Origin of the sequence: Aquimarina pacifica, assembly GCF_000520955.1 — a bacterium.
Classification (GTDB): domain Bacteria; phylum Bacteroidota; class Bacteroidia; order Flavobacteriales; family Flavobacteriaceae; genus Aquimarina; species Aquimarina pacifica.
Map to the genome: position 1 here is coordinate 173,015 of NZ_JACC01000007.1, position 48,898 is coordinate 221,912.

The 48,898-nt window shown below is 33.8% G+C and carries 43 protein-coding genes (1 of these 43 only partly in view); 33 read left to right on the forward strand and 10 right to left on the reverse strand.

Annotated features, from left to right (window positions below; genetic code table 11):
• From DZ60_RS0105240 to DZ60_RS0105265, 6 genes are all read left to right on the forward strand, one after another.
• Positions 1–77: the 3' portion of a hypothetical protein gene (locus DZ60_RS0105240; RefSeq protein ID WP_025741040.1), read on the forward strand. Its footprint begins 637 nt before the window's first position; 77 of the gene's 714 nt are visible here — the last part of the coding sequence; the start codon falls outside the window, past its left edge; the stop codon is at positions 75–77.
• Positions 78–128: 51 nt separating this feature from the next.
• On the forward strand, positions 129–833 hold the full coding sequence (locus DZ60_RS0105245) for a collagen-like protein (RefSeq protein ID WP_025741041.1): 705 nt from the start codon (positions 129–131) through the stop codon (positions 831–833).
• A 65-nt stretch (positions 834–898) separates the two neighbouring features.
• Positions 899–1,621 (forward strand): hypothetical protein, encoded by a 723-nt coding sequence (locus tag DZ60_RS25420; RefSeq protein ID WP_025741042.1) that lies wholly within the window; start codon positions 899–901, stop codon positions 1,619–1,621.
• A gap of 282 nt (positions 1,622–1,903) precedes the next feature.
• Positions 1,904–2,623 carry a hypothetical protein gene (locus tag DZ60_RS25425; RefSeq protein ID WP_025741043.1) on the forward strand — a complete coding sequence of 240 codons (720 nt, stop codon included), beginning with the start codon at positions 1,904–1,906 and terminating at the stop codon, positions 2,621–2,623.
• Positions 2,624–2,684: 61 nt separating this feature from the next.
• The gene (locus DZ60_RS0105260; RefSeq protein WP_025741044.1) at positions 2,685–3,383 is read left to right on the forward strand and encodes a hypothetical protein; all 699 of its coding nucleotides are present in this window, start codon (positions 2,685–2,687) and stop codon (positions 3,381–3,383) included.
• A 21-nt stretch (positions 3,384–3,404) separates the two neighbouring features.
• Positions 3,405–4,091: a hypothetical protein gene (locus DZ60_RS0105265; protein ID WP_025741045.1), complete on the forward strand. Its 687-nt coding sequence runs from the start codon at positions 3,405–3,407 to the stop codon at positions 4,089–4,091.
• 89 nt (positions 4,092–4,180) lie between these two features.
• Here DZ60_RS0105265 and DZ60_RS0105270 read toward each other — a convergent pair whose 3' ends face one another.
• The gene (locus DZ60_RS0105270; RefSeq protein WP_025741046.1) at positions 4,181–5,368 is read right to left on the reverse strand and encodes a serine hydrolase domain-containing protein; all 1,188 of its coding nucleotides are present in this window, start codon (positions 5,366–5,368) and stop codon (positions 4,181–4,183) included.
• Positions 5,369–5,650: 282 nt separating this feature from the next.
• On the opposite strand from DZ60_RS0105270, the gene DZ60_RS24040 reads away from it, so the two are divergent.
• Positions 5,651–6,550, forward strand: coding sequence for a DUF3667 domain-containing protein (locus tag DZ60_RS24040; RefSeq protein ID WP_161634367.1), 900 nt, complete (start codon positions 5,651–5,653; stop codon positions 6,548–6,550).
• 7 nt (positions 6,551–6,557) lie between these two features.
• On the opposite strand, the gene DZ60_RS0105280 is transcribed toward DZ60_RS24040, so the two are convergent.
• The gene (locus DZ60_RS0105280) at positions 6,558–9,275 is read right to left on the reverse strand and encodes a DUF5916 domain-containing protein (RefSeq protein ID WP_025741048.1); all 2,718 of its coding nucleotides are present in this window, start codon (positions 9,273–9,275) and stop codon (positions 6,558–6,560) included.
• Between the two features lie 280 nt (positions 9,276–9,555).
• Between DZ60_RS0105280 and rplM the strand changes: the two genes are divergently transcribed.
• The 9 genes from rplM (at position 9,556) to asnS (ending at position 21,705) form a co-directional block, all read left to right on the forward strand.
• Positions 9,556–10,011, forward strand: coding sequence for a 50S ribosomal protein L13 (gene rplM / locus DZ60_RS0105285; RefSeq protein ID WP_025741049.1), 456 nt, complete (start codon positions 9,556–9,558; stop codon positions 10,009–10,011).
• Positions 10,011–10,397, forward strand: a complete 387-nt coding sequence (gene rpsI / locus DZ60_RS0105290) for a 30S ribosomal protein S9 (protein ID WP_025741050.1) — start codon at positions 10,011–10,013, stop codon at positions 10,395–10,397. The genes rplM and rpsI overlap by 1 nt, the downstream gene beginning before the upstream one ends.
• Before the next feature lie 196 nt (positions 10,398–10,593).
• Positions 10,594–11,415 (forward strand): 30S ribosomal protein S2, encoded by an 822-nt coding sequence (rpsB, locus tag DZ60_RS0105295; RefSeq protein ID WP_025741051.1) that lies wholly within the window; start codon positions 10,594–10,596, stop codon positions 11,413–11,415.
• A 161-nt stretch (positions 11,416–11,576) separates the two neighbouring features.
• Positions 11,577–12,542: a translation elongation factor Ts gene (gene tsf / locus DZ60_RS0105300; protein ID WP_025741052.1), complete on the forward strand. Its 966-nt coding sequence runs from the start codon at positions 11,577–11,579 to the stop codon at positions 12,540–12,542.
• A gap of 590 nt (positions 12,543–13,132) precedes the next feature.
• Complete coding sequence (gene pyrH / locus DZ60_RS0105305) at positions 13,133–13,840, forward strand: UMP kinase (RefSeq protein WP_025741053.1); 708 nt, start codon at positions 13,133–13,135, stop codon at positions 13,838–13,840.
• 74 nt (positions 13,841–13,914) lie between these two features.
• Positions 13,915–14,478: a ribosome recycling factor gene (frr, locus tag DZ60_RS0105310; protein ID WP_025741054.1), complete on the forward strand. Its 564-nt coding sequence runs from the start codon at positions 13,915–13,917 to the stop codon at positions 14,476–14,478.
• A gap of 92 nt (positions 14,479–14,570) precedes the next feature.
• Positions 14,571–17,009, forward strand: coding sequence for a DUF5686 family protein (locus DZ60_RS0105315; RefSeq protein ID WP_025741055.1), 2,439 nt, complete (start codon positions 14,571–14,573; stop codon positions 17,007–17,009).
• An 84-nt stretch (positions 17,010–17,093) separates the two neighbouring features.
• Positions 17,094–19,505 (forward strand): efflux RND transporter permease subunit, encoded by a 2,412-nt coding sequence (locus DZ60_RS0105320; RefSeq protein WP_025741056.1) that lies wholly within the window; start codon positions 17,094–17,096, stop codon positions 19,503–19,505.
• 757 nt (positions 19,506–20,262) lie between these two features.
• Positions 20,263–21,705: an asparagine--tRNA ligase gene (asnS, locus tag DZ60_RS0105325; protein ID WP_025741057.1), complete on the forward strand. Its 1,443-nt coding sequence runs from the start codon at positions 20,263–20,265 to the stop codon at positions 21,703–21,705.
• 137 nt (positions 21,706–21,842) lie between these two features.
• Here the strand turns inward: asnS and DZ60_RS0105330 are convergent, their stop codons facing one another.
• The 4 genes from DZ60_RS0105330 to DZ60_RS0105345 form a co-directional block, all read right to left on the reverse strand.
• On the reverse strand, positions 21,843–22,427 hold the full coding sequence (locus DZ60_RS0105330) for a hypothetical protein (protein WP_025741058.1): 585 nt from the start codon (positions 22,425–22,427) through the stop codon (positions 21,843–21,845).
• Positions 22,424–22,891 (reverse strand): ankyrin repeat domain-containing protein, encoded by a 468-nt coding sequence (locus DZ60_RS0105335; RefSeq protein WP_025741059.1) that lies wholly within the window; start codon positions 22,889–22,891, stop codon positions 22,424–22,426. Before DZ60_RS0105335 ends, DZ60_RS0105330 begins: the two co-directional genes overlap by 4 nt.
• 231 nt (positions 22,892–23,122) lie before the next feature.
• The gene (gene katG / locus DZ60_RS0105340) at positions 23,123–25,372 is read right to left on the reverse strand and encodes a catalase/peroxidase HPI (protein ID WP_025741060.1); all 2,250 of its coding nucleotides are present in this window, start codon (positions 25,370–25,372) and stop codon (positions 23,123–23,125) included.
• Between the two features lie 428 nt (positions 25,373–25,800).
• Entirely contained in the window at positions 25,801–26,562 is a 762-nt protein-coding gene (locus DZ60_RS0105345) for a helix-turn-helix domain-containing protein (RefSeq protein ID WP_025741061.1), read from the reverse strand.
• 328 nt (positions 26,563–26,890) lie between these two features.
• Here DZ60_RS0105345 and DZ60_RS0105350 point away from each other — a divergent pair, with 328 nt between their 5' ends.
• The 8 genes from DZ60_RS0105350 (at position 26,891) to DZ60_RS0105385 (ending at position 37,107) form a co-directional block, all read left to right on the forward strand.
• On the forward strand, positions 26,891–27,286 hold the full coding sequence (locus DZ60_RS0105350; RefSeq protein ID WP_025741062.1) for a type III secretion system chaperone family protein: 396 nt from the start codon (positions 26,891–26,893) through the stop codon (positions 27,284–27,286).
• 5 nt (positions 27,287–27,291) lie between these two features.
• Positions 27,292–27,999 (forward strand): PspA/IM30 family protein, encoded by a 708-nt coding sequence (locus DZ60_RS0105355; RefSeq protein WP_025741063.1) that lies wholly within the window; start codon positions 27,292–27,294, stop codon positions 27,997–27,999.
• Between the two features lie 71 nt (positions 28,000–28,070).
• On the forward strand, positions 28,071–28,769 hold the full coding sequence (locus DZ60_RS0105360) for an OB-fold-containig protein (protein WP_152537371.1): 699 nt from the start codon (positions 28,071–28,073) through the stop codon (positions 28,767–28,769).
• 50 nt (positions 28,770–28,819) lie between these two features.
• On the forward strand, positions 28,820–30,883 hold the full coding sequence (locus DZ60_RS0105365) for a flotillin family protein (protein WP_394332007.1): 2,064 nt from the start codon (positions 28,820–28,822) through the stop codon (positions 30,881–30,883).
• A 212-nt stretch (positions 30,884–31,095) separates the two neighbouring features.
• Positions 31,096–31,368, forward strand: a complete 273-nt coding sequence (locus DZ60_RS0105370) for a hypothetical protein (RefSeq protein WP_025741066.1) — start codon at positions 31,096–31,098, stop codon at positions 31,366–31,368.
• Between the two features lie 53 nt (positions 31,369–31,421).
• Positions 31,422–31,778, forward strand: a complete 357-nt coding sequence (locus DZ60_RS0105375; RefSeq protein WP_025741067.1) for a hypothetical protein — start codon at positions 31,422–31,424, stop codon at positions 31,776–31,778.
• A 29-nt stretch (positions 31,779–31,807) separates the two neighbouring features.
• Positions 31,808–32,044: a GIY-YIG nuclease family protein gene (locus DZ60_RS22545; RefSeq protein WP_241448723.1), complete on the forward strand. Its 237-nt coding sequence runs from the start codon at positions 31,808–31,810 to the stop codon at positions 32,042–32,044.
• Between the two features lie 170 nt (positions 32,045–32,214).
• Positions 32,215–37,107 (forward strand): DNA repair ATPase, encoded by a 4,893-nt coding sequence (locus tag DZ60_RS0105385; protein WP_025741068.1) that lies wholly within the window; start codon positions 32,215–32,217, stop codon positions 37,105–37,107.
• A 285-nt stretch (positions 37,108–37,392) separates the two neighbouring features.
• Here the strand turns inward: DZ60_RS0105385 and DZ60_RS0105390 are convergent, their stop codons facing one another.
• On the reverse strand, positions 37,393–38,496 hold the full coding sequence (locus DZ60_RS0105390) for a hypothetical protein (RefSeq protein ID WP_025741069.1): 1,104 nt from the start codon (positions 38,494–38,496) through the stop codon (positions 37,393–37,395).
• 105 nt (positions 38,497–38,601) lie between these two features.
• Between DZ60_RS0105390 and DZ60_RS0105395 the strand changes: the two genes are divergently transcribed.
• The 9 genes from DZ60_RS0105395 to DZ60_RS0105435 all read left to right on the forward strand — a co-directional run bounded on the left by DZ60_RS0105395 (position 38,602) and on the right by DZ60_RS0105435 (position 46,216).
• On the forward strand, positions 38,602–39,543 hold the full coding sequence (locus DZ60_RS0105395; RefSeq protein ID WP_025741070.1) for a hypothetical protein: 942 nt from the start codon (positions 38,602–38,604) through the stop codon (positions 39,541–39,543).
• Positions 39,544–39,744: 201 nt separating this feature from the next.
• Positions 39,745–40,221: a MarR family winged helix-turn-helix transcriptional regulator gene (locus DZ60_RS0105400; protein ID WP_025741071.1), complete on the forward strand. Its 477-nt coding sequence runs from the start codon at positions 39,745–39,747 to the stop codon at positions 40,219–40,221.
• A gap of 7 nt (positions 40,222–40,228) precedes the next feature.
• Positions 40,229–40,711, forward strand: a complete 483-nt coding sequence (locus DZ60_RS0105405; protein ID WP_034228771.1) for a GNAT family N-acetyltransferase — start codon at positions 40,229–40,231, stop codon at positions 40,709–40,711.
• 339 nt (positions 40,712–41,050) lie between these two features.
• Positions 41,051–41,773 (forward strand): hypothetical protein, encoded by a 723-nt coding sequence (locus DZ60_RS0105410; RefSeq protein ID WP_025741073.1) that lies wholly within the window; start codon positions 41,051–41,053, stop codon positions 41,771–41,773.
• 6 nt (positions 41,774–41,779) lie between these two features.
• Positions 41,780–42,445, forward strand: coding sequence for a hypothetical protein (locus tag DZ60_RS24835; RefSeq protein ID WP_025741074.1), 666 nt, complete (start codon positions 41,780–41,782; stop codon positions 42,443–42,445).
• A complete protein-coding gene (locus tag DZ60_RS0105420; RefSeq protein ID WP_025741075.1) occupies positions 42,418–43,209 on the forward strand; it encodes a sensor histidine kinase in 792 nt (263 codons plus the stop codon). Before DZ60_RS24835 ends, DZ60_RS0105420 begins: the two co-directional genes overlap by 28 nt.
• Before the next feature lie 153 nt (positions 43,210–43,362).
• Positions 43,363–44,001, forward strand: coding sequence for a response regulator transcription factor (locus DZ60_RS0105425; protein WP_025741076.1), 639 nt, complete (start codon positions 43,363–43,365; stop codon positions 43,999–44,001).
• A gap of 149 nt (positions 44,002–44,150) precedes the next feature.
• Positions 44,151–45,611, forward strand: coding sequence for an RNA polymerase factor sigma-54 (rpoN, locus tag DZ60_RS0105430; RefSeq protein ID WP_025741077.1), 1,461 nt, complete (start codon positions 44,151–44,153; stop codon positions 45,609–45,611).
• Positions 45,611–46,216: a hypothetical protein gene (locus DZ60_RS0105435; RefSeq protein WP_025741078.1), complete on the forward strand. Its 606-nt coding sequence runs from the start codon at positions 45,611–45,613 to the stop codon at positions 46,214–46,216. Before rpoN ends, DZ60_RS0105435 begins: the two co-directional genes overlap by 1 nt.
• Here DZ60_RS0105435 and DZ60_RS0105440 read toward each other — a convergent pair.
• From DZ60_RS0105440 to DZ60_RS0105450, 3 genes are all read right to left on the reverse strand, one after another.
• Entirely contained in the window at positions 46,211–46,921 is a 711-nt protein-coding gene (locus tag DZ60_RS0105440; RefSeq protein WP_025741079.1) for a porin family protein, read from the reverse strand. The genes DZ60_RS0105435 and DZ60_RS0105440 overlap by 6 nt on opposite strands.
• Before the next feature lie 173 nt (positions 46,922–47,094).
• Positions 47,095–47,580, reverse strand: a complete 486-nt coding sequence (locus tag DZ60_RS0105445) for an ExbD/TolR family protein (protein ID WP_025741080.1) — start codon at positions 47,578–47,580, stop codon at positions 47,095–47,097.
• A 27-nt stretch (positions 47,581–47,607) separates the two neighbouring features.
• Positions 47,608–48,210, reverse strand: a complete 603-nt coding sequence (locus DZ60_RS0105450; RefSeq protein WP_025741081.1) for an ExbD/TolR family protein — start codon at positions 48,208–48,210, stop codon at positions 47,608–47,610.
• Between the last annotated feature and the right edge of the window lie 688 nt (positions 48,211–48,898).

The following is a 48,898-nucleotide window of genomic DNA, read 5'->3' on the forward strand; positions in this document are numbered from 1 at the left end:
ATCTAGCTGTATCTGTAGATATTAATGTGCAAGTCTTCGAAAGAATTGAAACACCCGAAACAGCAATTCCTCTCTAATTTTAAAAAATTATATTCTTTATATACTTATAACGTATAAAAAACTGAAACATGAAAAAAAAATACATACACCTAATTGTAATATTATGCTTAGGAATATTCCTTGCTAATTGCGAAGGAGAAGATGGTGAACCAGGAGACGCTGGAGAATTCGGACTTAACGGAGTTAATGGCACTGATGGTGAAAATGGTACTGATGGTACTAATGGACTTGGCTTTGATGAACTTACCCAAAACGGTAGTTTTATAATTACCTTTACAGGCACTCGTTCTGATAACCTTAGCTTTTCAAAAACTGAAGAATTCAAATATACTTCTAATACCCTAAATTTTAGTTCAAATAATGTAACTATTGACGAGTCTGATATAAGTTTTAATATGACTAGATACCTAGGTACGCCCAATGTTGAACCCGCTTACGGAACCTCTTTAAACATTAACTTAGACGTTGAAAATGTTGGAGAAGAAACAGAATCATTTTATATCAATTTTGGTCTCTATCAATACGACTTAGTTTTTGATGATTTAAAATTTATTAATTTCAATGATAGTTTCCAATCTGATGGTATTAATGTATCTAACTTCGAAATTTCTGACTATAGTTTTGATGAAGAAACAAACGCAGTAACCTTTACTTTTTCTACTGATATTGATGTGAGTGGAGATGATCGACTCACAAGTCTTTCTATGGCTGTAGTGGTTGATGCGGTAGCAGCAGAATCAATAGACGGGGGTGGAATCGGTGGCCCATTCTAAAAGAAATAGTAAAAATATTAGTATAGAATACATAATTATTGGATGTATTAAAAAAATGAAAAAAAATGAAAAAAATATATTTTAAAACAATTTTAGCATGTTGCTTGGTTATCTTTCTAGCCTGCGAGGGAGGAGAAGATGGGCCCAATGGCATTGATGGTGTTAATGGGATTGATGGTACGGATGGAGAAAATGGAGTCGATGGTATCGACGGAGAAACTGCAGAGATCTACGACCTATTCTCAAAATATGGTAGTATCTCCCTTACTATAGAAGGAACTAGGCCTGATGATGTCCCTTTTACTGACGAAGTAATGTTCAAATTTGCCCCTACGACATCAACATCGACAGGAGGCTGGGGACCAGAAGATGAAACTAATTTGGTCAATATAGAGGAAGATGAAATAAGCTTTAACATTGCCCGGTTTCTAAGTATCCCTGATGCAGAGGTATTTAATCAGGCATATGCCGCTCTTAATTTAATCGTAAGTGATCCGGGAGAAGAGACAGAAAGCCTATCCTTTGCTTTAAACTTAGATAACTATGAGATACTTACTGAAGACTCAAAGTATTTTGTTCTGGATGAATCTTTCGATAGTGACAGCAATATCATAAATTTAGAGATCACGAACTACAGTTTTGATCAAATAACAAACAACTTAGTACTTTCTTTTTCTTTTGATCTCCCTGCAGATGAAAGCAATATTGGTACAGACCTTTCTATCACAGGAGAAATCGATGTGGTTGTGCTAGAACAGTACGGAACATCACCTCTTCCTCTTGACTAAACATAGAGCACAGAAAACATTCTAAAAACCACCATTTGTGGTATAAATCTCCCCAAAAAGCTAAACACTATTTGGGGTTTTTATATACGTTTTAAAAAAACAACATAATGACAGTGCACAACTAGAGTGTTTACTTTTAAAAAAAATCCTTACACTCAGGTATATTACGTACAACCTATATTAAAAGAAATACTTTGAAATAATTAATAAATCTGATATAATTATTTTTTATCTTAAACAAATATATTTAATCAAAATTCGATATTCTAAACATTAAAAAAAATGAAAAAAACGTACACACGACTCATTTTACTGAGTTGCTTTGCTCTTTTTCTTAGCAATTGTGAAGGAGAAGATGGTACCGATGGCCTAACAATTAATGGCATTGACGGTATTGACGGAACTGATGGTATCAACGGAACCGATGGCGAAGACGCCTTTGGTTTTGATGAATTGACACAATACGGAAGTATTACCCTCACCCTAGAAGGAACCAGCCCCGATGACAGGCCTATTGACCTTACCGAAACCTTTGAATTCAACTCGGTAGAAGCAAGTGATATCTCGGGATACAATCAGGTAGACTATGGCACCAATACGCTTATATTTAACGTAAAGCGTTTTCTAAGCGCACCCGATGATACCTATCAAGATACCAACGTGTATTTTGACCTTATCGTTACGGATCCCGGAGAAGAAACCGAATCCTTAGATTTTGATTTTGGAATCGAGTACTATGCCGTTACGTTTGAGGATTTTGATTATTTCACTATCGATGAAGAGTACGAATCAGACGACACAGGTGTTTCTAATGTAGTAGTCACCAACTACAGCTTTGATGACGAAACCAACAATCTCACCTTTTCCTTTTCTTTGGATGTAGCCGCTGATAATAACGACACTGAAAACGACCTATCCATCTCTGGAGAGGTAAATGTAATTGTACTAGAGCAAATTGAGCAGGAAGATGATGGTCCTGGCCCTGGTCCTGGAGGTCCATGATATAAGTCATATCATGCATTCTAATTCACAGTATTCAGTAGTACTTAAAAACAAAACAAAAATGAAAAAAACATATATAAAAACAATATTAATCTGCTGCCTGGGACTTCTTCTTGCCAATTGCGAGGACGGTGCAGATGGTGCAGATGGCGGAACAGTAACAAACGGTATTGATGGAGTTGACGGTATTGATGGAGTTGACGGGGTTGATGGGGAAAACGGTGCCGGTTTTGATGAATTATTACAGTATGGTAGCATTACCACTACCCTAGAAGGAACAAGACCTGATGGAGTCCCTTTTACTGACAATCAAGTATTTAGATTTGGATATACCAATATGGAGGAAGATGATTATGAAGGTATAGAAACCGATGATGAGTCTATCTTTTTTAATGCCTGGCGGTTTCAGGGAGCCCCAGATGATTATTATTCATCAGCATCTACCTATTTTGAACTGATTGTATATAATCCTGGAGAAAATAATCAGTACTTCGAGTTAGACTTTGAATTCTATTACTACTTTGTTTTAGGAGATGACCTAAAATATTTTGACATGGATGATTACTTCAACTTCTCAGAGATGGCAAATGTCAATATTTCAAATTATAATTTTGATGACACAACTAATCATCTGACATTCTCCTTTTCTTTTAATGTAGCACCTGATGATAATGTAACAGATCACGACCTTGCAGTTTCTGGAGAGGTTGATGTATTTATCAGAGATGAAATCGAAGTAGAAGAAGAACCTGTCTTATAATATACCAAAACTCAAAAAAAAATGAAAACTATATATATAAAAACAATACTAATCCTTTTTATAGGAATTTTCCTATCAAATTGCACCCCAGAAGATGGGGAGGATGGCACTAGCTCTTTTGGTGTAAACGGTACCAATGGAGTAAACGGTGCTGATGGAGTAAATGGTGTCGATGGAGTAAACGGGGCTGGATACGATGAACTGATTCCCTATGGCAGTATAACCATCGCTCTAGAAGGTACGCGCCCTGATGATGTTGCATTTACTGATGAGCAAGAATTTAAGTACACTTCCTTAAGCTCTGAGTATATTGCCGACTTTAATACTGTAGAAATCAATGAAACCAGTATGGAATTCAGTATCGTACGATTTTTTAGTCATCCCGACGATGTGCATCAAGAAACCTGGGCCGAATTAGAAATGACTGTCAATGATCCAGGAGAAGAAACAGAATCTATAGAGTTTAGTTTTAACCTTTCAGAATACGCAGTGATCTCAGATGATCTAAAATATTTTATTCTAGACGATGAATATCAAGATACAGATATTGGCGTATCAAATCTTGAGATTACCAACTACAGCTTCGATCAGGAAACCAATAACCTCATCTTATCTTTTTCTTTTGATGTTGATGAAGATAGTAATGGTTCGGAGCACGCACTTTCTGTGTCAGGAGAAGTTAATGTAATTGTTTTTGAAGAAATCTAGAACCTTTAATGACTAATCCTGAAGATTAAGTAAGCTTAATTAAATATCCTAAACCCTACTAAGACACTGCTTAGTAGGGTTTTTAAATCTTAATCATCGACAATACTTTTATAATAATCATAATAATTCAGAAACGTAGGAATCACAACAGGATTAAACCTGTTAGGTGCATTAAACAGCACACATATAGCAATACTATTCTCAGGATCCACCAAAAGCTCACTCTTATACTGATTTACATTTCCTCCGTGATACACAATTCTTCTACCTCGATAGTCTAAAATTCGCCATCCTTTTGCGTAATACGAATCAGTAACTCCATCCCAATTGTTCACATAACTTTCTTCTAAACTAGTACATATAAACGGGTTAAAAACTGAAGCCAACGTTTGTTTCGATATAATATCAGGACGATTTCCTAGCAGAACTTTCAGGTATTCTCCCATGTCACTAATAGAAGCATTCACACCACCTGCGGCAGCAACATTATAATAATTTCTATGAATACTGGTTTTCTTATATTTCTTAGAATATTGATTGAAACTATGAGGCAAGGCTACATTATTATTTTGCGTAATCGCATCATAAGTACTTGATGCATTTTGCATTCCTGCAGGTATAAATAAGCGTTCTTTAATTAACTCATCAAAATTCTTTGTTGTCTGCGCTTCGAATACCTTTTCGATAATCGAAAAAGCAGCGTTCTGATATTCGTAATCAACCCCTTCCTTAGCAATTACCCCAGCATACCTAAACCTCGGAATTATATTACCCAAGGACATACCTCTATGAATAAGCTTCGTATGAGTATATTGATATAAACCTGTAGTATGAGAGAGTAAATGATTCACCTCTATTCTATTCGCTTGTTGAGTATCTCTCAAATTAAATTGAGCTACTGATTCTTTTACCAATTGATCCCACTGTAATTCTTCTCGATCTACCAAGGTCCCTGCCAAAATGGCTGTTACACCTTTTGATAGACTTGCTATCCTAAAAACAGTATTAACGTCTACAGAATCTTGGGTATGTATTTCTTTAACTCCAAAACCTTTCTTATAAACAACAGTTGAGTCTTTTACAATTACTAACGCAGCACCGGGACATCCTGAAGGATTAAAATTAGCTTTAAAAAACTGCTCGTAATAATGCAGAAAATCAACAAATGTGTCTTTTTTTGCAGAAATCATAGGGTCTTCCTGTACACTAATAGGTTCTTCTGGTTTACTACAAGATACTATAGCTAACAAAAAGGTAAAAAGGTAAAATTTATTCATACTTTATTTATAAAGACCGCAAAATACATCTAATACCATGTAAATTTTTATTTTGAGGTAATAAAATATTCTTTTTTCGTACAGTTTATATATGAAAATAATCTTCTTTTACCCAGAATGGATCTTACAAATTCTGCTAGAAACCGTGTAAAAGAACCGATCCACATACTACTAAAAACAGTGCTTTTGCAAAAAATACTATATTGCAAACAGAAAAAAATAACCCCGCTAAAGGTTTGTGCACAAAAAAGCAATCCAAAACGACACAATTTTTCTTTTTATATGAGCGAAAAAGAAACAAAAACAATCAAACCAATAGAAACATTTGCGCATTGTAAAAATTGTCATACGCAACTCAATGGTAACTATTGCCATCACTGTGGGCAATCCACTAATGATTTTCAAAAACCAATTAGGTATCTAATTTCTGAATTTGCAGGAAATGTATTCGCTTTTGATACAAGATTTTTCAAATCTATACGATCACTGCTTATAAAACCTGGACAATACACCTTCAACTTTATCCAAGGACGCAGAGTACAATATGTACCTCCTTTTCGTTTTTTTGTTTTTACAAGTTTCTTTTTCTTTTTTGTATTATCCATATTTCTTAAAAACAATATCGACCTTACTAAAGAAAAAACAGAAGAAATAAAAACAACCATCAACGAAAAACTCAAAGTAAATGATATCAAAAATGATGTTGTAGACATCAATTTGTATGAAGAGAATGTAGAAGAGGCCAAACAAGTTAAAGAAATGGTTATTGCAATCATAAACAATCCAACTATTTACATGGATAGACTATTAAATTTCTTATCATGGTCTGTCTTTTTTCTGATCCCCATATATGCTTTTCTTTTGTGGTTATTTTTCAGAAAAACGCAACGCTATTATTTTAGTCATTTAATTCTGGCTATCAACCAACATTCTTTTATTTTTCTATTTTCAGCATTTTTGATCCTCATAAAATTAATACTTCCTACACGAGACTATCATCCCGAAAATTACTTGTTTTGGTTGTTACCCATTTATGTATATCTCGGATACCTGAGACTGTATAATAGAAATTGGTTTGGTAGTATTTTTAAATCAATAGCCATATTATTTATTTATATGATCTCCTTGACTACTATAATGTCTTCTGCTATTGCTTTTTGGGCAAAAAGTGAGTTTTTATAACATACGATCATAGGACGAACCTATAAGTAGCTTTGATCAAAAATGTATTTTCAGGTTGTTGTCCCAAAATTTGTGCGTCCAGACTTCTAAAAAGAGTATTGGTAGCATCGCCGTCTCCTGTTATTCCTTGTGACCACACCAAAAAAAGTTCTGATCCTGGTATATACTCCCATCTCACCACTAAATTAGACCGAAACTGAACAAAAGCAAAATTGGGTTGATCAAAGGTATAATCAACAGTACCATCCCTATTTTCATCTATACTATACACATCATCATCGAGAGATATTTGACTATCTTGATATAAGGTAACCCGCTCACTCAACTCACGAGCAATAGGATTAGACACATAATTAAAATCCGTATACACTCCTCTTGAGATAAAAGGCTGTCCATAATACTGAATGGTAAGATTTGGGTTAATATTGTAATTTAATCGAATGCTTGCACTTAGTGTCTGTTGGTCTATATCCGCAGTAATAAAACGCGGGACTTCACCAAAATCAGCTTCTGTAACATATTGCGTCCTATTAGGATTCAACCTAAACTCTGGCTCAAAAGACATACTAAAAGCATCAAAAGGTTGGTATCGTAGTCGCAATACATATCGTTTAAAAGCAAATGCTTGTTTTTCTGCCCTTGCATCAACATATCCAATGGTAAAATTAAATTTCTTTCTCTGATCAGAACCAAAAAATAGAAATGCAAAATTTTCGTCAGAAAAACGCCAACGTGGTCCTCCCTGCAAAAACGTATTGGTAAAAATCCGAGGCTTATGACCAAAACCTATTTCGGTCCACCAATTATTGGTGTAATTGATATACCCCATGAATTCATACTGGATTCTATTATAATTTTTATCAAAATCAAATTCTGTAAATTGGCTAAGACGAACATTTGCCCTGCGATATACTTTTGTAGGTTTCAAAAACAGATATTCGAGATTGGCATACTGCCTGATTTGATCTGCTTGCCTTAAGAACCCCACATCATTGAGTTCTAATTCTGGTGATCGCCATAAAACCCCTGCATCGTATCGCCAATTTCCTCCTCCTGATTTACCTCCACCGAATTTACCTCCTGTACCGGTTAATGAAGTCCGATTAGGATCAACGGATACATGACCTGCATCAACACGCTGAAAAAGATGGGTAAGTTCATTTTGAGTTTCCTCGATAGCTTCTTTAGAGCCCTTTACATGACTGGCAACAATATTTCCTTCTACAAAATACTTTCTATCTTTCCAATTATGCCTAAAATCAAGTCCACCTGTATATGCCGATTTGCGAAGAAGATTAAGGTTATTCTCAACAGTACCCACCACTTCTGAGGGTTCATCAGTATTTGCATTTTCTTCATCAATATCAAAAAAATTATCACCAAGATCCCTATTGGTAGCAGTAAAAATCCCACCAATAAATGAATTGCGATTATTGAAATCTTTCTGAACCCTGCCTACCATATAATTTGTCAATGGTTCAACGATAGCCTCTCTTTTATTACCATCGGCATCTTGCACTCGTGCAATTTCTTTTTGGGTAACGCTTTCGAGCAACCCCAAAGACCATCCATTCTTGGTTTTTCCACTAAATTTTGCAGCCCCGAGAATTGTGGTATTCAATGGTGTGTCTATAAATTCTCCATCTATTTCGGAAATGGTGCCTTGAGGAGCCCTACCAATACGTCTTGAATAAAAGACATTATCTTGTCCGTCAGCGAATCGGTAATCAAATATATTTTTGTTTTCGACGAAAAAAGGGCGCTGTTCCTGAAAAAAAATCTGAAAACCATCCAAGGCAATTGCTGCCGGGTCCGCCTCTACTTGCCCAAAATCAGGATTCACGGTAACATCGAGTGTTAAGTCATTGGTGATGCCTATTTTTGCATCCAAGCCTGCATTTAGACCTGCATCGCTTCCATCTCTAAAAACATTCCCTTCCTCAGCTGGGTAGGTATCAAGCTGCGCCCCTACAAAAGGTTGAATTTCTAATTGCTTTTGCGGCTCAATATTTACTAGTCCATGCAATTCTCCAAACTCGCTTACCCAACCGGGAGCATCTTGAGGAATGCGCTGCCATACAGATCGTTCATCTTTTCTAAAAAAAGCTCTTATTATCTGTAATCCCCAAACTTGTTCTTTACTCTTACCAAATTTTACCTGACTTAATGGGATTTTCACTTCAGCAGTCCACCCTTGATCATCAATGGCCGTTGCTGTGTACCAGATAGGGTTCCAGCTAGGATCCCAATTACTACCATTTTGTGAAATAAACTCATCTCCTTTAACCCCTGCAGCAGTAATCGTAAAAGAAAAACCAGTTCTTTTATCGTGGTAGGTATCCAAATTAATAGTTATTCTATCTCCAGCAAATCCATCTCTTCTAGAGAGTCTTTTCTCAATCTTATCTGGTTCTGTATCATAACACCTGTAAGCAACATAGAGATATTTCTGATCATACACTATTTTATACTTTGTTTGCTGACTTGGCGGTGTATTTTCATCAGGTCGATGCTCTATAAACTCTCCAGACCACTCGACTATATCCCAACCAGATTCATCGATTATCCCATCAATTGTAATAGATTTTCCGCTAAGAGGCTTTGTGCTATATATTCTTTTTATAACTTTTTGCTTCGCACTCTCTTGTGTACTCACCGTATCCTGCTGTGCATTACTTACAAAATGAAGTATACAAAACATCAAAAATAATGTACAAAATCTCATAGTATTACATAGTTTATTAACTGTCTTACCTAAAATGATAAAAATTAGTACAGTTTGTGACATATTGTATTTTATTTAATAAAACATTAACGTGTTACAAAGGCCTACCCTATAAAACCAGAGAAGTAAGGGAAGGGGAATGATCAAGAATCCTGAAAACCAACATATAATACTTTTTAAATAATATCAAGTAGCAGTTTGCTATGTAAATATATAATTGTACATTTGCACGCCTATTTTATATAGGAAAAGGAATGTTTAATAAGTAAAATTAATTAGTGTGGACACATTAAGTTACAAAACAGTATCTGCTAACAAAGCGACCGTTACAAAAGAATGGTTGCACGTAGATGCTGAAGGACAGACTTTAGGACGTCTTTCTTCTGTAGTAGCAGTGCTACTTAGAGGTAAACACAAACCTAGCTTTACCCCACATGTTGATTGCGGAGATAATGTAATTATTACCAATGCTGCAAAAATCAACTTAACTGGTAAAAAGTGGACTGATAAATCATATATCCGTCACACTGGCTACCCAGGAGGGCAAAGAAGTCTTACTGCTCAGGAATTGTATGACAAAAACCCAGAGCGTTTAATCGAAAAAGCGGTAAAAGGAATGCTACCTAAAAACAAATTAGGTGCAGCTTTATTCCGTAATCTAAAGGTGTATGCCGGAGCAGAACATAATCAAGATGCTCAGCAACCTAAAACTGTTAACTTAAACGAAGTTAAGTAATGGAAGTTATTCACAAAATTGGTCGTAGAAAAACCGCTGTAGCTAGAATATATCTAAAAGATGGTTCTGGAAAAATTACAGTAAACAAAAAAGATCTTGCTGACTACTTTACAACTGCAACATTACAATACAAAGTAAATCAACCATTAATGCTAACAAGCAATGATGATAAATACGATGTAAACGTAAATGTTTATGGTGGAGGAATTACGGGTCAAGCAGAAGCTGTGCGCCTAGCTATCTCTAGAGCTGTATGCGAACTAGATGAAGAAAACAGAGCAATCCTGAAACCAGAAGGTTTATTAACAAGAGACCCAAGAATGGTAGAGCGTAAGAAATTCGGTCAGAAGAAAGCTCGTAAGAAATTCCAGTTCTCTAAACGTTAATATTGAATTCGTTTTCAGCACGCTTAACACTCCTTTTTTTAGTAAAAGAGTTTTAAGCATCAAACATTAAAAAAAACAGTATTTGTTGTTACCTCCTCTATTAAATGAGGGTTAGTTTAGCATCTAAATGCCCAAGGCCGTACGCAAGTAGCCACTTGAGCATTGCTAATTCAACAGAACGTAAACTATTACAAAAATGGCAAACAATATCGAAGTAAAAGAATTACTTGATGCAGGTGTACACTTTGGTCACCTGACAAGAAGATGGGATCCCAATATGGCACCATATATCTATATGGAACGTAATGGTATTCACATCATTAATTTATATAAAACTGCTGCAAAAATCGATGAAGCTAGTGAAGCTTTAAAAAAGATAGCAGCCTCAGGAAGAAAAATTCTTTTTGTTGCAACTAAGAAACAAGCTAAAGAGATCGTTGCAGAAAAAGCTGCAAAAGCAAACCAACCATACATTACAGAAAGATGGCCTGGTGGAATGCTTACCAACTTTGTCACTATTCGTAAGGCAGTTAAGAAAATGGCTGCTATCGATAGAATGAAAAAAGATGGTACTTTTAACACATTATCCAAGAAAGAACGCTTACAGGTAGATCGTTTAAGAGCTAAATTAGAAAAAAACTTAGGTTCTATTTCTGATATGACTCGTCTACCAGGAGCATTATTTGTTGTAGATATTACTCGCGAGCACATCGCTGTAAAAGAAGCTCAAAAATTAAACATTCCTATTTTTGCAATGGTTGATACAAACTCTGATCCACGTCAGGTACAGTATGTAATCCCTGCAAATGATGATGCTTCAAAATCTATTGATAAAGTAATGACTTATGTAAGTGATGCTGTTATTGAAGGATTAAGTGAAAGAAAAGCTGCAAAAGAAGCTCCAGCAAAAGAAGCTCCAGCTGCAAAAACTGAAGCCCCAGCTGCAAAAGCTGAAGCTCCAGCTGAAAAGGCTGAAGCCCCTGTTGTAACAGAAGCTGCAAAGCAAGAAGAAGAATAAACATTTATTGATTGCCTTCAATCATTATACAATAAGGTTAAAGACGAAGTTGTAAAACTTAACTTTAACATAAAATTAATGAGTCGTTTAGTTCTTTACTTTCGCAGTAATCACAACTAAACGACTTATTTTTTACACAAAAACTCTAAAAAAATAAAAATATGGCAAATATAACAGCCGCAGAAGTAAGTAAATTGCGTAAAGCTACAGGTGCCGGAATGATGGATTGTAAGAAAGCACTTGTTGAAGCAGAAGGAAATTTTGACGAGGCTATCAAAATCCTTAGAGAAAAAGGACAGAAGATCGCTGCCAAAAGAGCAGATAGAGATTCTGCTGAAGGTGCAGTTATTGCAAAAGTAAACGATACAAAAAACAAGGGAGTTATTATCTCTCTAAACTGTGAAACTGATTTCGTTGGAAAAAACGATTCTTTTGTTTCTTTGGCAAAAGAACTAGCAGAATTAGCACTTAACACTTCGTCTAAAGAAGAATTCTTAGCTGCAGATTTCAAAGGAATTTCAGTTCAGGAAAAACTTACAGAACAAACTGGAGTTATTGGTGAAAAAATAGAAATAGGAGATTTTAAAGTATTAGAAGCTCCTTTTGTTGGCGCTTACATTCACGGAAATAAAATTGCTGCTCTGACAGGTCTATCTAATGCGGTTGACAGCGCTGAAACATTAGCCAAAGATATTTCTATGCAGGTAGCCTCTATGGGTGCAACTACTTTATCATTCAAAGATTTTGACCCAGAATATGTTGCCTCAGAAACTCAGGCAAGAATAGCTGCTATCGAAAAAGAAAACATTGAACTTGGGCGACTAGGAAAAACATTAAAAAATGTTCCTCAGTTTATCTCAAGATCTCAATTGACTAATGATGTAATTGCTGAAGCTGAAGAAAACCTTAAAGCACAACTTAAAGAAGAAGGAAAACCAGAAAAAATCTGGGACAAAATTCTTCCAGGTAAACTAGAAAGATTCATTTCTGACAATACAACTTTGGATCAAGAACAATGTCTTCTTGACCAAAATTTTATTAAAGATGAAAAGAAAAGCGTTGCTGATTACGTAAAAAGTATTGGTGATGTCGCTGTAGTTTCTTTCGCAAGAGTATCTTTAGGGTAATTACCTTTAAAAATAGATCAGTCCCCAACACATAAGGTTGTGGTATCTGGCATCAAAAAATAAAACCGCTTTTTGTAAATTACAAAAAGCGGTTTTTTCTTCTACATATTCAAAATATTTTTTTCTTGCATCTTTGACGTTTCACAAGCTTAAAAAAAGCTTACCCCAGAAGTAAAAACCGACTCCCCAATCGGACTGAACTTATATAGAAATATCAAAATGTTATATCAAAAAATATTTGACCCCAACACTTTTTTTGTTTTCCCTTAGGCAAACTTATAACATAATTAAACGCCATCCTATACCTTGCGCAGGGGGAAAAACCCCTTTTTTTCAAACCTAACAGAAACTTTAACATTTGGTAGTCTTATCGTAATATCATCTTTATTGAATTCAAAAAAAAAAGACAAAACCGCATGTGTCCTATTGCATAACAAACAAATGAAGTAACACAAAGTATTACCATTACTACTGATATCTAACACATCATTTGATTGAACATGTATATTACCTAAATTTACCTTTATTAGAAGATAACTATTTTCTAAATTAAGAATATCATTATATTTGTACCACAGTTAAATCTCACAATGAAATACAAAAGAATATTACTTAAACTATCAGGTGAAGCTTTAATGGGAGATCGCCAATACGGAATTGACCCAAAAAGGCTTGCTGAATATGCTCAGGAAATAAAAAAAATTACTGTAGAAGGCGTTGAAGTCGCAGTTGTAATAGGAGGAGGTAATATTTTTAGAGGTGTTGCAGGTGCCAGCAAAGGAATGGATAGAGTTCAAGCAGATCATATGGGCATGCTTGCCACCGTGATTAATGGCCTCGCTTTACAAAGTGCCTTAGAAGATGCCGAAATACCTACTAGACTGCAATCTGCTGTAAAAATTAATGAGGTAGCAGAACCTTTTATACGCCGAAGAGCTATTCGTCATTTAGAGAAAGGAAGAGTTGTCATTTTCGGAGGCGGTACAGGAAACCCTTATTTTACAACCGATTCTGCAGCAGTCCTAAGAGCTATAGAAATCAATGCCGACGTTATTCTAAAAGGAACCAGAGTGGATGGAATTTACACTTCGGATCCCGAAAAGAATGCCGATGCAACGAAGTTCGATTTTATATCATTTGATGATGTACTTCGCAAGGGCTTAAAAGTAATGGACACTACTGCCTTTACTCTTAGCCAAGAAAATGAATTACCAATAATTGTATTTGATATGAACAAAATCGGAAACCTACTAAAAGTAGTCTCTGGAGAATCTATCGGTACACAAGTAAATCTTTAAAACCATATAGAACCTGTATAAAATCATAAACTCTGGTTTAGTTTTTGATCGGTTAAAAAGAAAAGAATAAAAAAATGAAAGAAGACGTAGATTTTATTATTGATTCTACAAAAGAATCAATGCAAGCTGCAATCAAACATTTAGAAAAAAAATTACTCAACATTAGAGCTGGTAAAGCATCGCCTTCAATGCTCGGAAGTGTTATGGTAGAATATTATGGTTCTCCGACACCCCTCAATCAGGTTGGTAATGTATCTACTCCTGATGCTCGAACAATCACAATACAACCTTTTGACAAATCTATTATCGGAGAGATCGAAAAAGGGATTCAAATAGCTAATTTAGGCTTTAACCCAATGAATAATGGTGAAAGCGTTATCATTAGCGTACCACCACTTACCGAAGAACGTAGAAAAGATTTGGCAAAGCAAGCCAAAGCTGAAGCTGAAGACTCAAAGGTAGGAGTTCGTAATGATAGGAAGAATGCAAACACAGAGATTAAAAAGCTAGAAAAAGAAGGATTATCTGAAGACTTAGCAAAGAATACAGAAGTTGACATACAGCAACTCACAGATACCTATATCAAAAAAATAGACGAGATGCTAAGTGTTAAAGAAAAAGAAATTATGACCGTCTAATCTAGGTCGTTATTTATAAAATTATAATGAAAGCATTTTCCTTGTTGAAAATGCTTTTTTGTATATTCGTTTTCTTGAACCTGTTTGGTATAATGAGAAGCATTTCCTTTTGTTTATTGTTTTTTCTTCACACTGCTATAATTTCTCAAGTCACAATAAGGGGGATTGTAGTTGATAACAATACGGAGACTCCCCTACCTTTTGCAACCATAAAAACCGAAAACTCCTATGCTTTAACCTCGGTAGATGGTATGTTTGTTATTCGATGCAACTCATTTCCTACTAATATCACCATCTCCTATTTAGGGTACCAAACCAATACAACCCTTATTCCGTCTCAAACCTCGGAGAGAATAAAAATAAAATTGAATCCCGAAGAAGAGAACTTAGATCCTATAAAAATTGACACTCCCAACCCAAAAAATGTCGCTTCAAAAATTATAAAAGAGGCAATTCGAAGAAAAAAACAAAACAATCCAAAATATTCTTTAGAAAGCTTTAGCTACAAGACCTATAGTAAACTAAAAATCACAGAAGATAGTAACGCACAAATACGCACGCCTGACACTACCAATTTTGACATTGAGCATATATTTAATGAAGCACATTCCTTTCTATCAGAAAAAATTAGCTTGCATCAATACAAAAAAGGAAGTAATGAAAAAGAAACTGTTTTGGCAACTAGGATGACGGGATTTAAAGAACCTATTTATAATGTTCTGGGAATAAAAATTCAGTCAAACTCCTTGTATGATGAAGACTATACTATATTTAACAATCAATATATAGGCCCGCTATCACAAAGAGCTTTAAAAAATTATTATTATAAGATCCTAGATACTACAAAAGATAAAAAACCAGCCTTTGTAATCCTTTTTCAGCCACGCAAATCAAAAAATTTTGCTAGTCTAGAAGGAATCTTATACATAGATATAAAAACCTTAGCCGTTCAAAAAGCAGTTATAGAATTAAGAGGAGAACTCAATGTAATGGCAACTCACAATTTTGAATATTTTCCGGAAACAGAAAGTTGGTTCCCCAAAAACAAAGAAATTGTAATACGCCCCGGAAACGGAAGACAAAAAGTAAGTCTTTTTGGAGGTCAAATTTCAGTTGGTAGATTACCCAAAACCAGCTATTCTGACTCGAATGATTTTCTAACCTCTAGGACAGATATATTTGATATTAAATTAAACGATAAGGAAAACACCTCACTGCAACAAGCGACTATCGAAATTGACCCAGAGGCCAACAATAAATCTGAAGCCTTTTGGAAACAATATCGCACCAGTACAATTACAGAAAAAGACCTAAACTCCTTTCAGGTAATTGATAGTATTGTAAAAGCACAAAACATTGAGCGTAGAATTGATGTAATTCAGAGTTTTAATACGGGATACTACCCTCTTGGCTTTTTTAATTTTGACCTCACCTATCCATTAAAATTTAATAATTACGAAGGAGTGCGCGTTGGTATTGGAGGAGTCACCAATACCAAATTTTCCAAAAACTTTAGAATAGGAGGATATTTGGTTTATGGTTTTAGCGATTCTAAATACAAGTATGGCTTAGAAACAGGAGTACGGTTAAACAAAAAATCTGATTCCTGGATTAATTTTAGTTTTACAGATGACGTTAAAGAAGTAGGAAGTCTTTTTTACCTTACAGACAGAAGAGTATATTCATTATTCGAACCTCGTCTTGTAAACATAGACTTTTATTACAAGTTTAGAGAATGGAGTACCAGTTTGCAATATCAAATTTCACCAAGACTGATATCAGAAACCAAACTCTCCACAAACACAATACAACAAACAACAGGTTATCAATATAATTATAAAGGAACTTCACTAGGCACTTATGTAACGACCGAATCCACCTTAGCATTACGATGGACTCCATTTAGTAAATTCTTAAAAACACCAAATGGCTATAAAGAGATCTATGATGGATACCCAAAAATCACAGGGCAATATACACAAAGCTACAAAGGAGTACTTGACAGTGATTTTTCGTATAGTAAAATAGGGCTTAAAGCAGAGTATGTAATCAACCGTATTAACCAGTCTAGAACTAGCCTTTTGTTCGAAGCCGATGCTGCTATTGGTGACATACCACTTACACACTTATACCATGCCTACCCAAATGCCCCCACTAAAGAAACTATTCTGCAACGATTTTCTGTAGCCGGTAGAAGAACTTTTGAGACCATGTTTTTTGGAGAGTTTTTTAGTGATAGGTTAGCCACTTTACAAATTAAACACAGAATAAAACCCGTACGAATAACAAATTGGTTTAAGCCAGAACTCGTTTTTATAAGCAGATATGCTATCGGAGATATTGATAATATAGAAAATCATGAAGGCGTTGGCTTTTCCTCTTTGGACCAAGGATATCAAGAATCAGGTTTTGAAATAAATAAACTTTTTGCAGGTTTTGGACTTAGTTTTGCTTATCGGTATGGTGCTTACCATCTTCCAAAATTCGACGATAACATTGCATTCAAATTCACTTTTTATCTAAAATTGTAACCAATTCTAAAAGTATAATTTTCTTTATCGAAATTTATAAATTATATAACTCCAATCCTTACATTTGCAGCAGGAAATAAAAGGATGACAAAAGTATTCAGTTTTGGGTTTTGGAATGCACTGGCAGGTATTATTCTTCGCAATAGAGCCGTGATATTTCTCACAATTATAGGAATTACGATTTTTATGGGATTTCAATGGAAGAACATGAAATTCTCCCATTCTGAGGCCAACCTATTACCTGATGATCATGAAGTAAACCTAGAATACCTACATTTTCTTGAAAAATTCGGAGAAGAAGGCAATCTAGTTGTACTCGCAATACAAGACAGCACCCTTTTTACTCCAAAAAAATTAAAAGCCTGGAACGATTTTAATAACTCTTTTAAAAAATACAACGAGATAGAACTTGTAGTTTCTTTGGCGGATCTTAAAACTTTAGAAAAACGAGAAAACCCGAATAGGTTTGAGTTAATTCCTTTTATAAAAGACTCGAGTTATACTCGCGAACAAGTTACCGATTATAAAAACGAATTATTCAACAATTTACCTTTCTATGAAGGTTTAATATATAGTAAGAAGTCCAAGACACTACAAAGTGCACTTTATATAAAAGAAGATATTGTAAACACCAAACTCAGAAAGAAGTTTATCCTGGATGTACTAGAACCTGCAGTTATTGAGTTTGAAGAAAAACATAATGTAGATATAAAAGTATCTGGTATGCCTTATATCAGAACGATGAATTCTAAAAATATAATGGATGAAATTTCGATTTTCATTCTTGCCGCTTTATCCGTTACATCATTAATTTTCTTTTTCTTTTTTAGGTCTATTAGAGCTACATTTATATCAATGACAGCAGTAATCATTGGTGTTATGTGGGCATTTGGTATTTTAGGAATATTAGAATACGAAATAACCGTTCTTACAGCCATTATACCTCCCTTAGTTATAGTAATCGGAGTTCCTAATTGTATTTTCTTGATTAATAAATATCAACAGGAAATCAAAAAACATGGTAATAAAGCAAAGTCATTACAACGTGTCATTACCAAAGTAGGAAATGCTACACTAATGACTAATGTAACTACCGCTTCAGGTTTTGCCACTTTTGCCTTGACCGAAAGTAAATTACTTAAAGAGTTTGGTATTGTTGCCTCTCTAAACATTATCGCCTTATTTATTCTTTGCCTACTAGTGATAACTATAATATATAGTTACATGCCTCAACCCAAAGAAAGACACCTCGAACACCTCGGCAAAGGCTGGGTCGAGAAACTCATGGATTGGATGGAAAGCATGGTAAAGACGCGACGCATTACAATTTACTGCATATCCATAATCATACTAATTGTTAGTATAATTGGCATCTATACCATAAAAGTATCCGGAAGTCTACTGGAAGATATGCCAAAAACCGCAGGTTTTTATAAAGACATACAATTTTTTGAAGATGAATTTGATGGTATTATGCCATTAGAAATAGTAATCGATACCAAAAGAAAAAAAGGCGTCCTCAAATTATCTACCCTAAAAAAAATGGAAGAACTTCAGGAACTTCTCGAAGAAATCCCTGAATTATCGAAACCAATCTCTATTGTTAATCTGGCTAAATATTCTAAACAAGCTTTCTATAACGGTAACCCAAAATATTACCAAATCCCTACAAGCCAAGAACGAAACTTTATTATTCCATACCTCAAAAGTTTCGAATCAGAAGCAGGGATCATGAAGAGCTATATCGATTCTACTCAGCAATATGCCCGTATCACTACATTTATGAAAGATATTGGCACAGAAGAAATGGATCGTATCGAAGCTAATCTTGCGCCAAAGTTGGAAAAAATATTCCCAAAAGATCGCTATAACGTTTCATTTACGGGTAAAGCACTCATTTTTCAGAAAGGAACAAAATATCTTGTTTGGAATCTTACTTTCTCTCTAGGTTTAGCAATTATTCTTATTGCTTTATTTATGGCCTGGATGTTTAAATCATGGAAAATGATTGTCATTTCTTTAATTCCGAATCTATTACCTCTATTGATGACAGCAGGACTCATGGGATATTTAGGAGTTCCCATAAAACCATCTACGATTCTAGTATTCAGTATTGCATTTGGAATCTCTGTTGACGACACCATACATTTTCTTGCAAAATATAGGCAAGAACTAAAATCTAACCATTGGAGAATTAAAAAATCCGTTTTTGCTGCATTGCGAGAAACTGGTGTAAGTATGTTTTACACCTCAACTGTATTATTCTTTGGGTTTTCTGTATTTATGATCTCGAGCTTTGGAGGCACTAAAGCACTCGGAGGCTTAGTATCTACTACACTATTATTTGCTATTCTTTCTAATTTATTATTGCTACCATCGTTACTACTCTCTTTAGAACGAAGCATAGCGAATAAAAAAACCTTAAAAGAACCTGCTTTAAAAATCATTGCCAACGATGAAGAAACAGGTGATATTCCTAAAACTGAAAAGGAATAATTAACCATTTTCGAAAAAAAACAGAAGGGTACTCTTTTACAATTTATTATTCAGAAATATGTACTAGAATAATATATAATTCGAACTTGAACAATACAGGCAATTACACACTACCATCAATTAATTTTGATGTTCAAAAAATAAAAACAGGAATGATATAAAACAATAAAAGCCCCGCTAAATACTAGCGGGGCTTCTGTAAGATAGATTACCCCAAAACCTATCGAACTAAACTTAACGTAAACACAATCATCATAATTGCATATGCAAGATAATGTGCGATTTCTTATTTTGAAATACTTTGAAGGGGGGAAAAAACCCCTATTGAATTAGAAAAACGAAATTTTAACATTATTTAAGAATTTCAAAAAAACACTTATCTATATAATTAATTGATAAACAGATTTTTAAGTACCATGTCTTAAAAAAGAAAAACACTAGTTATTACCAAAAAAAGTGAAAAAAAATAGGTTTTGAAGACCAAAACAGTAATAATTAAGACTTTTATGTAGAATCACAATCTCAAAAAGCGTCAGATTTGACTATTATCAGCGCTACAGATTATAAAAAACATAACGTTCCCTACTTTTTTACAATTCTGAGACTATTTTGAATTCATAAGTATATGGCTCAATCGGATTAAAAAATTATCTTTGCTACCTCAAAATTTTATCTGTATCTATCTGTAAGAAATAAAAGTCTATGGATAAGCGAATAAAACTTAATTAGTATATAGGATTAGAAAAAAAGCAAATAAATGAAACATACTAAAGTAGTAGACGTACTAAAAAGTGATAAACTATTACAACCTGTTACCATATCTGGTTGGGTTCGCTCCTTTAGAAATGATCGCTTTATAGCGATTAATGATGGATCCACAATCAATACAATTCAGTGTGTTTTAGAAGACAATATCATTGACCAAAAAACTCTTGAGAGAATAAATGTCGGAGCAGCAATTATTATCACAGGAACCCTTGTCGAAAGCGAAGGAAAAGGGCAGCGTGTAGAGATTAAAGTATCTGAAATACATATTGAAGGCGACGCAGACCCAGAAGAAGTAAAACTTACAATTTTATCTCCGAAGCGTCATAGTTTAGAAAAATTACGTGAACAAGCACATTTGAGAGTCCGTACAAATACTTTTGGTGCAATTATGCGTTTGCGCTCTAAGTTATCCTTTGCTGTTCATGAATATTTTCAGAAAAACGATTTTTACTATGTGCATACTCCCATAATTACCGGAAGTGATGCAGAGGGAGCAGGAGAAGCGTTTAAGGTTACCAATATGGATCTTAAAAACCCTCCGAAGGATGAAAATGGAGAAGTTGATTATAGTAAAGATTTTTTCGGAAGGGAAGCAAACTTAACTGTTTCAGGGCAATTAGAAGGTGAAACATACGCAATGGGATTGGGCCAGATATATACATTCGGACCCACATTTAGAGCAGAAAACTCTAACACCTCTCGTCACCTATCAGAATTCTGGATGATAGAACCTGAGATTGCATTTTGCGATCTTGACGGTAATATGGATCTAGCCGAGGATTTTATCAAATATGTAATCCAGTTTGCATTGGATAATTGTATGGATGACCTTGAGTTTTTAGAAAACCGTTTAGTGCAAGAAGATAAAAGTAAGCCTCAGGCCGAACGAGCAGAAATGCTTTTGAGAGATAAGCTAAAGTTTGTATTAGATAATAACTTTAAGCGTGTTAGCTATACCGAAGCAATTGAAATTCTTAAAAACTCAAAACCAAATAAGAAAAAGAAATTTAAATACCCGATAGAAGAATGGGGGGCTGATTTGCAGAGTGAGCATGAACGATTTCTGGTAGAGAAACACTTTAAGTGTCCGGTAATCTTATTTGATTATCCTGCAGACATTAAATCGTTTTATATGCGTCTTAATGAAGATGGCAAAACAGTAAGAGCCATGGATATACTTTTCCCTGGGATTGGAGAAATTGTGGGTGGTTCTCAGAGAGAGGAAAGATTAGATGTCTTAAAACAAAAGATGGAAGCCCTTAATATTCCTGAAGAAGATTTGTGGTGGTATCTTGATACGCGACGTTTCGGAACTTGTACGCATAGTGGTTTTGGACTTGGCTTCGAACGATTGGTATTATTTGTTACGGGAATGAGTAACATACGTGATGTTATTCCGTATCCAAGAACTCCACTTAATGCTGAGTTTTAAATTATAGGTTGACAATAATAATTTCGAAAGCCCTTCAATTATTTTTAAAGAATTGAAGGGCTTTTTTTATAAAACATTTACACCTTTAATAAAACTCATGACTAAGTTATATTGTACAAAACAGGTACATTGTAATACTAATTATGATGTTGCTTTAATAGAATTTCAGAAATCAAATCTTTGATTATATCACTATCAGTATCCCATTCATTAGATTTATTTTGAACTTTTTTAATTTTTTGATGATGAGGCATTTTGCCATTTTCAATAAGTTCTTTGAGAACTTCTTCAAAAAAAACATTCAAAACAGGAATAACAAACTTACTAGCCTGATTTTTTTCCTTCAGAAAGATAAATTTTTTCGAGTAAGCAAGAAATATTTGGGGATATTGAGAAAAAGTAATTAGTGCTTCACAAAAACTTTGATATACCTCTTCTCTATTTCTATTATTTTTGAAACGCAGCTTTTTATGATCAATAGAAGAGATAATATACAGCAAAGCACTTTCACGAATAAAAGTACTATAATCATGGAAAGAGTAATAGTATACACCTACGCCAATATTGGTATTAACCACTAACACTTCATTACCAATAGTTTCCTTTAAAAAAGATTCAAAAAGAGCTACCTTATCTGAAGTAATTAATCCCTGCCTTTTAATTCCGACCAATCTTATGTTGACAGATTTAATAGTGGCAATATTATTTTTTCCAGAACTCATGAGGTGAGTTTATATAAATCAGGAATATCAATCCCCTGATCTTTGGCATGCATTGCAGCGGTATATCCGCGGTTATCTACTGCATTAATGTCAGCTCCACTTTTTATAAGTAGGGTCACCAAATCTAATTGACCAAAGGTAGCCGCATAAATAAGGGCTGTAGAATCATTATAATTTTTAATATTTACATCTGCCCCAGATTTAATTAATAGCTCTGCTATGTCCATATATCCTTTAAAACAAACCCCCATTAGTGCAGTATTACCAGAAGTGTCTTGCGCATTGATAAAAGGCTCGTATTCTAACAAAAGTTTAGTGATATCGGTAAACCCATAATAAGTAGCGAGTAATAACGGTGTAGATCCTCTTTGGTCCTTGACATTAATAATTTCTGGATTCGATTTCAAAAAATCACCTACAGCTTCATAGTTCTCTGCTCGGATAGCGTTAAAAATAGTGTCCATCAGTCAATAATTTACCTCAGAAAAGCAGTTCATAAAAAATCGTAACTGCAAAATCTTATTAATTCGATTAATATATCAAAAAAAAACTCAAAAATGTTTCTTCGTTCTCACAAATTTATACATTCAATCTCTGGTTATAGGCATGCCTACATCAAAAAATGAACAAAACTTATAATATCAACCATAGGTGCTTACTATTGCAAATCACCTATGGTTCTTTTAGCACATAATTTATATCAGATCAAAACGATCCAAATTCATTACTTTTGACCAAGCCTTCACAAAATCTTGTACAAATAGATCTTGACTATCACTACAACCATATACTTCTGCCAATGCACGAAGTTCTGAATTAGACCCAAAAATTAGATCAACACGAGAACCTGTCCACTTAAGTTCATTAGTAAGACGATTTCTTCCCTCAAAAGTATCTTGATTCTCTGAAGTAGCTTGCCAAGTGGTCTTCATATCCAACAAATTAACAAAAAAGTCATTCGTTAACGTTCCTGGACGATCTGTAAAAACACCATCCTTTGAATTCTCAAAATTAGTATTCAGAACACGCATTCCTCCTATCAAAACAGTCATCTCAGGAGCAGTTAAGGTCATAAGTTGAGCACGATCTACTAATAACTCCTCTACAGAAATAGGATATTCTTTTTTCACATAATTACGAAATCCATCTGCAATAGGTTCAAGAATAGTAAAAGACTCAATATCTGTCTGTTCTTGAGAAGCATCTGTTCGCCCAGGGCTAAAAGGCACTACTACCTGATGCCCCGCATCTGAAGCCGCCTTCTCAACACCAGCGGATCCAGCAAGAACGATCAAATCTGCCATTGAAACCACTTTATTTCCTGATTGAGCATTGTTAAATTCTTTTTGAATTTCCTCTAGAACACCAATTACCTTAGATAATTCTTTGGGATTATTTACTTTCCAATCTTTTTGAGGAGATAATCGAATACGTGCTCCATTGGCTCCACCACGTTTATCCGATCCTCTAAATGTAGATGCCGATGCCCATGCAGTCGAAACCAATGAGGATATAGATAGACCCGAAGCAAGTATTTTGTTCTTAAGATCAATACTATCTTGATGATTAATTACTTCATGGTCAACAGCCGGTACAGGGTCTTGCCAAATTAATTCTTCTTTAGGCACCTCTGGACCAAGATAACGTGCTATTGGTCCCATATCGCGATGTGTTAATTTATACCATGCCCTCGCAAAAGCATCTGCAAACACATCAGGGTTTTCGTAGAAACGTCTAGATATTTTTTCATAGGCTGGATCTATTCGTAAGGCAAGATCTGTTGTAAGCATAAATGGCGCATGACTTTTTGATGAATCATGAGCATCAGGAACTAAGCCAGCTCCTGCTCCATCTTTTGGTCTCCATTGATGAGCACCTGCCGGACTCTTAGTAAGTTCCCATTCGTACCCAAATAAATTTTCAAAAAAATTGTTACTCCATTTTGTTGGTGTGGTTGTCCATGCACCTTCTAGACCACTAGTAATGGTATCTGCTCCATTACCTGTCCCAAAACTATTTTTCCAACCTTGGCTTTGTTCCTCTATCATGGCTGCAGCTGGTTCACGATCTACATATTGATCTGGATCTGCGGCTCCATGAGTTTTACCAAAAGTATGCCCTCCTGCAATTAGTGCAACAGTTTCTTCATCATTCATAGCCATACGACCAAAGGTTTCTCGAATATCTCTCGCAGCAGCTGATGGATCAGGATTTCCGTTAGGCCCTTCTGGGTTCACATAGATTAATCCCATTTGTACTGCTCCTAATGGGTTTTCAAGTTCTCGATCTCCAGAATATCTTTTATCTCCTAACCATTCTGTCTCTGCTCCCCAGTAGATATCCTGTTCTGGTTCCCATACATCTTCTCGTCCGCCTGCAAAACCAAAAGTTTTGAACCCCATAGACTCAAGCGCACAATTACCCGCCAAAATCATTAGATCTGCCCAAGAAATTTTCTTACCATATTTTTGCTTAATAGGCCATAATAGTAAACGAGCTTTATCAAGATTTGCATTATCAGGCCAACTATTAAGAGGCGCAAAACGTTGAGTTCCTGATCCTGCTCCACCACGACCATCAGCAATACGATAGGTACCTGCACTATGCCAAGCCATACGAACAAAGAACGGACCATAATGACCATAATCGGCAGGCCACCAGTCCTGAGAATCCGTCATAAGATCAAAAAGATCTTTTTTTATTGCATCGTAATCCAAAGATTTAAATTCTTCTGAATAATCAAACTCCTTACCCATTGGATTAGACAGAGAAGAATTTTGTCTCAGAATATTTAACTTTAATTGGTTTGGCCACCAGTCTCTATTAGAAGTGCCACTTCCTGCTCCTTGCTTCAGAGCACCATTCATAAAAGGACATTTGCTTTCACCATTCATCTGGTAACTTGAACCATGAGATGGTGTACTTGTTAGATTATTATTTTCCATTGGAGATAAATTAAAAATGATTGTTCTACGTAAAACTACAATAATAATTTCTTATGTTTTTTAAAAAAACCATATGTAAAATCTATACAACTATGCAGTGAAATTATGATCTCAAAAAAAACCAAAAGACTGACTCTTTTTAATACATCAGAAAATAAGATTTTTTTCTTTCATTATCTCCTTAAAATGAGTTAAATAATTAAGAAATATATCGATTTTAAATAAAATGTAATAAACGATAGAAGCATCTTCTATCTACACAACAATGTCTGTTGTAGTGGTTACAATAAGGGTTCAAAGAAAAACATATTAGCAATTTGGTACAGAGTAGATTAAAAGAGAAGAAATACACTCAAAAATGTTCTTTAAGATAGATTCTTTCTGGATATATTATATTGTCAATTTCTGAAATATAGAAATCATAGATACTATGACAACTTTTCCTTCATTTTTTGTATTTCTTGTTCTATCATCTGCAACTTACCTGCTACCTCCTCATCCCCAAAGTCAGGAATACGGCGGTAAAAGGCATAACGAACACGCCAAAGTTCTTTGATATCAGCAAGAGCACATAAGATATCTTCAATATTTTTATGATCAGCTCTTAAGACTACATTATTTTTGGTAATGTATAATCTTCTAAAAATTAATTTTCCTTCAACAACCACAAAAACTAGCGTGCCTGTATTCAACTTTTTTATGATCCCTAGAGGTACTTTCTCTCCTATAACTATATCCTTTGGATAAAACCCCTTGTCATGTGACGTCATTTCTAGATTACTGACTGTATAGCCTCTAAACTCTTTTTCTGGATTCACAGGGAGTTGTACTGTTGGTAGTGATTTAATAAACCCTTCTTTTGCATATGAGGAAATATACTCACTTGTTGTATTTTCTGTAATGCATGGTATTGTTGCAAATTCCTCTCTTTTTAGACCTTCGGTATATGTTGTAAGATCTCCTTTAAATTTTAGAAGCTCATTTACGGTAAGCTCATTGGTAAGCAAATCACCTATAGCTATGCTAAAATAATTAGCTATTTTAATTAATGTTTCAATCTTGGGCTCACTTCTACCTTCTTCATAAGCCCCTAGAGTTCCGCGTTTTAGATCAAATATCTCTGCAAAAGACTGTTGACTTAGTCCTTTAACACTTCGAATCTTTTTTATATTTTTTCCAAATAAAGACATTATTTTGCTAATTTTATTTGCAATATTAATTATTTATTGTACTTTTACACTAACAATATTAGCTAATATCTTTCAGAAATGCTAATTTTAGTAGAAGTACTTCATAATATCTTTCAATGATCAAGAAGTAAAAGGGACTTTACTAAAAATTTTAGCAGCTTACTTAATTATTAATTTAAATCATTCATACCCATGATTATCATTGTATATTATCTCGTTAATTTAGCATCAAATATCATCGAAAAGTTATGCGACTTTTTGTAATATTGAAAATATAGTCGAACATTTAGGAATACATTACTAATTATCAATCAAAACTAACCATCCTATGCAAGATCATTTCCAAAAAGTGAAAGCATATTTGCTTCAACTGAATTATATTATTGTTCATGAAAATAAGGGAGAAGGCATACTCATGATTAGCAAAGAAAATGAGGGAATAAAAAATATGATTTTAGGTGTTGCCCCTCCTATTTTAATAATGGAGCAACATATTTTTAATATCAAAAATAAAAATGAAGAAGTCTATAGAAATTTACTTCAAAAGAATCGGGATATAGTACATGGTGCATTTGTACTTGACGAGACTGGCGAAAAAGTAATTTTTAGAGACACACTGCAGGTAGAGCATCTGGATCTTAATGAATTAGAAGGGTCATTAAACTCTTTGGGACTATTATTAAGTGAGTATTCAGATCAAATTATAAATTATTCAAAATACTAAATACTATGAACTTTTTTAGAAGATTATTCAAAATAGGAGAAGCAGAAGCAAATGCTGCAATTGATAAAATGGAAGACCCTATTAAGATGACAGAACAAGGTATTCGAGATATGAAAATTGATCTTGAGAAAAGCTTAGAAGCACTAGCACAAGTAAAAGCATTAGCTATTCGTGCCAAAAATGACACCGAAGAATTTGCATCAAAAGCAGAGGATTATCAACAGAAAGCAATGCTAATTCTTAAAAAAGCTCAAAGCGGAGATATCGAGGTATCTGAAGCCGATCGATTAGCCAAAGAAGCATTAATAAAAAAAGAAGAAGCACTGCAACAACAAACACGTAGTAATGGAGAAACTCAAAAATTTGACACCTCTGTATCACAATTAGAAAAAAATGTACAGGAAATAAAACAAAATATTAGTAAGTGGGAAAATGAGCTCAAAACACTTAAAGCAAGAATCAAGGTTTCTGATGCTACAAAAAATGTAAATAAACAAATGGCAGAAATCGATAGTTCTAGTACCGTATCTATGTTAGAACGTATGAAGGACAAAGTAAATCAAGAAGAAGCACTGGCAGAAGCATACGGAGATATAGCAAATGCTTCAAAATCTATTGATGAAGAGTTAGACAAAGCAGTCGATATTACCGAAACTACTGCAGAGGATGATTTGGCAAAATTAAAAGAGCAGCTCGGTATAAAAAAGAAATAATAATGTAACATTTTTTGATTTGAAGACATTAACGTAGTGTCGACCATTAGTAAACCTAAAATAACATACCATTGAAAGAACTAATAGACATCGCATTTTCGCCTGTAAACGCATTTTTTACGATAATGTGTTTGATTCTTATACTATATTGGATTTTAACAATCCTTACTGGATTTGATTTGGACTTTTTTGATGTGGATTTTGACGCATCGGCCGATTTTGATTTAGACATTGATGCAGATGCAGATCTTGAGAATTACAATCCGGATGTTGACCTGCCACAAAAAAGTGTGAATGCAGAAGTACAATCAGAAAGTATCGGAATTCAATTCTTACGGTATTTTAGTTTTGATGAACTCCCGCTAATGTTCATGCTTTCAATTATATTTTTCTCAATGTGGTTTATATCAATTAATGTAACTCATTCTTTTGGATGGCAAGCTCATTGGTTAGGCTTTATTCTATTAATTCCTAATCTGATTATATCTCTATTTATAGCCAAAATAGTGACCAAACCATTGGCAAAATTGTATAGAATGATTAATCATAAAGGAGAGGAGGAAATTGATTTCCTAGGAAGAAGATGTATTGTTAAATCCCCAGTATCAGGTGAAAAATTAGGACAAATTGAAGTTGTAATAAACGGAGACCCTATTCGTGTGCAGGCCAAAGGATTTAAAGGAGTAACTATTAGATCAGGAGAAGAAGCCCTTATCGTTAATGAGTCAAAAGACAAAAAATATTACCTAATAGAAAAGTTTCAATCATAAAAATCAACTAAACAACAATTCATATGTTAGAAAAATCATCATTAGTAGTTATGGTAGCCATCATTATAGTCTGTTTTGGATTATTGGTATGGATCATATCTATGTACAAAAAAATAATTCAAGGAAAAGTTCTAGTACGAACGGGTGCTGGCGGTACCAAAGTGTTTTTTAATGCTGGGTTAGTTGTACCCGTACTGCACAAAATGGAAATCATGGATATTTCTGTAAAAAAGCTTGAAATCGAAAGAACAGGTGTTAATGGTTTAATCTGTAAAGACAATATTAGAGCTGATATTAAAGTAGCTTTTTTTGTGAGGGTTAATAAATCAAAAGCTGATATTATTAACGTAGCTCAAACCATCGGTTGTGCCAGAGCCTCAGAAATTGACGTCTTGCGTAATTTATTTGATGCAAAATTCTCGGAAGCTCTAAAAACTGTTGGAAAAAAATTCGAATTTGTAGAATTATATGAAGCCCGACGCGAATTTAGAGACGAAATCGTGAATATTATCGGTACCGACCTTAATGGATACATACTTGATGATTGCGCTATTGATGACTTAGAACAAACATCACTAAGTGTCATGAAACCTGATAATATTTTGGATGCGGAAGGGATCAAAAAAATCACAGAATTGACCGCAGCACAAAATGTAAAATCTAATCTCATTAAGCGTGATGAGGAAAAAGTAATTCGAAAACAAGATGTAGAAGCTCGTGAGGCTATTCTCGAATTAGACAAGCAACTTGCAGAAAAAGAACAACAACAGCAAAGAGAAATTGCTAATATTAAAGCTCGCGAAGAAGCAGAAACATTAAAAGTTGCCGAAGAAGAACGATTAAAATCCGAAACTGCACGTATTGCGACAGAAGAAAAAGTAAAAGTTGCTGAAGAAAACATGCAACGTCAGATCATTGTAGCTGAGAAAAACAAACAGCGTACTAATGCTGTAGAAACCGAACGTGTAGAAAAAGACAGGATGTTAGAAGCTACTGAACGTGAGCGTATCGTTACACTAGCACAAATCGAAAAAGAAAAAGTCGTTGAAGTTGAGAAAAAGAATATTCAAGATGTGATTCGTGATCGTGTAACACTAGAAAAAGGAGTGGTTGAAGAGCAGGAAAACATGAAGGATATCGAGGCTTTCAAAACTGCTGATCGAGAGAAACAAGTAAAAATCACCATTGCAGAAGCCAATGCACAAGAAGCATTGATTACCACAATTAAGGCTGCAGAAGCTCAAAAAGAAGCGGCAAAGCAAAAGGCAGAAGAAATTAATATCGAAGCACAAGCCCAAAAAGAAGCTAGTGAAAAAGAAGCTGAAGCCCGTAAAACACTCGCCGAAGCACAAGCCAAAGAAGAAGCAACATTAGGAATGTCTGAAGCGCAAGTAATGCACGCTAAAGCAGATGCACATGAACGTGAAGGACTAGTAGAAGCAGCCATTATTGAAAAAAAGGCAAAAGCCGAAGCAGCAGGAATCGCAGCAAAAGCAGAAGCTCTCAAAGAAGAAGGAGTTGCCGAAGCAGAAGTGATCAAAGAAAAAGCACTTGCCAAAGCATTAGGTGACAAAGAAATCGCTCTTGCAGAAGCAGCAGGTATCGAAGAAAAAGCTGAAGCAATGAAAAAACTTGACGGTGTTGGTAAAGAACATGAAGAATTCAAACTACGTCTGGATAAAGAATTGCAAGTAGACCTTGCAGAAATTAACATTCAGAAGGAAATTGCTTTTGCTCAGGCTGATGTTATTGGTGCTGCACTTAAAGCTGCTAATATTGATATTGTTGGTGGTGAAACGATGTTCTTTGAACAAATTGTTGGTCAGATTACCAAAGCAAAAGGGATCGATAGGCTGGTCAAACACTCTGATAATATTCAGGACGTAAAAGATGCTATCCTAGGTAGCGATGATGTAAAAGGAAATCTATTAGAAAAAGTAAAGGATTTTGCTACTAAATATGGGATCTCCTCAGAAGACATCAAAAACCTTACGATAGCCAACCTATTAATGGACCTGAAACAAAAATCTTCTAGTCAAGAAGAGAATGACTTATTCAGTAACCTATTTAATCTAGCAAAAGGATTAGGATTGTCAGATAAAAAATTGAAATAATATTCATAAAACTCTCCTCCTTGTTGAAGGAGGAGAGTGAATCCGCCAATGATGAAAAAAGAGGTGATTAGAGCCTCGTAATACTTTATGAATACAATCATAAATACATTTTTAGACCCATAAAAGTCAATCCCTGAAAGTCTTGAACTCTCTTTGGGGTAGCGAGTGATTGACTAGATGGGATTTGTTTAACTTTTAATAACGGTTTAATTATGGGAGGAGAAGGAGCAATGATGCAAGCTATTCATTCTTTAAGAAATAATAGCAGAAGAAACAAAAGAGAAGCTTTTAGTCATTTAAGTGGTGAATCAGATAGCGAAAGCCAAGGAATCAAGGTAGAACCTGTTTCTGAAGAGGTATTAAAGGAGATTAGAAATAAACTTAAAAAACAACGAAAAACAGATAAAATTATAAATACAATATGTGTTATATCTGGAATAATTGCTCTTATATTTTTAATCTGGTTGAGCACACTATATTTCTAAAATGCCCCTGGAGTTAGTTTTTGGACCCTACTAATTAATAAATCAATATACTTATGAACAAGAAATTTTTAGTATTGATCACAATTTTATGTTTTGGAGCTTTAGCATTTAATACATACACCAAAAAAGAAAACTTAATTAAAAGCGGAGAAAATAAAAAAGCTGTTATTGAAAAAATAACAACTAATAAATACGATAATGATTTATCACCCACAGTCGAGAATATTCATATCAAATACTCTTACACTATAGGTTTGAAAAAGTATGCAAAAACACAAGAGATTTCAAGACATGAGCACGACTTATATTTTTCTAAAACAGGAAAAATAGGTGATTCTATTGACATCACATATGACATTAATAATCCTGCTAACTCTATGATTACAAAGATTATTCAAACCCCAGATTAATCTCACCTAAACTCTTTAAAATTAATTTAATGAAACAACACCATGTCTATATAGTCCAATGCAAAGACAATTCTTTTTATATAGGAATTACTACTAATCTTGAGCAAAGAATATATAAGCAAAGTAATGGTTTAAGTAAAAATGCACACACATTCAAAAGAAGACCTTTGATACTCAAAGAGCTTGAAACATTTACCGACTCTAAGCAAGTAATTAATATTGAAAAACAGTTTAAAGGTTGGTGCAGAAGAAAAAAATCGACTTAAAAGAAAAAGGCTATGACAAATTAATTGAGTTTTCAAAAAGAAACATACTCAATGCAATACTTAAAATACAATTGATAAGTCTTCGTCAGGCTCGAACCGATAACACGCATTACCAATTTTAAGCTTGACCTGTTCTCAATACTAACTAAAAATGATTTTTAGTAAAAACTATGGAAGAAACTAACACTAACGAACATACACAATTAGACGGAGGCACCTATGAAATCATTCAGAATCGTTTGCAAAAACAAAAGAGTGAACTTCAAAGTCGCCTCACCCAACTAAATGATGCTCGAAAAGAAGTTTTTGGTAGTGTAGAAACCAAACTTATTGCCAATAACAGAATCAATACAGAGAACAATTGTATTGCCAGAGATATTGTTACTATTGGTGATTTTTGTCTTTTTGGATACAATGTTCATTTTGGATTAAGAACAGAGATAAAACTAGATGACGTATTTAGCATCTACACCTATTCTGATGATCATTTTGTCAATAAAAAATTAGATCTTATTACTGACCCAGCTTTCATTAATGATTTCAGTAATCTTTATAAATACTATAGAAACACCATTTTTTCGAAATTCGCTGTTGTAGGCAACTATTTACACATGGTTTTTCAACTTAGTGAGAGTATTACTGACATCAAAACCTTTAAGTGGTTAATTAATCAAGGTAAACTCACCTATATTGATAATCGTAGTGAACATGAATTTAAGTTTCCTAGTCAATATGATTTTGAGTGGATCGAAGTAACAAGGGACATGCATCGTTATGGTACCCATCCACATATCTCTATATTAGACAAAATATTTGTTGAAACCGTAGGTGGCGATCTAACAATAAAAATAGAGGATAATACCGAAGATGGAAAAGGTATTTACAACGAAGTCGTAGAGCATGTTGATCAAACACTTGATGACGGACAATATCGATTTGCAAACCTTGGAAACCTGATTGCCATAGAAATCAAACCTTTTCAGGAAACACCTCGATATTTCGTTTATAACCACAAGGTACAGGAAGTCAAAAAAATCGAATGTATAAAGGATGCCTGCATCCTCTTGCCAGATGATCAGGGAATTATATATCCCAATGGATACTACTTGCAATCTGGCGAAGTAAAACTGTTTAGTAATGAAGTCCAGAATGTAACTTTTCAGGAAAAAATAAGCTCCCCTAACGGAGAAGATTTTTTGTATGTTTTCTATCAAAGTGAAGAGGGCCTATATACATTGATGTCCTATAATGTGATTGACCAAGAAGTAAAAACCCCCATTATCTGTAACGGTTTTACAATTCTTGAAAATGGAGAGTTATGTTATTTTAGAACAGAAGAGGAACAGACAAAACATCATGTAATACAGATTTGGCAAACTCCTTTCTTAAAAGGAAACATTATACCGTCTAAACACACAGATACTCTTTTATATAAAATAGGAAATAAGGATATCGTTAAAGCAATGGCAGAATGCCATGCCTTGATCACCTTACTCAATAAAGAAGATAATTATAATGGATTGTACGATGACCTTGCCGCATCCTCTATAGATATTGTAGATAGTTATTATTGGATTAGAGAAGAAGAAACCTGCCGATTAGACATCCCTTTGAGTGAAATCAATAATGCTGCAAATGCTGCAATTGACGAATTCGAAAAAGTAGTTCAGTTACGAAAAACTGCTTCAAGAGTAACCAAAGAAACCCAAACCAAAGCGGATCGTATTTTTAGCAAAATAAAAAGTAGTTCTTTTAGATCTATCGACGATTTTGTAACTATATTATCGCAATTAAGAACATTACGAGGTGAAGTCATTGGGCTCACAGAAATACGCTACGTAGATCAACAATTTATTAGTCAACAAGAAGCTTTGATCATAGAGCAAACTGATAAAATTTCTAAACTATGCGTTCAGTTTTTACTTGATGATAAGGCACTACTCCCCTATCATGAGCGAGTTACAGAAAAACAAAAACAGCTCGAAAGCATCAAAAAAGTAATTGATGCTAAGCAATTAGAAGAAGAAGTCAATCAAATTGCTAAAGATCTAGAAATGTTAATAGATATTGTTTCTAATCTAGAGATAGAAGACACCTCGCACTCTACACAAATCATTGACAATATTTCTTTGATTTTTGCTACGATAAACCAACTAAAAGCAGGCATAAAGAATACCATAAAATCTCTTGGCAGTCAAGAGGCCAGTGCAGAATTTGCTGCTCAGTTAAAACTAGTAGACCAAAGCATTATCAATTATCTAGATATTGCTAGTACTCCAGAAAAAACAGATGAATTACTTAATAAAGTATCGGTACAACTAGAAGATCTCGAAGGACGTTTTGCAGATTTTGAAGAATTCATTACTCAAATTATAGAAAAACGTGAAGAAGTCTATAATGCTTTTGAAGCAAGAAAAAATAGTCTTACCGAAGCACGGAATAAAAAAGCTATCGCATTAGAAAATGCAGCAAATCGCATCTTAAAAGGGGTTACAAAAAAAGCATTACGTTTTGATTCAACAACAGAGATCAATGCATATTTTGCATCTGATTTAATGATCAACAAACTTAGAGATATTATCAAGGATCTAACTAATCTTGATGATGGTGGTAAAGCAGAAACTATAGCAACAGGAATAAAAGTTGCCAAAGAGGATGCTATCCGTAAGCTAAAGGACAAGCAAGACCTTTATGAAGATGGCGAGAGCGTTATCAAATTAGGAAAACATAAATTCGGAGTCAACAACCAACCTCTTGACCTAACCATTGTTTTTAAAAATAAAACCCTTCAATACCATCTTACAGGAACTGATTTTTATCAAGAAATTGAAAACAACACTCTTTTGCAGTCAAAGAAATACTGGGATCAGGAATTGATTTCTGAAAATGAACAGGTATATCGCGCTTCTTATTTGGCATATAAAATTTTTACTACTAATAATAATGTTTTAGGTTACACAGAAAAAGAATTGCTCGCATTGGTGCAATCAGAAAGCAGTAAAAATTATGCCGAAGGATACGTAAAAGGAGTTCATGATATTGATGCCGCAAAGATTCTAAAAGTTTTGATCAATAAAGAAAATGATCTTGGATTATTGAAGTTTGACGCAACATCAAGAGCATATGCACAATATTTTTGGCACCACCTTAACAAAGAACAAAAAATATATTGGAACAAGACTATCAAGGCGGCAGGAGAAGTGCTAACTATTTTTCCTGAAAGTAATGAACATCAATCCATACTTCTTTCTTTAGAGAAGCAAATTTCCGCTTTCGCGGAAAACTCATTATTGTTTGATAATAAATACAACACAAAAACCATTAGCGCATACCTATTCGCAGAATTACAACAAAATGATGTTTTCTGTATTAGTCAAACTGCGCATGAGTTATATGAATCTTTTATTTCAGAATTAAAAAAGAAAAAAGCACTCTCGAAATTTAAGAAATCTATTGATTCAGATAATACCTCATTCGAAACCAACCAACGTGAGGCTATTGATCGCATAGAACTCACACAACAATGGGTTTCTTCTTTTATCAAAACACACGATATCAGTAAAACTGCATACATTCATGAAGTTGTCTGTGTACTTTTATACAAGAACGAATCAGCATCAGAAGTTATTCATATAAATCCTTATCAAGAGATTGAAAATCTAAATGGTAGTCATCCGACAATTTCTGAAGGAAGTTTTGAATTTAATTATCACCAATTCATTGATCAACTATCGACTTTTTCGACTATAGAAGTTCCTGCTTTTGAAAAATACCGGGAAGCAAAACATACGGTAACAGAAACACTAAAAGAGAACTTAAAATTAGAAGAGTTTAAACCCAGAGTATTGTCATCTTTTGTGCGAAATAAATTAATCGACCAAGTTTATCTTCCTTTATTTGGTGATAATTTGTCTAAACAATTAGGAAGTTTGGGAGATAATAAACGTACAGACAGAATGGGAATGCTTTTGCTAATCTCACCTCCTGGATATGGTAAAACTACCTTGATGGAGTATATGGCAAATAGATTAGGATTGGTGTTCATGAAAATCAATGGCCCAGCTATTGGTCACGAAGTTACTTCTGTAGATCCTATGGCTGCAAACAATGCCGCTGCACGAGAGGAATTAAAGAAGCTTAACTTAGCCTTTGAGATGGGCAATAACGTAATGCTTTACCTTGATGATATCCAGCATTGTAATCCTGAGTTTTTACAAAAATTCATTTCGCTAGCCGATGGCACCCGTAAAATTGAAGGTATCTATAATGGTCATCCAAAAACATATGATTTGCGTAGTAAAAAATTCTGCGTGATTATGGCTGGTAATCCATATACCGAGAGTGGAGACAAATTTCAGATCCCAGACATGTTAGCTAACCGAGCAGATATTTATAATCTCGGAGATATTATTGGGGATACCGCAGACCTATTTAAATTAAGTCTTATCGAGAATGCATTGACTTCTAATCCAATACTACACCAACTAAGTAGTAAGAATTTTGAGGATATTTATGCCTTAATAGCAATGGTAGAATCAGGAAGTCAAGAGGGCATTGAGCTACAAGGAAATCACACCAAACAAGAAGTACAAGATTACTTAGCTATCTTAGAAAAAGTTATTGTAATTAGAAATACAGTAATGCAAGTAAATGCCACCTATATTCAATCTGCGGCAATGGAAGATGACTACCGTACCGAACCATCTTTTAAACTTCAAGGGTCCTACCGAGACATGAGTAAGTTGGTTGCCAAGGTCGTTCCTATTATGAACCAAAAAGAATTGCAGACGCTCCTTTTGTCTCATTATGAAAATGAATCACAAACATTAACTAGTGCTGCAGAAGGAAACCTTTTAAAATATAAAGAATTAACCAATACTATTAATACCGAAGAAATTACTAGATGGACAGAAATTAAAGAAACTTTTAATAAAAACAATAAGCTAAAAGGGTTTGGAGATAAGAATGAGATGGCTCAAGTATTAGCTCAGATGATGCAGTTTAGTGAACATTTATCCGGAATTCAGGAAGTATTAAAAAAAGGTCTAGATAAAAGGTCATAAACCATCTGAAATTATATGAAATATAACATCTTTTACACTAACCTTACAGGTCTGGTAGACCGTGAGGTTTCAACAAAAATTGTGCAAGTCAAAATCAGATATATACAAGATCATGACCATTACGTATTCTGACATTGTAGTAAACCAAAATGTTATAGGATACAACAATTCTTCTGAAAAATCACAATATTCACTCTAAAAAAACAAACACTTAAAAACAGGCAATTTAAATTACCTGTTTTTAAGTGTTTAGGGCGTATCATCTAAATTAATGGACCCTATTATTTAATATGTAAAATCATACAAATCCCATCGAATTGTATAATCATTACTGATTCCCCATATGTCATCATTGCTATAGAAGTTTCCAATACTGGTTACATCTTTCAGGTTTAGATTGGCCGAACCTACTAGTTCTAGTGTATGATCTATCACATTATACACATAAATTTCGTTTTCGTAGTATACACGATAATTGTAATCTCCTGAATACTCATTGCCAATAAAATCACTAGCACTAGATGCACTGTTCTGTCCTGAGTCCTCATCATATATAGATACAGGAAAATCAAATTTACCTTCACCATAGTACCCATTATCGCCAAAAAACAAAAAATAGTCATTATCCGTTTTATTACTAATATGAGTATAGGTAGTACCATACGAATTAGGTGAAAGTGCAAAACTAGTTCCATCATCAGCACTCATATATACGCTACCCTGATCAATCACTATTAATGATCCGTTTGCATAAATTAACTGGTGATCACTGTTGCTCTGAGAAAAAGGTAAATTATCATTAACAATAGTGAATGATGCTCCTTGGTTATTACTTCTGTATAAGGTGTTTTCGGATATTACATAGATACTTTCTCCAAAAACATAGATCCCATTATCAAAAAAATTATCATTGAAATTATTGTAATTATACTTAGTAAAACCTAAAGTATCAAAATCATTTAATACGTAGAGTTCGCCACCTCCGCAAATAATAAACGAATTTCCGAAAGCAACAATATCATAAAAATATCTATCATCAGTAAACTCATAGACCAGTGCATCTCTCTGCACAGGATCAGCTATTACTAATGCCTGTTGATCACCTACTGCAACAACATACTTTTCACCATTAGCGGCAGTATAGGTGTCGAGTGCAAATAATTCTGTTTCGAAATTTAAATGATATCCAGAACTTGAGTCTTGAGCATATTTGTATTCGGGGGTTATCATAACAGGAGTCTGTGAATACACTATACTTTCATATTCTTCCTGAAAATCAACCCTTAAAGGCTTATCAATGTTATACGACTCTAGTTGTTGTGTGGTTAGTTCAATTAATTTATTTTCGTAGTCTGCATAAGAGTGTGTGATCAAAGAAGTAAATAGCATAGTTTCATTTACATTGTACTATTTTTGTTAAATGCAAACGTGCATTGAAGACTTAGTATGTATACTATAGGTTAAATTAACAGAAGCTTTAACACCTCCTTATTTATGAAAAAGTTCTTTTCTATTACCATAGTTTTTATACTGTTAATAACATCTTGTACAGAAGAAGACAAACATCCAGAACTACCCCTATTTACAGAGAACTTATCAGAAAAATTAATCATTGCCGAATTAGATATCGATTTAAATTTCATAACCGATACAGATGATTTCATCTATATTAAGGATGATAGAAACAATCACATGATAATCATACATAGAGACACAAAACAAATAATAAAAAAATTCACTGTAGGTAATAAATTTCTTATTTCTGAAGAGGGAGATATCTATTACTGTAAAGAAGAATCAACTATATACAACACTGTAGAAACCTACAAAGCAAAAGCTCCTAATTTTGATGAATCTATTATCCCAAAAGACTATTTAGGTTATATGCAAATAGATAGCATTTTATCAGAAAATAAAGATGAAATGAGGAGACTTGATCTAAAATACACAAAATCTGATTCATTAAACCTAAATGATAGATATTTTGATTACCTGAAAAAAAAGACAAATGAAAATATTAAAAACAGGGTATTAAAAGACTATGAATACATCTTAGACGGGTTAGCATACACCATCATAAAGTATAAGGACGGAAGAGAATATGATATTTTTTTCCAGAAGTTCAGATATGATGATTTTCCAGAAGAAATAAACTACCGCTATGAAAATAAAAGTCGCTCAAAAGCCTCTGATTATATTAATAAAGAATATATACTTAGAGAATTTGATGACCACTCATTATTGCGTTATAGATTTAGCGGGGGTAATCACTTTGCACCAGGAATTAAAACCTCTTTACTCTATTATTACGAGTGTACACTTAAAAACAAATCATTTAAATTTAAATCTGAAAACATTATTGAACAAGTCATAAGCTTTGATGAAGATATTTTGATAAAATCTAAAGAAAAAACTTATCGGATAACATTAAAATAATAGATATCTTGATCCTTCAGTTACTTAAACCCTAGTAGGCATACTCATCAATAAAATGCAGCTTTTTCCATTAGTCAAAAGCGACAAATAATAAATCCCTTTTCGTAATTCAAAAAACGAAATTAACTAGTATAATTGAATTCGTGTTTTTAAAATAAATTAAAAAACACTATATTTACATAAGCACTTATATAAATACTTATGAAAGATACACTACAATCTTTACAAGAATTAGGACTTGGCTCTCGTCTAAAGCGTCTTAGTGATGTCATGATGAAAGAAACTCAAATAGTCTATGACACCTTACAAATTGATTTTGATCCTTATTTATTTCCCATATTCAAAGTTATAATTGACAATAAAAAAACAACCACATCAGAAATCCAACAGCAGCTGCACTACACACAACCGGCCATTACACAATCACTAAACAAGCTATCTGCCAAAAAATTAATAATTCATAAAACTGATGTTCTCGATAAACGAAAGAAAATATTTGAGCTTACCAAAAAAGGAAAAGCAATACACCAAAAAATGCTCCCTGTATGGGAAGTAATTGACCAACAACTAAAATGGCTTACCGAAGGAAGCACAACCAACCTCATACATCATTTGACCCATCTAGAAGACCAATTAAGGCAGAAGTCTCTAAGTAAACGAATTCTTGAAAACTTATAATACCATCATGAAAACACCAGAAATTATACCTATTATTCCCTTTGAACCAAAATATGCAAAAGATTTTGTTCAACTTAATATTGAATGGTTAGAAAAATATTTTGTTGTAGAACCACATGATAGTGATCTTCTTGAGCGCTGTGAAGAGACGATTATCGATCAGGGGGGCTATATTTTCTTCGCAAAAGTAGCAGAAGAAATTGCAGGTACTTTTGCACTGATTAAAATAGATCAGTCTACCTATGAATTAGGAAAAATGGCTGTCTTACCAAAGTTTCGTGGCCAACATATTGGCCAGCAACTATTGACATATAGCCTAGAGTTTGCAAAAAAACAACAGTGGTCAAAACTTATATTATACTCAAATACTATTCTCAAAAATGCAATTCACATTTACAGGAAACACGGATTTAAAGAAGTAAAATTAGAGCAAAATACACCCTACGAGCGCAGTAATATTAAAATGGAATATGTCATTAAAAACTCATGACACTCCAGTAGACACCTAAGAAGATCGTACGATTAATACTAAAAATAATATCCCGCAATAGTCAAACCACTTTTTAGAAAAGGGGTAAAAACCCCTTTTTCTATAACCTTATATATAGATCGCCTCCCCTGATTCCTTTCAAAAACCCTTTAAATTCAAGCATTTAAAACAGCTTCCCTTTAACAAAAGGAGTGAATACCTTTTAATAACTACAGAATAATAGTATTTTTAAGTAAAAAATAGAACATTGTTACTTATGAATGATTTTATTCGCACAGCCCTTTGTGGCAAAAATTAACAACCTAATAAACCACATAAAACATCTTAAAACACCTTAAAATGAAAAAAGTAATCCATCAAACAGCCAAAACCATACTTATAAGCCTTCTCCTTATAGGCTTAAGTTCTTGTGACAAAGAAATGGTCAATCAAGAGTACCTAAAACAAATCGAAGAGTTAAAAAAAGAAATTGTTGAGTTAAAAAAACAACTTGATGATAGAGATGGAGAAGTAAAAGAACCCGATTTTATTATTCCTATTGAAAATGCACGACAATTGTATGGCCTATATACTCCCAGAGCAGAATTAATCGACTCTATAGTTAGAGAAGATGGTCAAGGAAAACCTTTTCAAGCAACTCGTAATTTTCATCTAGAAATTGATGATCTCCAGCAATATTTAAGATTCGTAAGACAGGAAACAAAAAATAGAAAAATTGAAGTAAGTGGGTATTCCTTTTATTTTGGCATTTACCCAGACGATTACCCGCGTGATCAGAAACTCTATGCAAAAAGACAAACACTTTTTATCGCACCAACCATAAAAAGAGCCTCTAATGGTGTTGTTTCTCATGCCGCTTTCTCTATTGGCGAAAATAATGAACCCTTATTTCTAGATGATTTTTTTAATGATAGAAAAAGCACGAAAGTAGGTAGTAATACATTAAACGGAAAAAAGATGAATCAAGCGAGCTTGTTTAATTTCTCTACTACCTCGACATACTCAGCGCAGAGTCTGGTAGCAAATGAATTAACTGGATCACCCCCAAAAGGAAATCAATAAATACGAATGAACTTAAGTAACGATTTTTTAACATTATTAATTAAGATCGGTGTAGGATTAGAAGTGATCACAGCGATTATAGGAACTATTTACTACAATAAATATAAGAATGTTCCTGTACTAAAATACTTTATATTTCTTTTATGGTATGTTGTGTTTAACGAATTAATCGGACTATATATTCGATTGTATGGAAGTGGTTATAATGCTTTAATAATAAATGTATATAACTTAATAAATTTCAGCTACATCCTATACTTATTTCAAAGTTACTTAAGCAGCAAAAAAAGTAAAAAGATAGTACTAATACTTTGTGTAACCTATCTTATCTCATTTATTATAAATGGTTTTTATGAAAACTACTTAATAGAATTTCAGAGCGTCCCCTATATTATAGCAGCCTTTTTCGTGGTAATCACCATACTGCTATACTTTAGGGAGATACTCAATTCCGAAAAAGTATTATACACCAAAAAGAACCTGTTATTTTGGATTGGAGTGGGACTATTACTGTATTTTATTGGTAATATCCCTTTTAGAATTATACGAAATTACTATGAGTATTTGAGTGATGCAACTACCTTGTTTTTAGTAAATTTCACACTAGCGATTATAATGAATGCTTGTTTTATTATAGGTTTTATATGGAGCGACAAGAAACAGCTATATTAATTGCAAGTCTTGTACTTGTAGCAGTAATCATACTGGCAATTTCACTATTCTTAATCTTTCAAAAAAGGAAGAACAGTTTGTTATTACAACAAAAAGAAACAGAAAAAAGATTCGAAAAAGCGATTGCCGAAACTCAAATAGAAATAAGAGAAGAAACTCTCAGAAATATCAGTTGGGAGTTGCATGATAACATCGGACAGTTACTAACGCTTGCCAAAATACAAGTAAACATTGCACAAGATGACCCAAAAAAATTAGCGGATGCAACAGAAACCATAACCAAAAGCTTAACAGAACTTCGATCTTTATCAAAATTGATTAATCCCGACGCACTAAAAAGCTTAAGCTTAACAGAAGCCATAACATTAGAAATAGAACGATTTAATCGGTTACAATTTATTGAAGCAACTATAACAAGTAACGAAGAAACAGAAGAACTAGATGATAAAGCAGAAATCATAATATTTAGAATATTACAAGAATTTTTTACCAATACCGTAAAACATTCTAAGGCCTCTAATCTTGACGTACATGTAAACTATGATACAGAAAAAATAGTAATTCATGCAAAAGACAATGGAGTAGGATATGACACATCAGCCTGCTCAGCAAATAGCGGAATCGGTCTCAGCAACATGCAAAACAGAGGAAAATTGATTGATGCAGAAATTAAACTAACCTCTCAAAAAGGAAAAGGAACAGAAATTATATTGACATATTATTATAAAAAGAAAAATTCGACATTAGATACTATAGATGCATAAATTTGCACTGATATCCAATGTAATCAAAAGCACAAAATGAACTCTAGAATCGCACAAATAAAGGTTTTTATCAATTATCATATAATTGCGAGATTCTACTTTATCGTCATCAAAAATGACAATTACAATTCACTAAACTTAAACAGATAAAAAATGAAATATTCAGTAGTCATTGTAGAAGATCACATCTTACTATCACAAGCATTATCTGGTTTGGTTGACGGGTTTGCTAAATTCAAAATTTTATACATCTGTAAAAACGGAAAAGAATTATTGACACGTTTTAAGGACCCAAAAAATATACCAGATATTGTTCTTATGGACATCAATATGCCCATTATGAATGGGATAGAAACCACAGAGGCATTAAAAGAAGAATACCCTCAGGTTAAGGTATTGGCCCTTTCAGTAGAAGAAGATGAAAAAACAATTCTTAAAATGCTCAGAGCTGGAGCAAAAGGATACCTTCTAAAAGATACTGAAAAAAGTATATTAGAAAATGCATTATTACAGGTACAAGAAACAGGTTTTTATCACACCAAGGATGTAACCAACCTATTATTAGGCTCTTTAAATCCTAAAAAAGAAAATAATATTGTTCTAAAAGATCGAGAAGTAGAATTCATTAAACATGCATGTACAGAGAAGACTTATAAAGAAATAGCTCAGGATATGTGTTTAAGTCCAAAAACTATTGAAGGATATCGAGATTCAATTTTCGAAAAATTAAACTTAAAAAACAGAACAGGCCTAGTTATTTACGCAATTAAAAGCAAACTGTTTGTACCATAACCTGTTACATGTTTTTATTGACCATAATATATCCTATTTAAACCGTTCAAATCTTATACTATCTGGGTTTAATGCAAACTAAGTAACTATCCTTCTCTCGAAACAGGTTTTTTGTTTATTTTTGTGAATAGAATACCATTAATACCCATATGTTAAAACAGCAGTTAAATTTTAAATTATCTCAAAAACTTTCTCCGCAACAGATTCAATTAATGAAACTGATTCAATTGCCTACTCAAGCATTTGAACAACGTTTGAAGCAAGAAATGGAAGAAAACCCCGCTTTGGATAATGGTAAGGAAAAGTCTGATGATTATGACGACACGTATAGCACAGAAAACACCAGCGATGATGACTATGGCACTGAAAAAATAGAGACTGATATTAATGTTGATGAATACCTAAGTGATGATGAAATTCCTAACTACAGGCTAAGCTCTAATAATTATAGCAGTGATGACGAAGAAAAAAGTGTCCCCTACGCATCAGGAACATCATTTCGACAACACCTTATCAATCAACTAAACACCTATAGATTTAACGAAGAAGAAAGAGATATCGCAGAGTTTCTTGTAGGAAGTATTGACGAGAGTGGATACATTAGAAGATCTTTACCTGATATCCTTGATGATTTAGCTTTTACTCAAAACATATATACCACTGAAGAAAAAATAGAACAAGTACTACAAACTGTGCATCAATTAGATCCTGCAGGAGTAGGTGCTCGTAACTTACAAGAGTGCCTTTGGATACAATTAGACCGAAAAGAAACAACAATCCCAATAAAACTTGCATCAGAAATTCTTAAGAAAGCATTTGATCATTTTAGTAAAAAACATTACGACAAGCTTTTAGCAAAATTTGATATTACTGAAGAAGATTTAAAACTGGCAATTGATGAGATTGAAAACCTAAACCCCAAACCAGGAGGTGCTTACGCAGGTAACAATCGCATTGTAGAACATGTAGTACCTGATTTTACTATAAGAATATCAGAAGGAGAATTAGAACTTAGTCTTAACGGACGAAATGCACCAGAACTGCATGTATCTCGAGAGTACAATAATATGCTACAAGGGTATAAAGCCACTAAAGAAAAGTCAAAGTCTCAAAAAGATGCGGTAATGTTTATAAAACAAAAGCTAGACGCTGCAAAATGGTTTATTGAAGCTGTAAAACAACGACAACAAACCCTTTTTGTTACTATGAGTGCAATAATGCACTATCAAAAAGAGTATTTTTTAAGTGGAGACGAACGAAATCTTAAGCCAATGATCCTAAAGGACATTGCAGATGAGATTGGGATGGATGTTAGTACCGTTTCGCGTGTAGCAAATAGTAAATATGTTGACACACCTTATGGTACAAAATTGATCAAAGAGTTCTTTTCTGAATCAATGACTAATGATCAAGGCGAGGAAGTTTCTACAAGAGAAATTAAGAAGATTTTAGAAATAACCCTAAACGAAGAGGACAAGAAAAAGCCATTGACTGACGAAAAACTCGCTAAAATTCTAAAAGAAAAAGGATACCCAATTGCAAGAAGAACGGTAGCCAAATACAGAGAACAATTAGATATTCCTGTTGCCAGGTTAAGAAAGAAAATTTAATGAATTTTTTTCTAAAAAGTATTTCTTATATTCTACATCCCTTGCTGATGCCGATTGTTGGTGCCATCATCTACTTTACAACAGCCCCTCGTTTTATTCCTGATGAAATTATTGGAACAAAGATTTTTGGACTAACAATTCTTACTATTCTTATTCCTGTGGTATTATATTTTTTTCTAAAAAACTTGGGAGTTGTTACTTCAATACATCTAGAAAACGTACGACAACGCAAAGTCCCTTTATTACTTCAATCTCTACTATTTGTAATCGTGATTAAGATAATTGTTGATGTATATCAATACCCCGAATTGTATTTTTTCTTTTTAGGCGCATTATTTTCTTCTCTTAGTGCCATTTTTATGTCTCTATTCAAGATCAAGGTAAGCCTACATATGATAGGGATAAGTGCCATCGCAATGTTTACTATCATACTCAGCATACACTTTGAAATCAATCTCACATTACTTATTGCCGCTTTATTAATTGCAAATGGACTTGTAGCCACTTCAAGATTGCATTGTAGAGCACATAACAACATCGAGCTGATACTAGGATTTATTACGGGACTACTCCCTCAAATCATATTAGCAAATTTTTGGTTATAATATATAAAACATTAATCCAATTTTAGCTGCATTCAATCCTACGGTCTCGTTTTCAATAGTAGCTTCATCACCAAAAAAAGGATTTAAGCCATAATAAAAATAAAAGTTAAAGGTATTCCAACCAAAAGCAAAAGTAAGACCCATTCTAAAACGATCTATACTCGATATATCCGTTTGTTTTATCTGATTGCCCGGTTCTTTATAATTAGATCTAAAAGAAAACAAATATCCTGCTTTAAAACCTGCATAGACTCTATAAAACTTATGCGTCTCAGGAATAGATGTTCTCCATCTGAATTCTAAAGGCAATTCTATAAGATGTGTAGTAAATCTATTACTATCATACTCAACACCACTTAAACTTGCAAAAGTAGTTACTCCAGTACTCACCTCTTCTTCGCCAATTAGTAAATTTTGATTATATACATTTAGCGAATACCCTAACCCCATAGCAACTGCCACATTGCGCTCTTTATTAATTGGCATATCTCTTAAAAAACCCATATGCATTCCACCAGAAAACCCGGATTGATTTATATCTTCTGGTCTATTAAAAAGTAAATTAAAAGTGACTCCAAAATAAAATTGATCTTCACGATAGAGAGAATCCACAACTTCTGTACCAATAGAATCTTGTTCGACTCCTTGCCCAAAAGAAACAAAAACTTGCAAACAAAATAGTATAAGTATGACCTGCTTTTTCATATAGATCACTAAAATAAATCTATTTATTCAAAAAAATCAATAAACTTTTTAAAAACAATACTCAAAAGCAGGATCATAATAAGTTACAACATCAAAAGGTCATCTAAAACACTACAGGCAGTATGCAAGCAAACGCCTTAAGTCCCCTTTATGTAATCCGGATAAGCACCTATTTAATTACTAAAATTATCTTGTGCCTCTCCAGTTTTGGTAATATAATTTAATTTTAAAGCATGTACTTCTCTAAGTTCCTTTTTGATATCACCCACAAGCCCCATATTCGTCTCTTTATCTATTTTTAATGCTGTGGTAAGGAAAGGAAGTAATTGCTCATTTTTGGCATCTCTTTCTGCAAAAACAAAAGCTTTAATATCATTTACAGAAGCAAACTTATCATTGAGTTGCACCCTAGCTTCACTCCCTGCATTCATTTGATATCTTGAACTAGGTTTTCCAGCATAAATATGCATCACCAAATCCTTTTTATCCAACTTTTCTACTTGATTTGCAACAGGGAGCTTGTTTTCTATAAGCAACACATCTTTACGCATTACCGTTGCAACCATAAAGAAAAAGAGTAACATAAATACAATATCAGGTAATGATGCCGTCGAAATTTCTGGTAATTGAACAGTTTTTCTTTTTTTTAAAATATTCATAGTACTAATATGTTTTTGATTATATCATTAATTCTTAGGTTCTGCCTCAGATATTTTCTCCGGAAATAGGGATTTAATATGCTCAATCTTTTCTTTCAATGCTTGTTTTTGTTCATAGTTCGAGCTATCCCCAAAATCCTTCTTCAATGATTCAAATGAAACGCCATACAACCTATTTGCCTCACGATTACGCAAATCGGTATATGCTGCTAATAATTCATTCTGAACAGCGATATAAGTACCATAATTTGTTTCGCGACTATTCACAACAGAAATAACCGCCTTTTTGGGATGGTCCGAAGATTTCGAATCATGCATCCCTTTGCAATACATACAAGAATTAACGGTTGACCCACCATTATCAAGAAAGGCAACTGCCTTCCTTTTGAGGTCCCCAATCTTCGTTAGAACACCTCCAACTAAGAGCTCATTTTCTTTATTTAACTCAACTTTGAACAGGTTTTTTTTCTTTATTTCTGCCTCAACAGGCCCCTCAAGAGGAGGAGGTAATTTCCTGCTAATACCGTAATCCGTTTGGATTGTTGTAGTCACTAAGAAAAAAATAAGTAACAAAAATGCAATATCCGCCATGGATCCCGCATTAACACTGGGCGCTAATCTTCTAGCCATAATAAAAATATATTTAGTTAATAATTAAAAAATCAAAAACTACAGAACTAAGTGACAGAGATTGCTTCAACAAAAAAACTAGAAACCCATATATAAATACATAAAATAATCCGACAAAATAGAGCCGTTATTACAGGGAAACTACATACTCAATATCACTTTTGGAAGGTTAGATATTGAACTTATAACTAATAAAATTTGGAATTGGATAGAAGTGTTTAGAACATACACAATGTAAGCTCTATTTCATCTAAAAGATGTTACACAATGCTCTAATTGCAATTGTTATGCCAAATAAGCAAAAGAAATATTAGCCATAGAACTTTGTATATAGATTTTAAAAAAACAAGTTTCATATAAACAATGTGAACTAGCTTATGAATTTAGGCATAGGCATTTTGACTTGAACAAGATTGCACGTTTGTTAAACACTCTCTATGCAATGAACCCGTAATAAGACTCAAAACTGCAATGAACAGTGACATACTCTTGTTTCTTTATAGCACCGCTATAGGTAACTACAAAAAAGTGGCGAAGCATCAATGTTTGCTGTGTTTTTTTGTTGTAATAGATTTTCTACTACATAGATCGGGCTTAAACGAAGGAAGGATGTAGATATAAACAAAAAACCCACTAATACTAGTGGGTTTTTTATTCAAATAAATGTCTTGTCCTGAAATAGCGTTAC

Bases quoted from the DNA above. Each gene is read 5' to 3' on its own strand.
- DZ60_RS0105245 (WP_025741041.1), top strand. From the start codon at position 129: ATGAAAAAAAAATACATACACCTAATTGTAATATTATGCTTAGGAATA.
- DZ60_RS25420 (WP_025741042.1), top strand. From the start codon at position 899: ATGAAAAAAATATATTTTAAAACAATTTTAGCATGTTGCTTGGTTATC.
- DZ60_RS25425 (WP_025741043.1), top strand. From the start codon at position 1,904: ATGAAAAAAACGTACACACGACTCATTTTACTGAGTTGCTTTGCTCTT.
- DZ60_RS0105260 (WP_025741044.1), top strand. From the start codon at position 2,685: ATGAAAAAAACATATATAAAAACAATATTAATCTGCTGCCTGGGACTT.
- DZ60_RS0105265 (WP_025741045.1), top strand. From the start codon at position 3,405: ATGAAAACTATATATATAAAAACAATACTAATCCTTTTTATAGGAATT.
- DZ60_RS0105270 (WP_025741046.1), bottom strand. From the start codon at position 5,368: ATGAATAAATTTTACCTTTTTACCTTTTTGTTAGCTATAGTATCTTGT.
- DZ60_RS24040 (WP_161634367.1), top strand. From the start codon at position 5,651: ATGAGCGAAAAAGAAACAAAAACAATCAAACCAATAGAAACATTTGCG.
- DZ60_RS0105280 (WP_025741048.1), bottom strand. From the start codon at position 9,275: ATGAGATTTTGTACATTATTTTTGATGTTTTGTATACTTCATTTTGTA.
- rpsI (WP_025741050.1), top strand. From the start codon at position 10,011: ATGGAAGTTATTCACAAAATTGGTCGTAGAAAAACCGCTGTAGCTAGA.
- rpsB (WP_025741051.1), top strand. From the start codon at position 10,594: ATGGCAAACAATATCGAAGTAAAAGAATTACTTGATGCAGGTGTACAC.
- tsf (WP_025741052.1), top strand. From the start codon at position 11,577: ATGGCAAATATAACAGCCGCAGAAGTAAGTAAATTGCGTAAAGCTACA.
- pyrH (WP_025741053.1), top strand. From the start codon at position 13,133: ATGAAATACAAAAGAATATTACTTAAACTATCAGGTGAAGCTTTAATG.
- frr (WP_025741054.1), top strand. From the start codon at position 13,915: ATGAAAGAAGACGTAGATTTTATTATTGATTCTACAAAAGAATCAATG.
- DZ60_RS0105315 (WP_025741055.1), top strand. From the start codon at position 14,571: ATGAGAAGCATTTCCTTTTGTTTATTGTTTTTTCTTCACACTGCTATA.
- DZ60_RS0105320 (WP_025741056.1), top strand. From the start codon at position 17,094: ATGACAAAAGTATTCAGTTTTGGGTTTTGGAATGCACTGGCAGGTATT.
- asnS (WP_025741057.1), top strand. From the start codon at position 20,263: ATGAAACATACTAAAGTAGTAGACGTACTAAAAAGTGATAAACTATTA.
- DZ60_RS0105330 (WP_025741058.1), bottom strand. From the start codon at position 22,427: ATGAGTTCTGGAAAAAATAATATTGCCACTATTAAATCTGTCAACATA.
- DZ60_RS0105335 (WP_025741059.1), bottom strand. From the start codon at position 22,891: ATGGACACTATTTTTAACGCTATCCGAGCAGAGAACTATGAAGCTGTA.
- katG (WP_025741060.1), bottom strand. From the start codon at position 25,372: ATGGAAAATAATAATCTAACAAGTACACCATCTCATGGTTCAAGTTAC.
- DZ60_RS0105345 (WP_025741061.1), bottom strand. From the start codon at position 26,562: ATGTCTTTATTTGGAAAAAATATAAAAAAGATTCGAAGTGTTAAAGGA.
- DZ60_RS0105350 (WP_025741062.1), top strand. From the start codon at position 26,891: ATGCAAGATCATTTCCAAAAAGTGAAAGCATATTTGCTTCAACTGAAT.
- DZ60_RS0105355 (WP_025741063.1), top strand. From the start codon at position 27,292: ATGAACTTTTTTAGAAGATTATTCAAAATAGGAGAAGCAGAAGCAAAT.
- DZ60_RS0105365 (WP_394332007.1), top strand. From the start codon at position 28,820: ATGGTAGCCATCATTATAGTCTGTTTTGGATTATTGGTATGGATCATA.
- DZ60_RS0105370 (WP_025741066.1), top strand. From the start codon at position 31,096: ATGGGAGGAGAAGGAGCAATGATGCAAGCTATTCATTCTTTAAGAAAT.
- DZ60_RS0105375 (WP_025741067.1), top strand. From the start codon at position 31,422: ATGAACAAGAAATTTTTAGTATTGATCACAATTTTATGTTTTGGAGCT.
- DZ60_RS22545 (WP_241448723.1), top strand. From the start codon at position 31,808: ATGAAACAACACCATGTCTATATAGTCCAATGCAAAGACAATTCTTTT.
- DZ60_RS0105385 (WP_025741068.1), top strand. From the start codon at position 32,215: ATGGAAGAAACTAACACTAACGAACATACACAATTAGACGGAGGCACC.
- DZ60_RS0105390 (WP_025741069.1), bottom strand. From the start codon at position 38,496: ATGCTATTTACTTCTTTGATCACACACTCTTATGCAGACTACGAAAAT.
- DZ60_RS0105395 (WP_025741070.1), top strand. From the start codon at position 38,602: ATGAAAAAGTTCTTTTCTATTACCATAGTTTTTATACTGTTAATAACA.
- DZ60_RS0105400 (WP_025741071.1), top strand. From the start codon at position 39,745: ATGAAAGATACACTACAATCTTTACAAGAATTAGGACTTGGCTCTCGT.
- DZ60_RS0105405 (WP_034228771.1), top strand. From the start codon at position 40,229: ATGAAAACACCAGAAATTATACCTATTATTCCCTTTGAACCAAAATAT.
- DZ60_RS0105410 (WP_025741073.1), top strand. From the start codon at position 41,051: ATGAAAAAAGTAATCCATCAAACAGCCAAAACCATACTTATAAGCCTT.
- DZ60_RS24835 (WP_025741074.1), top strand. From the start codon at position 41,780: ATGAACTTAAGTAACGATTTTTTAACATTATTAATTAAGATCGGTGTA.
- DZ60_RS0105420 (WP_025741075.1), top strand. From the start codon at position 42,418: ATGGAGCGACAAGAAACAGCTATATTAATTGCAAGTCTTGTACTTGTA.
- DZ60_RS0105425 (WP_025741076.1), top strand. From the start codon at position 43,363: ATGAAATATTCAGTAGTCATTGTAGAAGATCACATCTTACTATCACAA.
- rpoN (WP_025741077.1), top strand. From the start codon at position 44,151: ATGTTAAAACAGCAGTTAAATTTTAAATTATCTCAAAAACTTTCTCCG.
- DZ60_RS0105435 (WP_025741078.1), top strand. From the start codon at position 45,611: ATGAATTTTTTTCTAAAAAGTATTTCTTATATTCTACATCCCTTGCTG.
- DZ60_RS0105440 (WP_025741079.1), bottom strand. From the start codon at position 46,921: ATGAAAAAGCAGGTCATACTTATACTATTTTGTTTGCAAGTTTTTGTT.
- DZ60_RS0105445 (WP_025741080.1), bottom strand. From the start codon at position 47,580: ATGAATATTTTAAAAAAAAGAAAAACTGTTCAATTACCAGAAATTTCG.
- DZ60_RS0105450 (WP_025741081.1), bottom strand. From the start codon at position 48,210: ATGGCTAGAAGATTAGCGCCCAGTGTTAATGCGGGATCCATGGCGGAT.